This is a genomic window from Salibacterium lacus (assembly GCF_042684865.1).
Taxonomy (GTDB): Bacteria; Bacillota; Bacilli; order Bacillales; family Marinococcaceae; genus Salibacterium; species Salibacterium lacus.
The window spans coordinates 213186-270856 of sequence record NZ_JBHUML010000006.1 but is presented as its reverse complement, the minus strand read 5'-3'; the positions used below and the strand labels follow the sequence as shown (position 1 = coordinate 270856).

Genomic DNA, 57671 nt, shown 5'->3' with positions numbered 1-57671 from the left:
GGTCAGGTGGAAGTCAGTTTATCAAATGATACCCGCGTCGACGCTGAGGTCGTTGGATCTGATGTGCTGACCGATCTGGCCGTTCTTCAAATTAATGCCGAAGGGGTGGAAACCGCTGTTTCCTTTGGTAATTCAGATAACCTGAATGTCGGCGAACCAGCGGTAGCAATTGGCAACCCACTTGGCACACAGCTGTCCCGCACGGTAACCCAGGGCATCATAAGTGCCGTGGAACGCAGCATTCCCGTGGATTTGGACGGAGACGGACAATCGGACTGGAATGCAGAAGTGATCCAGACGGATGCCGCTATTAACCCGGGAAACAGCGGTGGTGCTCTTGTGAATATCAATGGACAGCTGATTGGCATTAATTCCATGAAAATCGCACAGTCGTCCGTGGAAGGTATCGGATTTGCCATTCCTACTTCGGTGGCTGTTCCGGTGATTGAAGACCTGGAAGCAAGCGGTGAAGTAAAGCGTCCGCAGATGGGTATCACTCTAAGGTCTCTTTCAGAAATACCAAGTTACCACTGGCAGGAAACACTGCAGCTGCCGCAGGATGTAGATAACGGTATATTTATTACCAACGTCGTTTCCGGAACACCGGCGGAAAAAGCCGGGCTCAAGCGATACGATGTCATTACAGCGATGAATGGAGTATCCATCACGGATGGTCACGACCTCAGAAGATATCTGTACACAAAAGTGAAAATGGGAGATACAATAACCATCACGTTCTACCGTGAAGGACAGAAGCAGACGACAGATATGACACTGAATAATCAGCAGCAGTTTTAAGCATCGAAGCCATTAAAAGCGTTATCTAACGCTTTTAATGGCTTTTTTACAGCAAACAGAGGTCCAGGGTTTCGGGGTGGGGCCCTGTTTACGGCCAGCTGGATGGTCGTAAGCAGCTTGAATTGGTCGTCAGGTTGGTTGCAAGATCTAATTGCATGGCAGAACAGGCAGGAAACGGTCCTTAGAAAACTTCCAGGAACCAACTTTGCTGTGTTTCCGGTTGGAAGTGACCGGAAGCAACCCTCTATCGACCGATTTTCCCTTCATTCGGCAGACGAATAATCCACTGCTCCAGCCAGTCCTCTTCAGCTGATCCTTGTTGTAGACAGGAAATCAGCCTTTTCTTAAGGATATTGTGGATAAGTGGAATGTGATATAGTGGAGGGGAAGGTGGTACCATGTACGATGCATGTCCGGATTGCGGTGAAAAATCCCTTGATGACGGGTTCGAACAGACATGGGAAGCCCCGTACAAGGACAAAGGGAATGCACAGACTATTCCACAACCTGAACCTTTTCCTGTGGATAATCTGTGCATAAAATTCAAGGGGAACCACAGGATCGGGTGTGAACATGTGGATTGTTTCTGTGGATAGATCACAGGTGCTTTGTGCACGTGTGTATAACTTAAGAACAGGGGAGAGCGTATGCAGATTCAAATCGTAAGTGTCGGAAAAATTAAAGAGAAATATATCAAACAGGGGATTGAAGAGTTTGAGAAACGCCTCGGGCCGTACTGTAAGCTGACGATGGAGGAAGTGAACGATGAACAGGCACCGGAACAGATGAGTGAGAAAGAAAAGGAGCAGGTTAAGGAGAAAGAAGGAGAACGGATTTTACATAAAATAAAGTCGGGACAGCACGTGATTGTACTGGATCTGGACGGAAAACAGTGGTCGTCGGAGAAGCTGGCGGAAAAGATGGAGCAGTGGGGTCTTCACGGGAAGAGCCAGATTGCTTTTGTCATCGGCGGTTCCAACGGCGTAAGCGACGAGGTCCTGCAGCGCGCAGACGACAAACTCTCCTTTTCCAAAATGACCTTCCCGCACCAGCTCATGAAACTCATTCTGCTCGAACAGATCTACCGTGCGTTTAAGATTCAGAAAGGGGAACCGTATCATAAATAGAGGCACAAGGAGTATCACTTGACTCAGAGGAGGATCCTTGCGGTAGATGTAATGATTACCACAGCTGCGGTTATCTTCGTAAAAAATACGGGAAAAATGAACGCTATTATGATGAAGTCAACGTCAAGTCAGCTATTGGTCATTTATGAGTTCCGCTTTGGGAGGTTTGAACACGTCGTCCTGCCACAGCTGATACAGATAGAGGATGACGGCAAAACCGACCATCATAGCAACAACCGCTATGGTAGGCAGAGTCGATTCACTCGAAACAAGCCCTGTCTGCTGCCATACCGGGTAAACGATATACATAAATAATCCGTCCAAAACTATATTTACAGTTAAATACATCCAAAACTTCCTGAAAGTAAAGCGGAATACCCAGATCACTATAACTAAATATGCTCCATACACCCAGGGGACCGGGACGACTTTATCCCATCCGAACAGACTGGAGCCTGTTTCTTTCCACCATCCATAATGGTAAGCCGCCTGATAGGCCAAGGTATGAATCACAGTCATTAACAGAGCCACCGGCATGTACCTGCGTACAGTATCCATTTTTAATAAAAGCAACGACGCCCAAGGCAGTATAAGGAGGGCCCAGAGAAAAACCTGTTTCATGTCATTATTACCCCGCATCTGTTTTATGTATAGGGTTACTCTTAGTTCATATATTTATTCGATGAAAGCAGTTGAAACACTGATTTGGTACTTTCGCAGCGATAGTTCAGCAGTATATCCTTTTCGTACAGCTGTTCACAAAGAGTATAGGCAGCACGAAAAACCCGGACGATGGTTTACACCGTTCGGGCTTTTTTGTTTTGTCCCCGTCCTCCTGCTCTGGAAAATATAAAGTCATTTTACCGTTTCACCTTACGTATGAAAGAGTTATATACGGGAACAAACAGATATCCATCTTATTTTATCAAATAAGCTTTAATTTTTGTTAAATGAATGTAAAGCCCTTCAAATAACAGGAAATTTGACGATTAAAAGAGGGAGAAGAGTTTAGGGGGAAAAGCATGAAAATCAAAAATCTTTTTATTTTGGCGATAGGGCTGCTCAGTTTGTTGTCACTCGCAGCATGCGGCCAGGAGCAGGAAATAAATGCGACGGAAGGAAAGGTTAAAGTCGGCGTCATGATGTCTGATACCGGCCTGGGAGATCAGTCCTTTAATGATCTTGCATTTGAGGGACTTGTCCGGGCCAGAGATAATATGGATGTGGTGTTCGATTATAGAGAAATTTCCACAACAGATACATACGAAAAAGGTATACGCGAGTTAACAGAGCAGGATAATGATCTTGTTATCGGAATAGGATACCAGCTGCAGGAAGCTCTTGAAACCGTTGCGGGTGACTACCCGGATCAGCAATTTATGATCATTGATGCTGAGTCGGATATGGAGAATATTACTTCTGCAAACTTCAAGGTAGGCCAAGCTGGTCATTTAGCAGGTATGACGGCCGCTATGACTACAGAAACCGATCATATCGGTTTTGTTGGCGGACAGGATGTAGAAATTATTAATAACTTCTATGATGGTTATGAAGAAGGGGCTGAGGAAGTGAACCCCGATATTATGATCGACAAGGAGTACGCTGGTACATACGAAGATGATCAACTGGGAGCGGAAATGGCGGATGAAATGATTCAAAACGATGCGGATATTATATTCGCTGCCGCCGGGTTTACCGGAGTTGGTGTGCTTAAGGAAGCGCAGAATCAGGGCGTATATGGTATAGGTGTAGACACAGACCAGTATTTCCAGGCGGAAGAAGCGGTTATTACTTCTGTGATGAAAAATGTTGATAACGCCATTTATCAAGTAGTAGAGCGTATGGCGGAAGGAGAAACGTTGTCTGGGGAAAACCTGGAGTTCGGCATTGCCGAAGAAGGGGTCGGATTAGCGCCATTACGTGTGGCAGATTTTCCTGACAATCTTCATCAACAACTAGATGCTGCCAAAGAAGACATGGCAGATGAATCGTAGGAGGAAAAGATGTCTATAAAAAAGAAATTACTCATCAATACGTTGACGATCGTTGTACTGGCCGCAGCTATTATTGCCTTCATCATTTTCAATATGATGCAGATTCAGTCTTCCAGTGAGGATCAAGTAGAGACGCTCGTTACCATTGAAGAATTCAAATCGCAGACCAACGCCGCCCAGTTGAACTTATCCAGCTTTTCAACGACGCAGAGTCAGGAATTGGTCCAGGAAACCACCTCATCCATCGAAGCAACCGAACAGCTTCTCGGTCAGCTTGATAATATCACGGTGAACGAACAAAGCCGCGAATATATAACAAAAATCAAAAATAAATTCGATGGATGGACAGAAACAACGATTCAGGCGCTGAACGCTGAAGATGGTAGTGCTGCGGACCAGCAGGCATCCCGTCTGGCAGGTATTGAAAATGATGTCTACATGCTGCAGCTGGTTTCCGAAGCAAGTTATGAACAATCGCAGGCGGCACTCGATCAGCAGGTACAGTTCATTATCGTGACCAGTATTGTAAGTGTTCTGCTTCTCATTATTATAAGTCTTGTGGTATCCAACCGGATCACGAGCCCTATTACAAAAACATTGAAGAAACTGGCCGAAAACTCCAATGAAGTGGCGGACGGTAATCTGGCCATTGAACCGATTTCGTATCAGAAAAAGGATGAACTGGGACAATTAAATGATTCGTTCCATCAAATGATTGAACAGATCCGGACGTTACTCCAGTCGATTCAATCGGTAAGTGAAAGAGTAGAAGGGTTTGCCGGTCAGATTGAAAATGATAATGCTACCGTGACAGAAATCAACCAGCAGGTGGCCACTTCCACCGATGAACTGGCTCAGGGCACCCAGACGATTGCTTCCGACCTTCAGGATTCTGTCACGAAAGTGGAAGACATGGACAAAGCCTTCACCTCGAACGTAGACCACACGAAGCAGTCTGTACAATACGGAGAAGAAGCGATTGAAGCTGTTCAGTCCGGCAAGGCAGCACTTGAGAAGCAGCGGGAGTTGGTTCAGGAAAATACAGAAACGACTAAGAGTATTAAAGAAGCAACCCAGTCCTTTGTGGAGTCGACGAAAAAGATCCATTCTATGGCGGATTCGGTTTCCGACATTGCCGGTCAGACAAACTTATTGGCCCTTAATGCCGCTATCGAAGCGTCACGAGCGGGCGAAGCGGGGAAAGGGTTTGCTGTTGTTGCCGAAGAAGTCAGGAAGCTGGCTGAACAGACGACAAAAGAAACGACCAGGATTTCCGATATGGTCGGTTCGATTGAAGAAGGAATCGAAGCTGTAACAACCGCGGTGGACCGTGGGGTAGCGATTTCAGCAGAAGAACAAACTTCTATGGAAACGACGAACAGCTCCTTTGAAGATATTCATCAGAAAGTGGCCTCTATTACAGATAAACTCGAGGAACTGCTGCAAAGCATGGAACACTCCAAAGGGCTTCAAAATGATGTCCTTGAAAATGTAGAAAGCATCAGCAGCGTTGTCGAAGAAACAGCAGCGGAAAACGAAGAAATTTCATCATCGACCCAGGAACAGCTCGGTACCTTCCGCAATGTAGTGGATAAGGTGAGCGAACTGCGGACCCTTACAGATGAATTGAATGGCACGGTGAATAAATTTACACTCTGAGACAAACACGTCTTTTTCTAAATAGAACGAAAACAGACCCGGACCTTCCTTTTGATGGTCCGGGTCTGTTTTTACTCTTCCCCGCGTTCTTTATTTACCGTCTTTTTCCGCCGTTTGATGCGGTAGTAGATGTACCAGCCGATCAGACCGGCAAGAACCGCCATAATCATGTATTGAATGCCCTGGAACCAGGAGTAAACCACTTCAATGTTGCCGAGGCGGCCGAGGTACAGCATGAGAAGCGCGACGGGCAGTACACCGATAAAGGTAAAGAAACCGTAGCGGAAAGGGGTGATACGGTAAAAGGCGGCGACGTATACGATGTACCCCATCCCAAGAATCCGGCCGGCTGTGATGGTCCATTCCCGGTACTTGTCCATGAACTTCATCATCTGCCTCGTTCCGGCTTTATCCACCTGTTTTTGCAGAAGATAGTCGTAGCGGAGAGCGAGCCAGTAAGGGATATAGGCAATGGCAGTATAAACGGCTGCAGATCCGACACTGAGCAGAATCCATTCCCAGCCGTATGGATCCATGATGTACCCGTAAACGAGCAGCACGATAGCAGCCGGAAACGGCGAGGATATCGCTTCAATGGCGACACCTAGAAACAATCCCGCCAGACCGAGCTGCTCCAGTACATTCAGAATGAGTTCAAGCATAGTTTGTCTCCTTCATGGCATACAACGTTGTGCAACACCCCCTAATGTAACACAAATCAACAGAATAGAGGTGATTGATCCCTCTTGTTTTTTGAGTCCTTTCCTGATTTCAGATATGATAAAAGAAGTACATAATAAAGAAAGGGAGATAGGGATGCAGGAATGGAAAGAGATGCTCGAACTTGCTGAAAAATGGGCGCTGGAAGCGGGGAAAGAACAGACAGCCCGCGCGGAAAAACCGATGGAAATGAGCAGCAAGAGTGCCGCGATTGATCTTGTGACAGAAATGGATGTGTGGACGGAATCATTTTTAACAGAGAATATACGCCGTCATTACCCGGATCATCTGATGAAAACAGAGGAGAGCGGCGCGTATGAAGGAAACTCTCCTTATGAGTGGGTGATTGACCCGATTGACGGCACGGTGAATTATGCGAGAGGTCTGCCGTTTTACTGTATTTCGATTGGTATCCGTTATGAAGGAGAAACGGTTGCCGGTCTCGTATATGCGCCGAAACTGGACGAAATGTTTGAAGCAGTAAAAGGAGAAGGAGCATGGCTGAACGGAAACCGTATACATATTTCAGAGACGAAACGTCTGGATGAAGCGGTTGTCGGGAGCGGCTTTCCTTATGATAAAGGGACAACAGAAGACAATAATCTGCCGCATGTTCAACAGGTAGTGCCCCGTCTCGGTGGATTCCGCCGTACCGGCAGTGCTGCTTTGGATTTATGCTACGTCGCCTGCGCGAGACTGGATGCGAGCTGGGAGATCAAGCTGCATGACTGGGACGTGGAAGCCGGTCTGCTGTTGGTAAGAGAAGCGGGAGGACGAACGAAAGTATCCGAGGAAGAGAAAGGATTGTATGCACTGGCCGCTGCCCCCGGTATTTATACAGAACTGGAGGCTCTCATAAAAAGGTGATGTTTCACATGAAACATTTTATGTTTGAAAGAAAGTACAGCGGGAATACGTGCATGCAGGCACCTGACGAAAAAGGGGCGGATGACGAAGTATGTCTGTGTTGAAAAATGATTGGGCGGACATTCTCGATCAGGAATTCAGAAAAGACTATTATCAGAAGTTGAGAGAGTTTTTGAAACAGGAATACGGGGAAAATACGGTGTATCCTGATATGTATGATATTTTCAATGCGCTTCATCATACACCTTATGAACGAACGAAAGCTGTCATTCTGGGACAGGATCCGTATCATGGGCCCAATCAGGCTCATGGATTGAGCTTTTCTGTTCAGCCGGAAGTGAAAATGCCGCCGTCCCTTCAAAACATCTATAAAGAAATGAATGAAGATATCGGCTGTCCGATTCCACAGCACGGCTGTCTGACAAGCTGGGCAGAGCAGGGAGTTCTGCTTTTGAATACGGTGCTCACGGTGAGAGCGGGCCAGGCTGCCTCCCACCGCGGCGCAGGATGGGAATATTTCACCAACGAAGTCATCAATCAGGTGAATAATAAGAGCGATCCTGTGGTATTTATACTCTGGGGGCGTCACGCACAGGCGAAAGAAGAGCTGGTCAACGCCAATCGTCATCTCGTGATTAAATCCCCGCATCCGAGTCCTTTTTCGGCGCATAAAGGATTCTTCGGCAGCCGGCCTTTCTCGCGCACAAACCAGTTTCTAAGAGAAGCGGGAAGACCGGAAATCGATTGGTGTATTCCTGACAAGTAAACAAGGAGGAAAAAGTATATGAGTATTCAAACATCCACAACAACATTGGCCAACGGTGTGCAGATGCCATGGGTTGGCCTTGGCGTATACAAGGCCGAAGCCGGAAATGAAGTCGAACGTGCGGTGAAATCGGCTCTGGAAGCGGGTTATCGCAGCATTGACACAGCATCGTTTTATGAAAATGAACACAGTGTCGGCAAAGCGATCGCAGAAAGCAGTATTCCGGTCGACGATATCTTTCTGACGACCAAAGTGTGGAACAATGAGCATGGTTTCAATGAAACACTGGAAGCATTCGAACGTTCCCGCGAAAAACTCGGCGTTGACGTGATTGATTTATACTTAATCCACTGGCCGGTACCGGGCAAATACAAAGAAACATGGGGCGCGCTTGAAAAGCTTTATGAAGAAGGCAAAGTCCGTGCCATCGGTGTCAGCAACTTTACCGATCAGCACCTCGAAGAACTGATGAAAATTGCCAAAATAACACCGATGGTTAACCAAGTGGAATTCCATCCACGTCTTTTCCAACAAGAGCTACTTGAATACTGCCGGATGCATGGTATTCAACTTGAGGCATGGCGCCCGCTCGGACAGGGAGACCTGCTCGATGCTGATCCCGTGCAGCGGATTGCCGAAAAACACGGCAAAAAGCCGGCGCAGGTACTTATCCGCTGGTCGATGGAAAATAACGTTGTCACGATTCCTAAATCGGTCACACCGGAACGGATCAAATCCAACGCAGAAGTGTTTGACTTTGAACTGGATGCCGAAGATCTGCAGGCCATCAACGGTCTGAATGAAGACCGCCGCTACGGCTTTCATCCGGACGACTTCCCATACGCATAAACGCTCCCATCTATTAAGCAAAAGAGCTGCTTCGTGTACCGGTACACGAAGCAGCTCTTTTTTACGGTTTCGATGAATGGCACAGTGTTAATGTACAATTATGCTGGGAAAGTGTCTGGAACATAATGATAACGGACAGAATACAGCCGCTTCTCTAAAAAAATGGCTGTAATCCATTTTTACAGCTGTTTTCATAAGCGGTGTTTCTCCAGGACTTCCTTTCTCCTTGTTAAAAACGAAACGGGGCCAAAAGCTGATAGCCGGTGTAAAAAAACCATTCGCGCAGGAAAAACGGGATTTTGGTTTTCCAGGTTTGATAAGCGGAATCAGAAGCAGGAGAAGAGATCACATCCATCCCGAGATCTTCTGCTATCGCTTCCGCCCGCTTCATATGGAGTGGGTCGCTTACGAGCGTGAAGGTGTTGAACTGATGCCCGGCGGCCTCCTTTTTGGCATATTTTAGATTTTCTTCTGTTATCCGCGACCGGGTCTCCATGTAAATACTTTCTTCTTCGACCCCATTTTCTACAGCATAGGCGGCGGCTGCTTCAGCTTCAGCCGTCTCCCGCCCCTCAGCCCTGCCGCCGGTAAAAAGAAGGGCGTCCACCTGGTCGTTTTCCCAAAGCTGTACAGCATGATCAATTCGTTTTTGAAAAACGGGGGAAGGTTCGCTGCCGTGAACCGCTGCACCGAGTACGATGGCAGCATCGGTTTTCTTTGTTTCAGTAACCTGACTGAAACTCCAGATACTGCAGGCGGTCCAGACAGCATAGATGAGCAGCAGGGCTCTTGACAAAAGACAGACGCGGAGGAACAGCTTCATAGTAATCTCCTTTACGTTTTCAGAATACTGCGGACGCGGCTTTGAGAAAGACATCAGATTTTCCAAAATCAATGTGTTAGGTTTTCTTACATAAATGTAGCATCCATTTTTAGAACGTGTAGAATATGAATTAACGAAAGATGTTAACTAAGTTGACATCTATTAAAGAAGACGAAAGGGGAGGACGTTCATGGATCCTATGGTACTCATGGATAATCTTTGGATCATGGTCGCATTTATTTTAGTTATCTTTATGCAGGGTGGTTTTATTATGCTGGAGGCCGGCTCCACCCGGATGAAAAACGCCGGGCATATTGCCGGTAAAACTATTTTCACACTCGGTATCGCATCCCTTGTTTTTTGGGCAGTCGGTTATGGATTTATCTACGGAGACAGCGCAGGAGGTGTCATTGGTCTTTCAAACTTCTTCTATGGTGATTATGCCTTTGAAGGAGGAGGACTTTCAAGCTCCATCGACTTTATCTTCCAGCTGGCCTTTGCTGCCATCGCGCTGACTGTGGCATTCGGCGGCTTTGCAGAAAGGGCGAAATTATCTGTCTACGTTATTTTCGCTGTATTGTTTTCAGCCTTTGTTTATCCGATTGTTGCCCACTGGGTATGGGGCGCAGGCTGGATCGGCGCCCTTGGGAAACAGGATTTTGCCGGTTCGACCGTTGTTCACTTAACCGGTGCAATGGGTGCTTTTGCCGCCACGATCCTGTTGAAACCGCGGATCGGTAAGTATAACAAAGATGGTTCTCCGAATGAACTCGCCGGTCACAACCAGGTCTTTACTGCTCTTGGTGTATTGCTGCTTTGGGTAGGCTGGTTCGGATTCAACGCCGGGAGTACATTTGGTGTCGCAGACGCATTCTTTGGATTTGTTGCTCTGAACACGCAGCTTGCTGCTGCAGCCGGAGCGGTCGCTGCTCTGCTTATCGGATGGGCTACTCTTGGTAAAGCAGACGTGCCGACAATGCTCAACGGAGCGCTTGCCGGCCTGGTTGCCATTACGGCATCATGCGCCTTTGTTGAACCGTGGGCTGCTGTTCTGATTGGTATCATTGGCGGAGTGCTTGTATTTTACAGCATGAAGTTCTTCGAAAAGAAAGGCATTGATGATCCTATCTTCGCCCTCTCCGTTCACGGGGCAGCCGGTGTATGGGGAACGCTTTCCACCGGTTTCTTTGCCACCCCTGAGCTGGCGGAAATGAACGGTGGTCAGGCCGGACTGTTCTACGGCGGCGGTCTTACCCAGCTCGGCGTACAGTTCATCAGTGTGCTGGCATGCGGTGTGTTTGCCTTTGCTGCTTCCTACATCCTGCTTTTGATTACGAAAGGATTAACAGGAGGACTCCGCGTTTCTGAAGAAGAAGAAATCATGGGACTGGATATGAGTGAACACGGCAGTTACGGTTATCCGGAAAACGTGAATCCTCAGACGAATACAGGAAACTTTCACACAGGTGCGTGATAACATGACAACTTCATCGTTCTATCCGGAAGGGGAAGCTCTTCCCCTTCCTTCTTTTCAAAGCTATGAAGCGATAAAAAAAGCCCGCGATGAAGAAACAAAAATGTATGCGCAGGATTCATGGCAGTTAAACGAAGCTCATGACAGGTGGGTACTTGAAACAACAGCTCTTGCCGTGAATCAAGTGGAAAATGAGCGGGGGAGGGCCCCTGCTCATTTTGCGTTTTTTTTGATGGGAAGCGCCGGAAGAAAAGAACAGGGCCTGTTCAGTGATCAGGATCACGGCATTGTGTTTGAAGGCGGAGAAGAAGAGACCGGTCAAGAATATTTCCTGGCTCTTGGAGCAGAAATCAGGGAAGGGATGGCGGTTGTGGGCTACCCCAGGTGTGAAGGAAAAGTCATGGCTTCCCATCCGCGCTGGTGCCACAGCCGGGACGGGTGGAAACATCAGATTGAACAATGGGTAGAAACCGACACCTGGGAGACCCTCCGCCATTTATTAACGTTTATTGACGCGAGGCCGTTATGTGGCAAAGCGGCACTTTTGGAGGAAGTGAAAAAGTACGTGTTTTACCTCGTGAAGGAGCGGCCGAAACTGTTAAAGCGTTTGTCCCAGAATATTTCCTACCTGCATCAGGGGGTGAATGCGTTCGGGCAGCTTCTGCCGGATGAAAAAGGCCCTTATGCCGGTTCCATTCATCTAAAAGACGTTGGTTTCTTTCCATACGTACATGCGATGCGTCTTCTTGCCATCAGGGAAGGTATTTTGGAAACACCGACGCTTGAACGTATGCAAAAAACAGCAGACGTTTATCCTTTTGCAGTGGAAAAGGCACATCATTTTAAAAATCTCCTGCGGCTGCGCACGGCTTTTTCCATGCAGCAGCACACGTATGAAGATGTGCACTATATTCCGGTAGACGCCTTGAGCAAAGAACAGAGACAGGAATTGAAAGCAGCTGTAAAAGAGGGGAAATCGCTCTTTCAGCATACGAAAAAGCTTGCAGAGTCAGGTGAAAACAAATGGTTATGAACAACATGTTCCAGTGGGTCCGCCAGGTTTCAGGAAAGCTGGGTGCGCCCGTTCCGGGGTCGATTGATCAGAACAGCCTTCAGCATCAGTCCTATATGAGACAGCTGCAGAAGGATCTCAAGGCGAAGCAGCCGCTGCTGGAGCCGCTTCATACGCTCGACTTCACCGTGCTGGATCTGGAAACATCCGGTTTTTACCCCGATGGCGGCGACAAAATCCTGTCCATTGGAGCGGTAAAAGTGCGGAAAGGAAAAGTGGAACACGGAGAAACGTTTTACAGCACGATTGCCGAACCAGATGCTTTATCCCCTGAAGCGGCAGAATTGACAGGACTGACAAAAGAAGAACTCGAATCCTCGCCGCCGCTTGCCGACGTACTGCAGCAATTTTATTCGTTTATTCACACCGATATTCTGGTGGCCCACCATGCCAGGCATGAAAAGAAATTTCTGCAGCATGCAACGTATCAGGCAAGTGGTATGCATTTTAAGCACCGGCTGCTGGATACTTCTTTTTTGTATCAGATTGCGGTGCCGGACCAGGAAACTCATGAATTGGATACGTGCTGTAATCATTACCGGATCCCGGTCAACAACCGCCACCACGCCCTTGAAGATGCGATTCTCGCGGCTGAACTCTGGGTATGCACGATGAAGGAAGCGGTGGAGTCAGGGTATGAGACGCTGCAGGATGTGTATGTTTATTTAAACCGGCAGACGCGCTGATTTCGTTTCCAATCATTCCAGCTTATATAAAGGAGGAAAGCGGGGTGACAGAACAAATACCACCACGTACTGCCTGTTTTCCGATCAGCGTGGTACAGGAACTGACATCACTAAGTGCCCGCCAGATCAGATACTATGAATATCAGGGGTTAATCGCGCCTAAACGCAACCATGGAAACCAACGGATCTTTTCGCTTGAAGATATCGACCGCTGTGCGAGAATTAAAGAACTCATGGACCAGGGGCTCAACACGGCAGGAGTGAAAACAGTGCTGGACGTAAAAAAACAGCACGAAGAAGAGACATCTTCCCTTAGGAACCGCGATCTGAAAAAACTGCACCGGTATTATCAGGAAACGGACGACTAAAAGAAGTTTGTTTTACAATCATTTTACAATTACGGCATGCTTCGTTTAATAGAGATATCAGACGGGAACATCTCAGACAAATGGAGGTGTTAATAATGGCATTCATCATGGTAGATGACATGCAGATTCCCGCCGGCAAATATGAAAATGTAGAAGAGGCAAGACAGGCTGCCACGCATAAAGACGTTATTGTCAAAGATAACGACGAACAGATATGGGTAGTGGACGAAGAAAATTATCCAAAAATCGAACCGCTTGGTTATACGGTGGTCACAGAATAAAAGCACCATCTCATGAACAAACAAGTCCTGAACCCGGCATCCGACAGGCTGCTGGTTCAGGATTATTTGTGTTGGAAGAAGGGCACTTGCCGGGGGCGTGCTGTGCTTCATCTGTGTTACAATGAAAGACACGATATGAATGGACAGGGCAGGTGACACAGCGATGTATATCCCGGCGGAAACCGTGGTGGAAAAAATGGAAGAAGAAATGATGACGCTCTCGGACCGGCTGGAGCGTGAGGATGAAGAGGCTGTAAAACGTCATGCCAGGGTCATCAAAGCCTATTGTGATATTTTGGCAGGGGATGAAGAACTTACGGATAAAAAGAGCGCCGCACGGTCAGCTCCTGCGGCACCTTCAGCAGGCAGTGGAGCGGCTTCCGTTCCGAAAACGTCCTCTTCCCGCACGGAGGATCTACCTTCAACGGATGGGAATCTGTTGGATTTTTAAAAAAGGAAGGTGTCAGCAATGTGGAAGATTTTTGTGATTCTCGGCGCGTTGAATGCCGCCGTTGCAGTGGGATTCGGCGCTTTTGGCGCACACGGACTTGAAGGAAAGCTGTCAGATCGTCTGATGGGTGTATATCAAACCGGCGTGCAGTACCATATCATGCATGCGCTCGGACTGCTCGCGATTGGTCTGGTAGCCGCGTATGCCGGGGGATCGGCGTTCATTATGTGGGCAGGCTGGCTGTTGTTTGCGGGAATACTTATATTCTCCGGAAGCCTGTATACGATGGCATTCACCGGAATCTCCTGGCTCGGCGCCATTACCCCGATCGGCGGCACCGCCTTTATCGCCGGGTGGATTCTCTTGATTGTATCGGTATGGAAAGCATAATAAAAAACACGGAAAAATAAGAAACCCAACCGAAAAAGCAGTTGCTTTTTCGGTTGGGTTTTATTTAAATCATTCTATTAAAAAGCCACCTGTTGGGAGGTGGTTTTTAGTCTTTGCCGGCAGCTGTGAGGAGCAGCAGAAGCACTTGGAAATCCAGTTCTCCCTTTATATTACCTGCGTTCCATTTTTCCGAGCACCGCTGCAATGACCAATCCGGCGGCAAAGGTGATAATGCTGACGAAAAACTGGATAAAGCCGGCACCGAGTCCTGGGAATATGACGAACAATGATCCGATTAAAAGGCCTGTCATCACGGCGTAGGTTCCGGCAGTGTGCCGTCGCAGCAGGTAGTGGAGGAGTTTACTCATAATCCCCAGGCCGACAACAATTCCTGCACCTACCGCAAGGAGAACGGAAAACTGAAGCGAGCTCACAGCATGAATAACGGTGCTGTACACACCGAGAAGCAGCAAAATAAAGGAACCGCTGACACCGGGGAGAATCATGGCCGTGCTTGCGATCCAGCCTGCGAAAAAGAAGATAAGATAATCGGAGGCGGACAGAGATTCCATGACCGCACTCTCTTCTCCCCGGAAAAGGCCGGATAAAATGACAAGTATCGCGGCAACCCCTGCAATGACATAATGATGGCCTTTGAACGCCCGTTTATAATCAGCTTCGCGGAGCAAAAGGGGAATCGTCCCGAGGATCAACCCCATAAACAGGAAAAAGGTCGGCTGCGGATAGTCAGCCAAGAGCCATTCAAGCACATTGCTTAAACTGAAGATGGCGGCGCCGATCCCGATACCGAGCGGAATAAAGAAACCGAGCTGTTCTTTCCACTGCCTGCTGAACAGGTTATTGATGGCGGCGATCAGCCGGTGATAAATGCCGAGCACAAGAGCGATGGTGCCGCCGCTGACACCGGGAATGAGATCGCTGGCCCCCATAGCCAGGCCTCTCAAAATATTTTTCCATTCGAACATAACAAGTCTCCTTCGGTTCATATTTTTCTAGTGATACGTATGTACAGCAAGCTTTGGCCATGCACACAAAAAGACGTCCCTGACAACTCATATGTTACAGGGACGAACTTTTTTTTACAGGCCGATGGCGTTTCCCGGAGCGGTTCCGAGTTCTTCTTCTTTGCGGAGGCTTCGGTCAAACACAAACGGACCAAATGGAATGACGGACACCACCGCCGCAATCATAGCTCTTGGAACCGGCCAGCGCCGCTGAATCCAGACAAACAGCACCGCCAGCATGTATAAAATAAACAAACCGCCGTGGGCGGCCCCCACAATGGTTACCGCCATATCCATACCAAGACCGTATTTCAAAGGCATGGCCACAAACAACAGAATAATGAAGGATAGACCTTCCAGCATTCCTGCCGCGCGGAGCCTGCCAATTCCAGAAGAAAGCATATTTATCGTTCACCTCATCGCATGAAAGTGTTTTCTCCATTAACAGCATAGCATGGCCGCTCATAGAGAACAATGGACGTTTTATGACATTCAAGGTATTAATGTCGCAATTTTTGACAAAATCAGTTGGTTTTCATGGTTGCGGGTTTGGAGCAGATAATGATACTGTAGAGACACAACCATATGTAAAAAAAAGTAAAATTGTCTGTCTGCTCATTATCCATAGGAGGGGAGTTATGAAAAAAAGCATCGGTTTTATCGTTTTATTTGCCGCAGCAGGTGGAACAGCAGCGGCCCAAACCTCGTTTGACGACATAGGAGAGAATTTCTGGGCCGGGGAAGAAATCGCTTATCTTACGGAACAAAATGTTATATCAGGGGATTCGGACGGATCGTTTGCACCGGGGGACGAGATAACCCGCCATCAAGCTGCCGGAATGACAGCTGATGCGTTGGATGTAAACGTTGGAAACCGATCCATGTCTGCCTTTACTGATGTGGACGAAGACACCCCTCACTCCGGTTCGATAGCCGCATTGGCGGATGAAGATATCATGCAGGGGAGCGATGGAGAATTCCGGCCAGGCGAACCAATGACACGGGCTCAAACGGCTGTGTTAATATCAAGGGCGTTTGATGTGCCATCCGCGTCCGGCGTGTATTATGAAGATGTAAGAGCGGAGTACTGGGCTTTGGAGGAGATTGCAGCGGTAACAAGGCAGGGCATTGCAAGCGGAATGGAGGACAGAAAAAGTTTTCAGCCCGGGGAGCCCATTACCCGCGCCCAGTTTTCTGTTTTTCTGGCCCGTGCGATGGATGATACACAGCGGCTGGAAGGACCTGTTTCCTTAGAAGAGCAGGTGCAGGAACTGCCGCCACCGGAGATGGACGTATCTTTCCGGGACGCGGAGGAGGAAGACATGATCGCAGCGGTTCAAAAGGCAGAGAGCTGGATGATGAATGTATTGAGCCTGCCGCTGTCTGAGAGAATATGGACGATTTCAGAAGAAGAAAAACAAACGATGTATGCCCACCTTGGTGCGCTCTATTCCGAAGACGTCGTGGATACGTACTTTAACCGGTTTTATGACCGGGAGGGAGATGTATACACGTTCCAGGAAGGCAGCATGGCGGCGATTCCGGAAACCTATGATGAGCATGATGTGCAGGTGGAGTCGATGGAGAACCAAAAACTCCGTCTGACGATCACCGTGACACGACAGAATCCGGGCATCACCCATACCCATGAGTCCATGATCCAACAGGAAGATTCAGGGCTGACGTTCGAAAGCTTTTCCACTGTTTCCGATTAATGCGATCAGGCTGTGAAAAGAAACCATGGAAAAGTTATATGATGCAGGGTGCTTTACCAGAGAAAACAGAAACCATCACAAAAAAAGCCATGGACACGCACATCCCGCGGGGAGGTGAGTCCATGGCTTTTTTGTTTCTTTGTCTGATTTATGCTTTAACGACGGAGATGTCGTTGTCTTCGACGTTGACCTGGATGTTTTCGATGTTTTCTTCTTCGAGCATCAGGTCGGCGATGCCGTCTTCGACTTTTTCTTCAATGACGCGGCGCAGCGGTCTGGCACCGAATGCCGGGTCATATCCTTCTTCGGCCAGCATCTCTTTGGCTTCCTGAGAGATGGTGACGTTGAGATTCTGATCCTTGGCTGCGTCGACAATGTCTTCAAGCATGAGATCCACGATGGTAACAAGGTCTTCTTTCTTCAGTTCTTCAAAGGACACGATGCTGTCAAACCGGTTCAGGAATTCGGGCTTGAAGTAGTCCGACAGGGATTCCATCAAGCGTGGTTCTACCGCATCTTCGTTTCCAAAGCCGACGGTGACGTGTTTCACGTTGGAGCCGGCGTTGGATGTCATGATGAGCACCGTGTCTTTAAAGCTCACGGTACGGCCCTGGCTGTCGGTCAGACGGCCGTCTTCCATGATCTGCAGGAACATGTGCTGCACGTCGGGGTGCGCTTTTTCGATTTCGTCGAGCAGAATGATGCTGTACGGCTGACGGCGCACTTTTTCGGTCAGCTGTCCTGCTTCGTCATGTCCTACGTATCCAGGCGGCGAACCGACGAGTTTGGAGATAGAGTGTTTTTCCATATACTCACTCATATCAAGACGGATCATCGCTTCACTGTCGCCAAACATTTCTCTGGCAAGAGACTTGGACAGCTCGGTTTTTCCGACGCCGGTCGGTCCGACAAACAGGAAGGAACCGATTGGGCGTGTGCCTCTGCGCAGTCCGGCGCGGTTACGGCGGATGGAGCGGGCGACTTTGCTGACTGCTTCATCCTGCCCGATGACGCTTGCGCGGAGCCGTTCCGGCAGGTCTTTCATCTTCTGCTGTTCATCTCTTTGCAGACGACGGACCGGGATGCCGGTTTTATTTTCTACAATCTGCTGAATGGTGTCGACATCCACGTAAGCGTTGCGATTGGAGATATCACTGCCGCCTTCGGATTCTTCAAGCTGTTTTTGCAGCTTGGCTTCTTCATCGCGGAGCTGGGCTGCCCGTTCATAGTCTTCCTGCTGAGTGGCTTTCTCTTTGTCTGCGGCAGTCTGTTCGATACGGCTGCGCAGTTCCTGTTCGTCATCGTCGCTGTGAATCAGGTTGATTTTCGAGCCGGCTTCATCGAGCAGGTCGATGGCTTTGTCCGGCAGGAAACGGTCCTGAATATAGCGGTTTGACAGGTTTACACACGCTTCCAGTGCCTCTTCCGTATAGGAAACCTGATGGTACTTTTCGTAATTATTCTGCAGGCCTTTCAAAATGCTGACGGAGTCTTCCAGGGTTGGTTCGTTCACCATAACCGGCTGGAATCTGCGTTCAAGCGCAGCATCTTTTTCAATTTTACGGTACTCATTCAGTGTTGTGGCACCGATGACCTGAATTTCGCCGCGTGCGAGGGCTGGTTTCATGATGTTGCCTGCGTCTGATGACCCTTCGGCAGAGCCGGCTCCGACAATCTGATGAACTTCGTCGATAAAGACGATGACGTTTTTACGTTCCTGCAGTTCTTTTAGAAGCTGCTTCATTTTTTCTTCGAATTGTCCGCGTACACCGGTATTGGCGACGAGGGAAGAAACATCAAGCAGGTAGATATCTTTGTTTTTCAGTTTGTTTGGTACATCGCCTTCGGTAATCCGGAGGGCGAGTCCTTCGGCGATGGCGGTTTTACCGACACCGGCTTCCCCGATCAGCACCGGGTTATTCTTGTTGCGGCGGTTCAGTGTCTCAATAACACGTTCCACCTCTGTCTCACGGCCGATGACCGGATCGATCATGCCGGCGCGGGCAGCATCGGAAAGGTTTTTCCCAAGGTCATCCAAAAGACCGCCGTTTCCGCCGCCCTGCTGAGCTTGTCCACCCTGTTCCTGGGCGCCGTTCATCTGCTGCTGTCCTCCCATCATGTTCTGGAAGAATTGATCAAATGCAGAAGACTGTCCGCCTCCGAAGTTGGAAGGCTGTTTCATTTCATTACGTACTTCATGGTAGCATATATCGCACAAATTCATTTTCTGCTGGTAGCCGTTGATGTTCATGTTCAACTCAATGCGCGCCGGGCGCTGTTGGCAATATTCACATCTTCTCATTATTTGTGTCCTCCTTTATTCATTAAAACTGTCTGGTCGTTGATTATTTATCTTGATTGGCATGATAACGCCTTGGTTGTAGTGTTTCAAATCATCTGCTTTGACTTTGACTATCTTTGACCTTGTAAATCATATTGTACACTGACCATCTTTGACTTTCAAGAGGAATGCCTGGATTTTTTTTGGGGTAAAAAATAGGCCGTGCCTTCTGGTAGTTTCGCAAGCGGGTGTCAGGCACTTTCCGTTTTTTTGTCATAAAGACAAAAAGGGCAGTGCATGTTGAATTCACGCACTGCCTGTTGTCTATTGGTATATATTGCACATGTTCAAGTGGTTTAAACATCTTCAACCATTAGGGGAGGGATTCTGCCCGTTATAGGGGTACTGGTAATTGATTTCTTCATCGAATACGACGTAATCGAGATAGACCATCAAGAGCAGATACCATTTTCCACTGTCGGGGTCTCTAAGTACAATATGGTCGCGCCCGGCTTCTTCAATAATGCCGCGGAAGACCATCGACTGCCAATCGGGGTTTCCTTCAAAGGTCATATACACCGAAGCTGGTTTGCCACTGTTGAGCCGAAGGATGTTTTCGATATAGGACTGCTCCATCGGCAGTCCGCCGCCGTTCATTGCACCGCCGTTCATGGTACTGCCATTCATCATACCACCGTTCATCATGCCGCTGCCATTATTGTTCTGACGGTTCATTCCCATATCCGGGCTGTACGGATACCAGGCTCCGGACTGCTGGGCAGGATACCATGGATAATAATTGTACACGAAAGGTCCTCCTTCAGATTGGAATTACCGATACACTTCGGAACAGTCTGCATAGGTTGGAGAAAAGAAACAGTGGGCTTTGTATCGACCGACATTCGGCTGGCCGAACCATTCCGCCGGACAGTCTCCCTGCGGGCGGTAAAACCATAATGAATTTTCGGCAGGCGAGAACCGCTGCCCCTGGACAAGTCGGCGGGCCAATCGTATATCCTGACTTCGTGCCCGCTGGTAGAAATAGCTTTCCTGTACCGCTTCAAATCCACCTGGGGATTGGTAGACCATCTGCGGAATGGATCGGATGTTTTGAAAATCCAGGCAATGGGCATACACCCGGTTCACCATCACATTACCCGCCAGGAGCATACCCAGCTTACCTTCACCTTCGGCTTCAGCCCGCATCAGACGGGCCATCATTTTTAGATCTTCGGTCGGCGCTTTGATAACAGCGATGAAATCACCCCGTTTCTTGGTAATCAGGAAAGTATAAATGGTGGGGTTTCCTGGAGCTGGCTGCAGTACCTGGCCAAGCGCCCCTGCACAGGAACGCCTGGACTTTTACTGCAGCATTATCTACTCTACGATATGAACGGGAAAACAGGATTATGTATAAAAAGAGCCGAAATTCTTAAAAAGACGGCACTGCAGCTAAAAAGAGCTGCCCCGTATACCGGGGCAGCTTGGACTGTTTCGTCTGTTGCTTCTTACATATCAAAAAACAGCTGTGCCTGATCCGGTTCCAGAAGGTTGCCGACGTAAAAGGCACCGAATTTTCCGTAGCGGGCGGAGACTTCATCAAAGCGCATTTCATAAATGAGTTTTTTGAACTGCAGGGCGTCATGGGCAAACAGAGTAACGCCCCATTCCCAGTCATCAAGACCGGTGGACCCGGAAATAATCTGTTTGATTTCACCGGCGTATTTCCGTCCGGTTTTTCCGTGGGCTTTCATTAATTCAACCCGTTCTTCAAGGGGAAGGGAATACCAATTATCCTCACCTTCGCGCTTTTTATCCATTGGATAGAAGCAGATATGATTCCATTTCGGCAGAACAGGGTAGACCCTTGCCCGCATATTCGGGTTGTCGAGCGGATCACTGCCGTCTTTTGGCGGGGTGTAGTTCCCTTGTTCCACAACAGAGACATACGAGTAGGTCTGTGTCGTATAGTCGGCGATACGGAGTTTGTTAAATTCCTGTTCGATGCGGTCCAGATCGTTCATGGAGTCACGGAGATTGACCATGATGAAATCAGCTTTATGACCGACCACTGTATAAAGAGCATAACTCCCGGTTTCTTCCTCTTCTACAGCCTTCCATGTATTCACCATATCCACAAATTCCTGAACGATGCTGCGGCGTTCTTCATCCGGTACCCGGCGCCAGGCTGCCCAATCCATTTTTCGGAGATCATGCAGGCAGAACCAGCCATCCAGCGTTTGAGAAGGTTCACTCATTATGTATCACTCCTTTGAAAAGTATCCATTGTTTATACTATACCATGAATGGAACGATACGAAAAAAACGAGCGCCGCCTGGGAGCCTCTTTCCATGAAACTGTCATGTTTCAGACAAAAACAAGCGCTTCCAACTTTCATTTCCTTCGTGTACGGAAATGCCGTCGAAAGGATTTTTTTCCTTCAGCTGGGTGGAGGTTACTGCCTCTGTGGTACCGGTGGAGATAATAACAGGTACGGAAACGGTATTTTTGACAGAGGAAGCGGTGTGCAGGATGTTCTGAAGAGATGTTTTAGTGGAACGGTTATCTGTTTCACTTCCAATATGAAATAAATCTACACCGGAAGCTTCCAGCTGCCGCGCCATCATAGCAAGTTCCTCTGCTGCATCGGTATCTGTCACAGAAGGAAGCCTGAAGAAAAGGGGAAAATCCGATCTGGTATATTCCCGTACATGTCTTGCCACAGCAAGAGGAAAGTGAAGACGGTCGTTTAGGGAACCTCCCCAATTTCCGGTTCGTTCATTAGACTTGCGGGATACAAAAGAATGAATAACGGAGCCTTTCGTTCCCGGGATTTCTACTCCATCAAAACCTGCTTGTTCCGCTTTAGCAGCTTTATCGGCATAAATTTGAATCATGTGGTGGATGTCATGCAGGGCTGTGTTGCGTGAGGCGGTATGGAACTCGTCCCCTTCAGCCTCGAGCTGAAGAAAAATTGATTTCTCTTCCTTATGAACGGTATGAATCGCATCTTTCCAGCGCTCCAGAGAGGAAGAATCGATGTTTCCGGCAGCGAGAAAGCTGGCGGGATAGGGGACATCCCTATTAGTGAATGATTCATGGTTCACCTCCATGATGATTCTCGTCTGCAGCGTAATATGCTGAAGGGGAAGAGGCTTGAGCCACCACTGCTTTTCCATGTTTATCTTCCTTTCCTGTTAAAGAGAGTGCGTATTGTTTTAGTATGATACAGAGTCGGATGATTCATTGTAGGTTTTTCGTAGGAAAAAAAGCAGTATCACGTTCTACTGGAAGAAATGTTTCACGTGAAACATTTCCTGTATAAGTGTGTAAACGTTTGATTTGGCGGGGATTGCAAGCGCATACTGGTTAGAAAATTTCTATTTTTATTATTTTAAGCCTCAGGGTTTATTTTTTAGATGCACTGGAGTATGCTTGTGAATGAAAAATAAGTGACGAGTTTTCATAAAACATGTAGTTTACCTAAAGACAGGTTATAATAAACGTAATGATTAAAGGAACAGGAACAGGGGAATTGTGTGATTAAAGGAGGAATTGGCTGTGAGCGATCTGTTTGAGATGGTCAAAAGCCAGGTGAAAGCTTCATATCCTTCCATTGTATTTCCAGAGGGAGACGATGATCGAATCATCGAAGCAGCTGCAAAACTGGCGGCCGATGACATGGTGCGTCCGGTTATGATCGGAAATAGAGAAGAAGTACAGGCAAAAGCGGAATCACTAGGGGTTTCATTGGAAGGTGCGGTGATACATGACCCGGCCGCTTATGAATATTTTGACCGTATGGTAGAAGCTTTTGTGGAACGGCGTAAAGGAAAAGAAACAAAAGAGAGCGCGCAGGAAAAACTGCAGGATCCCAATTACTTTGGAACGATGCTCGTCTATATGGATGAAGCCGACGGGCTGGTGAGCGGTGCCGCGCATTCCACCGGTGACACGGTTCGCCCGGCACTTCAGATTATCAAAACCAAACCCGGCATTCAGAAAACGTCCGGCGTGTTTATCATGGTGAAAGACGAGAAGAAATTTGTGTTTGCGGACTGCGCCATTAATATTTCACCAAGTGCAGAAGAACTGGCGGAAATAGCGGTATCCACAGCTGAAACGGCACAGACGTTTGACATGGACCCGAGAGTAGCAATGCTGAGCTTTTCAACGAAAGGATCTGCTTCCTCCGCAGAAACCCAGAAAGTATCAGAAGCTACCGCAAAAGCGCAGGAGGATCGTCCGGACTTGATGATTGACGGAGAATTCCAATTTGATGCGGCATTTGTTCCGGCAGTGGCTCAGACGAAAGCACCGGATTCCCCGCTTCAGGGCGAGGCGAACGTCTTTATCTTCCCGAGTCTGGAATCGGGCAACCTGGGATATAAAATCGCTCAGCGTCTCGGTGGATATGACGCCGTCGGGCCGATTCTCCAAGGGTTGAACAAGCCGGTGAATGATCTTTCCCGCGGATGTAGCGTGATGGACGTGTACAATCTCGCACTGCTCACCGGACAGCAGGCTGTTATGGAAAAAAAAACACCAATAAAGGCCTGAAATAAAGCTTGAGACAGAGACAGACCGGATAATAAACGGGGCTGCTTCCCGAACATAGGGAAGCAGCCCCATTTTTTATGGATTCTGCTGTCCGGCTTTTTGGAGTGCCTTGTTGTTTCGTTCCACCACCCGGTCGTAATACATATGGAAGCGTTCCTGTTCATCCGGATCCAGAAGGCTTTCTTCAATAAGGGCTCCTTCTTTTTTTACCGTCGTCAGCATCCGGAACAGGATATCGTTTATCGTAAATGTCTCTTTGTACAGTTCGGAAAGGGAGGCCATGACGTGCGGATCAATGCGGGGCCATTCGAATTTGGACGGCTCTCCCTGCACAGCCCGCTCATAAAACTGTTCGAGCAGCCGGGCCCGCTCGGCGCCGCTTCCGTGAACGGCCATATAGATCTGTACAGCGGCACCGCCGCGGATACGGCGCTGTGATATGCCGGCGAATTTAAGGCCGTTTATACTCAGGTCATAATCGCCGGGGCAGTAGGAGCCTTTCACTTCATATGCGTCAATCGAAGCGGGGGCGTCCGGAAACATCCGCCGCACCGCTTCCCACATCAAATCATACCCGCTGTGGATGGAAAACTGTTTGTTTTCTTTAAAGATAAAAGACAAATTAAAAACACCCTGGTCCAGTACGACCGCCAGCCCTCCGGAGTTGCGGACAATCACCTGGTAGCCCTGTTCTTCCAGAAAAGCAATACCGTCTGCCGCAGACGGAAGGCGGCTGTCCTGAATACCGAGCACGACGACAGGGGAATGGACCCACGCCCGCATCACAGGGCCAACTCCCGTCCCTGCGCTGACACAAAATGTATCGTCGTAAGCAAAAGACTGGAGAGGATTGAAATGAAGGCCGGAGCTGGAATGGTCGATCCAGCGCCAGCGTATCTCGTGGAACATGTTACTCATATTCATGCGCTGAACTCCGTTCTCATTGATAATAGCTCCGTAGATTATAGCATGAAACGACCGTCGTTGAAATATGAGCTCCTCTCCCGGTTTATTTTGCCAAGAAAGCAGACTGGTTGATATAATAAAAGATACTATAGGTATGTTTGAAAGCAAAGCATACATAAAGGGAGCGAAAAAAGCTCATGAAAGAAGGCAACCGAAAACTGCAGGAAGAAAAGGTGTTTAAAGACCCCGTTCACCGCTATATTCATATCCGGGATGAGTTGATCTGGGACTTGATCGGAACCCGTGAATTTCAGCGGCTGCGGCGGATCCGTCAGCTCGGAACAACGTTTTTAACGTTCCACGGTGCTGAACACACCCGGTTTAACCATTCCATGGGCGTGTACGAAATTATGAGGCGGATCATCGAAGTGTTTGACGGCAGACCGCACTGGCAGCAGGAAGAGCGCCTTCTCTGCCTCAGCGCGGCGCTGCTTCATGACATCGGTCACGGTCCGTACTCCCATTCTTTTGAGAAAGTCTTTCAGACGGATCATGAATGGTGGACGAGAAAGATCATTACAGGAGATACCGAAGTCAATCAGGTGCTGCGCCGGATGGGAGAGAACTTTCCGCAGGACGTCGCCGATGTGATTGAAAAAACGTACCCCAATAAACTCGTTGTCAGCATGATTTCCAGTCAGATCGATGCGGACCGGATGGATTATCTGCAGCGGGATGCATATTATACCGGTGTCAGTTACGGACATTTTGACATGGAGCGGATCCTTCGGGTCATGCGCCCGACCGAAGATCAGGCTGTCATTAAAAACACCGGAATGCACGCGGTCGAAGATTATATCATGAGCCGTTATCAAATGTACTGGCAGGTTTATTTCCATCCCGTTACCCGCAGTGCGGAAGTGATTTTAAGTAAAATTCTGCAGCGGGTGAAGAAACTGAGGGAAGAAGGACACGTTTTTTTCCAGAATCCCTATCATTTCGAGCGCTTTTTTGAAGGGGCGCAGACACTCGAAGATTATTTGTGTCTGGATGAGTCGGTCATTATGTATTATTTTCAAATGTGGCAGTTTGAAGAGGACAGCATTCTGCAGGATCTGTGCGAGCGCTTTTTGAACCGGCGTTTGTTTAAGTTTGTTGAATTCAGCCAGAATTTCCTGCTGAACAAATGGACCAGGCTTCAGGAACTGTTCCGGGAGGCCGGGATTGACCCGGATTACTATCTTGTGATTGATTCTTCGTCGGATCTCCCGTATGATTTCTACCGCCCGGGGGAAGAAGAAGAGCGGATGCCGATCCACCTGCTGATGCCAAACGGCCGTCTCCGGGAACTGTCGAGAGAGTCGGATCTGGTGGAAGCTATTTCCGGGAAGAAACGGACCGATCATAAATTATATTATCCAAAGGAATGGCTGGAAGCACCGGGACACGAAGATACGAAACAGCAGATCAAAAATATGCTGTTTCCCGGAAACGAGCAGGTGGAACCGGAACAGGAAGCCTGATGTCTTTTTCAGCACGCAGGAAAACATAAAAATGGGACGGACAGTCCTGCAGTGGGAAACGTCTCTCTGCAGCGAAGATCATGAAGGAGGAAATCGGCAATGCTGCCTGATCATGCAAAGTTACTCGCGTTATTACAGGATGCCGGAGAAGTGGTAGGCCGCAAGAAGTGGCAGAAAATCGTGTATATAAGTAAGAAGCTGCAGCTCCCCCTGCAGGAAAAATATACGTATCACATGTACGGGCCGTATTCTGAGGAACTGTCGATGAGAACAGAAGAATTGTGCAGTCTCGGTTTCATGTCTGAAATCAAGGAAACAAAGGCCGGATACTACCAATACCGGTATCAGCTCACCGAAGAAGGGGATACCTTTCTTCAGAACATGCAGCTGGACTGGCCCCGCAGGGAAGCGGAAAAAATTACGAGCCGGTTAAATGAATACAGCGCAAAGTTTTTAGAGCTGGTGTCAACGGTGCTTTATTTCGATGAATTACCAAAAGAAGAGGTAAAGGAAAAAGTTCATAAATTGAAAAAAAGCCAGAACTACTCGGATGAAGATATGGAGGAAGCCTGGCAGCTGATCGATTCTTTGAAATAAACCGTTCAAACAGCGTATGATGTAAATAGAGAATCTTTAAAAGGAGACGATTGCATGGATCTTTTTGATAACGAGGACAAGAAACGAAAAGGCGGAGGCTTCAATATCTTAAGCGGAGACGCTACCGGCGGTGACGGTGGCTACGGGGCGGGTACGTTAAGCCTGGACAATATGACACCAGTTATCATTGATCCTGCCGAAGACCGGGCCTTCATAGATATGGGAGCCCTGCATGCCCGCTCTGAAATAGAAAAGAAGGTAAAATTCTCTGCAGACAAAGAAGATGTTCCTGAGCCGAAACTTTACTGGCTCGTCTGGGTAACCGTTGATCATAAAGACGGGCAGCCGTGTTACACCGGAGTAGGAGCGTGTGAAACGCTGGTAGAGAACTCCGACAAGCGGATCCGCAAAGGGTATAAAAGTATGCCGGAACACGTGAATAATATGGATAAATCCATGAAAGGGAAACTGGCTGTGGATCACATGGATGATCATTCCAAGTATATTCTCGGTGAGTTTCTCAAAGGGTTCAGTAAAGAATACTGGGATCATTCCGGTGAAGAACTGCATCAAGCGCTGAATATAAAAGGAAATGACGAAGATAACGGCTGAATTTTTGAACGATTTTTGAACAATTTGCAGAGCTGTTGTTCAATTTCTTCATGATGAATATACTGGAAACACACACATGCATTATAAGCTAGGACACTAAAACGTGCAGGAGCGCTTATTCAAGCCTCCTGCACGTTTTAGTTTGAAGGGTATTGCCACGGCTGTTGATTATCCAAATATAGGAAGCGTTTCGTTGGACTCCGCCTTTCCTGCCCGCTTTCCGCGGGCGTCGCCTCAGCTACCGGGTAAATCACCCGGTGATCTTCGGCTGACGCTTCTCCCGCTGGAGTCGGGCAGACGGCTCCGTCCAACGAAAAAGAAGGGGGGATACAAGCTTTGATCACAGATGCACCCTCCTCATAGAACCCTTTCCCATTCCTTTATATGGAAAATCAACAGGCGTGGGGTATTACGGCTGCATCCAACGTTTCAGCCGCTCCCAGAATTTTTCCTCCTGCCCGGGGAGCTGTTCTTCTTTCTGGTTTGGGTTCTCTTCCGGATTTGTCACCTGCCTGTTTTCAAGTTCTTCGGTGCAGGAACGCTGCGGCTCTGTTCCTTTCTCAAAAGCAATCGTCCGGGAGGGACCGCATTCTTCTGAAGCAAGCAGCCCGGTCTCGGGGTCAATCGGAGTCTTCACTATACCGTCCGGAGCGGGGAAATCCATTTTCAGTTCATCTTCGAGCCCTTCTTCCATAAACTGGGCCCAGATTCGTTTTGAAATCTGCCCTTCTTCGGCATGGTTCATCTTCCGGTTATCGTCATAGCCGATCCACACGCCGGCGGCAAGATCCGGGGAAAAGCCGGCCATCCAGCTGTCGTAATCGGTGGATCCGCTTTTTCCGGCAAGCGGTCGATTAAACAGATGGGCAGCGGATCTTCCGGTGACTGATGTATAGGCATCCATGGATACATCAAAGACACCTTTCATCATATCTGTGACTACATACGTTTTCCGTGGGTCAAAAATCTGATTGATTTCAGGTTCATTCTCTACGAGCACATTACCTTCGTCATCTGTGATTTTTGTAATGAGACGCGGTTCTGTTTTTTTGCCTCCGTTTGCAAAAGGGAGATAAGCATTCGTTAAATGCAGCGGCTTCACGTTCTGCGTGCCGAGAGCCAGGGATGGAATGGGAGATAAATCAGAAGAAATCCCTGCATCTTTAACTGTATTTACGAGGGCATCCGGCCCTAGAGACAAATGAGTCTTCACGGCAAACACATTGTCCGATACCGCCAGTGCTTCATACATGGGAATGAAGTCATCGGCATAGATTTCACCGTAATTGCCCGGGGCATACGTCTGTCCCTGCTCTCCGATCGTAAACTCGGATGGTTCGCTTCGAAAAGACGTTAATGGGGTGAAGCCTTCTTCAAGTGCCGCGTAGTACAGGAATGGTTTCAGTGCAGAACCGGGAGCTCGGGCAGCATCAACGGCTCGGTTAAAGGTGCTTTCCTGATAGTTTTTTCCGCCGGCCATGGCACGGACATCTCCGGTCTCCGGGTCCATGGCGGTGAGCGCTCCCTGGAGTTCTGATTCTTTTGGAATCTCATAGCGGATCCACTTTTCCGCTTTTTTCTGCAGCTCAGGATCAAGGGTGGTATAGATCCGCAGTCCTCCCTGTTTGGGATCCATTCCATATTTTTGCTCCACCAGTGATTGGACGTGGTCCTGAAAATAGGGGCCGATACGATCGTCGGAGAGCTGACCGGGCGGTTCCAGAGAAAGAGGAGCATGTTCGGCACTTTCCTTTTCCTCGGCTGTAATTACTCCGGTCCGCTCCATAGCAGACAGCACAAGCTGCTGCCGTTCATTAGCACGCTCGGGATGGGAAAATGGTGAATAATACGAAGGACCTTTCGGGACACCGGCCAGAAGCGATGCCTCCGCCAGGGAGAGGTCTTCGGCGGATGTATCAAAATAAAGACGGGCAGCTGCTTCAATACCGTAGGCGCCGTGTCCGAAATAAATCGTATTCAGATATCCTTCGAGAATCTCCTGTTTCCCGTAATGCGCTTCCAGACGGAGTGCATAGAAAGCTTCTTCGAGTTTACGCGACCACGTTTTGTCATGAGATAAAAATAGATTACGGGCATACTGCTGGGTAATGGTGCTTCCTCCCTGTGCTTTGGAGAGAGTTCTGATATTCACGGCTGCAGCGGATAGAATACGGGAAAAATCAAAACCGCTGTGTTCATAAAATTCATCATCTTCCACAGCCACCGACGCCTGCACAAGATTTGGGGAGATATCTTCAAGATCTACCCAGTACTGCTGCCTGCCATTATGATGTTCTCCGATGATAGATTGGTCCGCTCCATAAACCACGGTGGATTGATCGGCTTGGATCGGTGGTGGCTGAAGCAGATAAGCAGAGCCTGCAGCCGCCAGCATACCGCTCACGCCGATAATGCCGGCAAGCAGCAGAAATCGGATCATCAGCCGGATGACGCCTGGTTTCTGCCGGCCGCTTTGGCGCACTGCTGTGTTCATTGGTTCCCCCTCCTGAAATGATGCTCCTGTTTGTACCCATTGTTGGTCAATTCCTTTGCTTTTAAACTTGCGTAATAGGAAAATATGCTGTATGTAAACACGAAGGCAGCATTTTTTTGTATACTTGAAGAAGATGATGAAAAAGGGGTTCTGGAAATGGTACAATGCATTGCTCACCGGGGCTGGTCCGGAAGGGCTCCGGAAAATACACTCGCTGCGTTTGAGCTGGCATGGAATTCCCCGGATGTGGATGGTATCGAACTGGATGTTCATCTGTCGCGTGATAACGTACCGGTCGTGATTCATGATCAGACGGTGAAGCGCACCACAAACGGAAAGAAAGCGGTACGGGATTACACTGTCAATGAACTGAAGACGCTGGACGCCGGATCCTGGTTCAACGAACAGTTTGCCGGGCAGAGGATTCCGACACTGGAAGATGTGCTCCGCCGGATGAACCGAAAAAAGTCTCTGACAATTGAGCTGAAGCAGCGCAGAGACATTTATCCCGGGCTGGAAGAGAAAATCGTACGTCTTCTTCATAAGTACGAGATTACAGGGTCTACACTGGTTGGGTCATTTGATCATACAGCGGTAAAAAAAATCAAACAGATGGATGCGTCGATACAAACCGGCCTGATTTTTATGAACCGGCCGGTCATTCCCCTTGAGCAGATGGAAGAGGCCGGGGCGGAAGTTATGATGCTTTATCACGAAATGGCGGGACAGGGTATCGTGGATATGATGCTGTACAACGGCTACAAGGTAAATGTATGGACGGTCAATAAGCAGCACGCTGTCGAAAGGCTTCGTCTCCTGTCTCAGGAGCTTATCATTACGACCAACCATCCCGGTATGGTCCGGGAGAAACAAAAACATAAGAAAAAGTAAAAGGGAGCCGGAGTTTTCGATGAAAAGAAAACTCCGGCTCTGTTTGAATACAGATGGGAGTTGACGCGCAGCGTGGGAGCGTGTAATATGATATTAAACTAAAGTTTTAATTTAAAAACATATGTTTAAGGAGGTGGGGAAATGCCCGTATATAACAATAGAGAGCCGATGACGGAAAAAGAAAAACAGGTTTTCGCGCGTATTAAGGACGATCCTTATGTGTCCCAGCTTGATCTTGCCGAAGCTGTCGGCCTATCGAGACCTGCAGTGGCTAACATCATATCCGGCCTGGTCCGGAAAAACTATATTCTGGGCAAAGCGTACGTCATTAATGAAACCCGGCCGATTGTATGCATCGGCGCGGCAAATGTGGACCGGAAGTTTTATATAAAAGAAGTCCTGCAGTGGGAGACGTCCAACCCTGTCACATCGACGGAGAGTGCAGGCGGCGTGGCGCGGAATTTGGCAGAAAATCTCGGTCGTCTGGAGAAAGAAACGATTCTGTTGACGACAGCCGGGATGGATGCGGACTGGATAACGCTGAAAGAGGCGTCGGAAGGTTACATCAACCTGGACCATGCCGCCGTATTTTATGAAAAATCGACCGGATCCTATACAGCTGTTCTGGACTGGCAGGGCAGTATGACAATGGCTTTTGCGGATATGGAAATTTATGAATCGATCACCCCCGAATATATAGAATCCCGCGACCATGTCTTTCAGCAGGCCGGCGGCATAGCGGCTGACTTGAACTGCCCTGCAGAAACACTGGAACGTATCCGGCAGAAAGCAGTTAAGTATCAAATACCTCTCATGATTACCGCAGTATCTGCCCCGAAAATGCAGCGGCTGCCGGAAAAACTGGGAGGGGTCACATGGCTTGTGACGAATAAGGATGAATCCGAAGCGGCACTTGGCGTAACTATTGAGAATGGAGAGGACTGGCAAAATGCGGTTTCTGCATGGTTGGAAAAAGGGGTAGAGCACGTGGTCGTTACCGGCGGCAGCCTCGGTGCTGTTATCGGAAGTGCGGCTTCCGGGATTTTTCATCTTCCGTCAGAACCGGTGGAAATGATTGCCGATGTAACAGGGGCCGGCGATGCTTTCTGTGCCGCCCTGTTTTACGCCTGGCTTGAAGGATGGGACGTGAAAGCAGCCGGGCAGGCAGGGATGATGCATGCAGCAGCAACTCTGACATCAGAAACCTCTGGAAAAGAAACGATGACTGCAGAATGGTTGAATAAAAGAATGGAGGAACGAACATGAAGTCATTTATCACGTTATCCGAAGAAGTACATACCGCACAAGTTGAGGGAAAACCGGTTGTTGCGCTTGAGTCCACGATTATTTCCCATGGAATGCCGTATCCGCAGAATGTTCAGACGGCCCGGGATGTTGAGCAGATTATCCGGGAAGGTGGTGCAGTGCCAGCCACCATTGCCCTGCTTGATGGACAGATAAAAATCGGCCTGAGTGATGAGGAGCTGGATCTCCTCGCCCGTTCAGAAGGCGTGGCGAAGGCTTCCAGAAAAGATCTTCCGTATCTGGCGGCTACCGGGAAGCACGGAGCAACGACGGTGGCAGCTACCATGATATGTGCAGCCATGGCTGATATCCCTGTCTTTGTGACCGGGGGAATCGGCGGCGTGCACCGGGGTGCCGAGCATTCCATGGACATTTCCGCCGACCTGGAAGAGCTGGCCCGCACGAACGTAGCGGTCGTCTGTTCCGGAGCGAAATCCATTCTGGATCTCGGTTTGACGATGGAATACCTGGAAACGAAGGGTGTACCGGTGATGGGATACAAAACGGATCAGCTGCCGGCCTTTTTCACGCGGTCCAGCGAATTTCCTGTCCATTTCCGGGTGGATGAAGCGGACGAAGCTGCCTCCACCCTGCACGCCAAATGGGAAATGGAAATGGAAGGCGGCGCGGTAATCGCCAATCCGATACCGGAAGATTACGCGATGAAAGAAGAAGTCATTTCCGAAGTGATCGAAAAAGCGGTGCAGGAAGCAGAGAACCTTGGTATTACCGGGAAAGATGTTACCCCGTTTCTACTTCAGAAAATACAGGAATCCACCGGCGGACAGAGTCTGGACGCCAACATTGCCCTGGTAAAGCACAATGCCGAAATAGGCGCAGCCATTGCCGCCGAGTTGAATAAAAAGTCCTGATAAAATAAAAAAGCGGCCCCTGCCTCTGTGAAAGGAGGAAGGGGCCGCTTTTTTTGATGAAACGGTCAAGCGTTTGTCCAGACTGCCCCGCCTATCTATCGGCCATTACAGGTGCAGGGACTGTACGAAGTGGTCGATAGATTGAATTCAGGAGCTGATCGTGTACGGGAAGAGCGGGGGAATGGTCGTCCGCATGTTTTTAACGACTATTTAGCGTATGAATCTATCTGGAACTTGCCGCCAGCCGTTGTCCATCGGCCAATTCCTCCTGATGCTGGTCTGATAACGGCGTCTTGTTCTGTATAAAAAAAGACACCCTGCCTGACATGCCAGGGTGTCTGCTGATTTGTATCGTTATGCTGTCGTTTTTTCTGCTTTTTTCTGCTGCCTTCGTTCTTCACGCACTGTCTTGAAAAAGGAAGCCCCCATTAACAGAACAACAATGGAAAACGGCAGAGCGGCAATGATCAGGGTGTTCTGAAGCCCCTGTGTTCCTCCGTAGTACATTACAACAGCAGCGACAAAAGACATGGCCACACCCCATGAAATTTTTACAATACCGGCTGGTTCAATTGATCCGTTTGTCGACAACATGCCGAGTACAAAGGTAGCAGAGTCAGCCGAAGTAATAAAGAATATGGCAATCACAACAAGAGTCACAATCGACATGATAAACCCAAGCGGATATTCCTGAAGCACCGCAAACGTCGCTGTTTCCATCGGATACTGGGAAATGTCGGCAATTCCGTTTTGTTCCAGGTTCAACGCGGAAACACCGAACACCGCGAAGAAGACAAAACATACAACAGACGGAACGAACAGCACGCCGAGCATAAATTCCTTGATGGAACGACCTTTGGAAATCCGGGCAATAAAGATGCCCACAAACGGCGACCAGGAAATCCACCAAGCCCAATAGAAAATGGTCCACGAATCGATCCAGCCCCGTGTGCCGTCATCGAGCGGAGCACTTCGGAAACTCATGTCAAAGAAATTCGAAAGATAATTTCCCATTGTACTTGTAAACATGTCCAGAATATAGATGGTCGGTCCGACAATAAAAAGGGCAATCAGCAGAATGAATCCGAGCCACATATTGACGTTACTCATATGCTTGATCCCTTTACTGATACCAGACCATGCCGAAATGATAAACAACACAGTAGCAATGACAAGCACAATGATCTGCACCGTAAACGAATTCGGTGTATTAAATAGAAAGGCCATGCCTTCGTTGATCTGGGCGGTTCCAAACCCAAGTGTGGAGGCCACACCAAGAACGGTCGCAAAAACAGCCAGTGCATCAATCAGGGTACCCGGCAGGCCGCGCATGCTTTTTTCGCCTAAAATAGGGATGAGCGTTGCACTGATAAGTCCCGGAAACCCGCGGTGGAACTTAAAATAAGCAAGAGCCAGGGCAACAATAGCATAAACGGCCCAGGCATGAATTCCCCAGTGGAAGAAAGAGTACTGCAGCGATTCACGGATAGCCTGTTCTGACCCGGTTTCTGCTTCAGGCGAGTTTACAAAGGCGTGCGAAATCGGTTCCGCGGTGGTCCAAAATACCATCCCCATTCCCATCCCGGCACTGAAAAGCATGGCAAACCAGGTAGGCAGTTTGAATTCAGGCTCGGTATCATCACTCCCGAGTTTTATTCGTCCGTACGGGGAGAAGATTAAGTATACACAAAATCCTAGAATGAAGACTACAATAATTAAGTAATACCATCCGAACCCTGTAGAAAAGGACGATGTTAAAGTGTTTGTTACGTTTTGAAGCTGATCCGGCGATATAGAGCCCCAAATAACAAGGGCTGCACATAACGCGATCGAAATCCAGAATACCGGCGTTACATGTCTCACACTTTCACCTCTTACTTTGATTTATTATTTCATTTTTGGAATGTTTCGGAACTGCTCACAAAAAATAAATCTTCAAGGACTATGATGACGGACGTGCCATTCCTTGTTGTGCATGCAATAATTTTAATCGTAATAATAACCTTGTGATTTTTCAACACCCCTCATCCCCTTAACACCGGGGAAAAAACTCTCTGAGTACGCTCATGAAGGGGGATTCATAAATTTAAAAAAGTTAAATATTTTTTTTACAAAATGAATGTATCGAACCCTTTTATTGAATTTATATGTAAAATAATTTAAATTCGAATATAAATAGTAATATAAAAATATGCCTGAATCCGTGATAAAGAGGGTTATTGTTGGAGTGAGGTTCCGTTCTATATCTATAACTCGTTTCTACTTTAGGAATACGCTGGAGGCAAAGAAGCATACGCTGCAGGCGGACGTTTTCCGCGGGCAGCGCCTCAGCTATATCAAACGGAAAAACCGCCGTTTGATAGGATCTTCGGCTGCTGCTCTTCCCGCTGGAAGCGCCGCCTTCCGCTCCTGCCTTCGTTTTCTTCTCTTTAGAAAAGGGTGCTTTTGCAGCAACACAAAGAAACCTACAGGGTTTCTATAGGTTCGCTCATCGATAAGACAGGCTTAAGCAAAAGAGGGCACGTTGTCTTTTTATGTAGGGGTATACCGATGGAATAAACGGATCAAACAGTCTTTCCATGGATGGCCGCGGAATATGGATAGATACCGCCCTCGCGCATGGCGGACCATACGTGCAGCAAATAAAATCATGTGCTGGATAACTGTTTTTAATCGTTGTCGGAAGACGTTTTTGGAAACAGGAAAATCACTGCCGCCCAGGACATCCTGACCAATAGAACGAAGCAGATTATAAGCCAGGGATCCAAGAGCCAGCACAAGCGCGTTCGTTGCGAACGTTCCCGATGGGAACCTTTCTAAATCCATATCGGTTTTCAACTCGCTGTGGAATTGCTCGCACGTGCCATGCTGCTTATACAAATCGATAATGGTTTCCGGCGGAAGGTCCAGCGATGTCCAGAAACTCTGGAAATCAATATCCGGGAACATGTTGATCTGTCCGTCTTTCATAATAGTTCGTACCACGAGACGGTAGACTTGATAGACCGTACGCTCTTCTAAAACATCGGGGACCGAAACACGACCGGTATAAATGGTCTTTCCTTCACGGGGCTTTGAAGCCGTTCCGTGTTGTTCAGCATGAGCCAGCCATGCTTCAGGGGATTCCCGGCGCGGGTTTCGTTTGACAATAAAATCGGCGCCATGATCGTCACACAGCTTCAAGTTTTCTTTAGCATCATTTCCTCCATCCATACGGACACAAAGTCGTTCCGATGTAATCTCTCCGGCCGAAGTCAAAGCCTGTTGAAGAACCTCCGGCATGCTTTTCTGCACATGCTCGTTCCCTTCATGCAGCTGGGCATAGACGAGGTGTCCTTCTTCTCCAAGGTAAGCAAAAGCAGGATTATAGCCTTCGACCTTTTTATACGTGAAACGAACGCCTTCTTTTTTGGTTCCACTGTTATCAAAGGGAGAATGATCCACATCAAGAGGAAGAAGAGACAGATTGTCCGCCTTCTGCGTTGTATCGGTTGATACAACTGTCGGAGTAAGCGAAGACGACCGTTGTTTTAAAAATCGGGTGTTTTCCTCCCATATCAACGGGAGGGTTTCCGGATGCTGCGCCAGCTGATTGAAACGCTGCCGTAATGTCGGGGAAGACGGAACTCCCTGAAGACCGAGGGATTGTTGAAAAAACACATCACCGCGGGATTCTTCTATCCAGTCAAAATCATTTTTCCCCTGAGAGAGAAGGCCGAGATAGCTGTATACGACATCGCCATGGGAAATGGCGGCCGACGATGTTAAGCCGGGCATGGATAAGAAATGGAGACGTTTATGTAAGTTCAAGGATTGAAGGAGTTCCCCTATCAAGAGAAGTCCACTGGCAGATATAATATAATCATCCGTTCATTGGATATCAAATCGACGTTTCATTTTTTCACCTTCCGGGTGCATTCATTCAATAAGATGAATAGGATCTTACCGCCTATTTTATCAAGGTTTTGAAGGGTATGTCGAAAGATATCATCACGGATTCAGGATATGTACAGAATGAAATGAATAACAGTACAATCTATTTTTGTGTGATGTTCATTAAAAGGTTTATAGAAAGTAATGGAGGAGTGGATTTTAAGAAAATCAGAGTGCTGATTAGTGACAGGTTTCTCTTTTGTGCACGTTTCCAGTCAGATGTGTAGAGAAGGCGGACTTGTCTTTTTAAGAGAATGGAACAGTTGGTAACAAAAGAAGATGAGGCTGCTCAAGGCGTGACTTCCGTCTAATAATAGAGGAGCGTGAAGGATAACCCTGGCTGCTGGAGATTCAAAAAAGTGTATATATCGACCGAACTCTGCTGTTTACATGCCAAATGCCGTGATTTACGAGCCAAGTGGAGGGCCATACGATCCGAATCCTTTCTTACATGCCAACTATGCTCGCTTACAAGCCAAGTAAGAAGAAATACCGGCCGAATGTGCGGGTTTACATGCCAACGCAAAAAAGACGGAGCGGGATTACGTCCCGGGCTCCGTCTTTTTGCATTTACATCTTAGGAGGAGGACAGGTCTTCACCGTTCGTGGCGATGACTTTCTGGTACCAGGAAAAGCTGTCCTTCTTCGAACGTTTTAAGCTGCCGCTGCCGTAATCGTCCTGGTCCACATAGATGAAGCCGTAGCGCTTCGACATTTCGGAGGTGGAGAAGCTGACAAGATCAATCGGTCCCCATGTGGTGTAGCCCCAGAGATCCACACCATCGCCGACCGCTTCTTTCATCTGTTCAATATGACTGGCAAGATAATCGATACGGTACGGATCGTGAACGCTGCCGTCTTCTTCTACTTTATCAAAGGCGCCAAGTCCATTTTCTACAATGAACAATGGCTTTTCGTAGCGTTCATAGAACATGTTCAGCAGGGTGCGCAGACCGACCGGATCAATCTGCCAGCCCCAGTCCGATGCTTCGAGATACGGGTTTTTGAGCCCTGAAATCAGGTTGCCGCCGGCTTTCTCGCCACCTTGTTCCGGACGGGCGGAGACTCCTGACATATAGTAGCTGAACGGGATGAAGTCGACAGTGTTTTCGCGGAGCAGCCGCTCATCTCCGAGTTCCATCTTAATATGGATATCATGTTCGGCGAAGAAACGCTTCATGTAGAACGGATAACTGCCGCGGGTGAAGACATCCGTGAAAAAGAACGTTTTCTGCATGTCATTGTGCGCCGCGGATGCGTCTTCCGGGTGCGGACTGTTCGGATAATTGATCATGCCGATTACCATGCAGCCGATGCTTGCGTCCGGAATGATGCGGTGGCAGGCTTCAATGGCTTTGGCATTGGCCACGAGCTGATGGTGCGCTGCCTGATACTTTGCCTCGAGCAGTCGTCCTTCCGGTACAAAATCCTGCACCAGGCCTGTACCGATATAAGGGGCCATTAAAAGCGAATTGATTTCATTAAAGGTGATCCAGTATTTCACTTTATCTTTATAACGCTGAAAGACGGTTCTCGCATAATGAACAAAATAATCGACGACGTCACGACTGTAAAATCCACCGTATTCGCGGGAAAGGTGAAGCGGGATTTCATAATGGGATAATGTCACGAGCGGCTCAATTCCGTGTTTTTGCATTTCATCAAAGACGTTGTCGTAAAAAGCGAGGCCTTCTTCATTCGGCTCTGATTCCACACCGGTCGGGAAGATACGTGCCCAGCCGATGGAAATCCGGAACGTTTTAAAGCCGAGCTCTTTCATCAACGCAATGTCTTCTTTGTAGTTATGGTAAAAGTCGATACCGAACCGTTTCGGGAAGACTCGGTCGTTTTCGGTGTCAAGAACGCGCTGGATCTCATCGAGGCTTGGAAATGGAATCTTCATGCTTGTCCGATCTTCCGGTTCTACGAATTCCACAACATCAGCAGTCGATAGTCCTTTGCCTCCAAGGTTGTAGGCGCCTTCCACCTGGTTGGCTGATGTGGCCCCGCCCCATAGAAATCCCTGTGGAAACTGTGGTTGAAATGTCATCATTCACTCACTCCTTTATAGTAGTAAACAGGCAGCCGCGCCAACCGGTTGAGGCCGGCACGGGCCTGCAAGTCATTCAGCGTATAATCGAAAGTATGGGATCGCCGGGCGTGACGTTGCCGTCGGTATCGCCGAGTACATCGTAGTAATTGCCGCTGTTTGTAATAATAACCGGCGTAGCGATGTCAAAGCCGCTGTCCTTGATGCCTTCTACATCAAACTCTGCAAGCAGTTCGCCTTTTTTCACGACCTGGTCCTGCTGCACGTGGGACGTGAAATGCTGTCCATCCAATTGTACCGTGTCCAGTCCGATATGCATGAGGATTTCAACACCGGCTTCTGTCGTCAGGCCGTATGCATGCTTGGTCGGGAAGACGGTACTGATGGTGCCGTCCGCCGGCGCATATAGTTTTCCACTTACAGGAATCACGGCAACACCTTTACCCAGAGCTTCGGAAGAAAAGGCTGCATCATTCACTTCTCCAAGGGGAATGACAGCGCCTTCCAGCGGACTGCTTATCGTGTGCTGTGATTCACTACCGGCCGCAGAAGGTGTCGTTACATCTATATCCTGACTGCCGGACGTGGTGCTTCCAGCATCTTCTTCCGGTTCCCCGTCTCTTGCATCGCTGTACCCGAAGAAATAGGTCAAAATGGCAGCCAGAACAAATGACACGGCGATCGCTACGCAGAAGAGGGCGAACCCTTCTCCGAAATAAATAGGAAGGGTTGTAAGACCCGGCAGACCGACGGCAAGAGCAGTAGCACCGGACAAACCGACGATGGCACCGCCGGCACCGCCTGCTGCAGCGCCGAGTACAAACGGGCGCTTATATCGCAGGTTAATCCCGTAAATGGCCGGCTCCGTGACTCCGAACAGACCGGAAATGGCAGCTGGTCCGGCGATAGCTTTTACGCCGGTCTGTCTTGTTTTCAGCCATACGCCGAGAGCGGCGCCGGCCTGGGCAAACACAGCCGGGGCAATGATTGCTGAAAAGGTGTCTTCCCCGTATACGGAAATATTGTTGATACCAATCGGAACAAATCCCCAGTGCAGACCGAAGATGACAAGAACCTGCCAGAAAACACCCATGATGATACCAGCGATAACAGGACTGAGATCAAATACAAACGTATATCCATCCGCGAGCCATCCGCTGATCACTGTACCAACCGGGCCGAACGCTGCCAAGGTTAACGGTACCATGACCAGAAGCAGAATGAGCGGTGTGAAAAACATCCGGATGCTGGAATGCAGCCAGTTATTCAGCACACCTTGAAACTTCGACATAATATAAATGGAAATTAATATCGGAATCACCGACGTGGAGTAATCTGCCATGATGACCGGGATGCCGAGAAACGACATTGTTCCTTGTTCCTCACCGAACGTAATCAGGTCGGGGTAGAATAACGCACCCGCAATAACAAGAGCAACATAGGGATCGCCTTCAAATTTTCGTGCCGCGGTTACGGCAAGCAAAAATGGAAGAAAGTAAAACAAGCTGTCTGACGCCGCATTCAGAATCTGATACGTGCCGCTGTCGGTGGCAAGCAGGTTGGTGGACTCCAGAACAGCAAGCAGTCCCTTAAAGATCCCGGCACCGGCAAGTGCCCCGAGAATCGGAGTGAAAATACCGGCGATAATATCGATGGCGCGGTTGAACAAACTTCCTTTTTCTTCATTTCCGCCACCGCCGCTGCTTTCTTCTCCAAGACTTGTTGTTTTTGTAATGGCTTTGTACACATCGGACACTTCGTTGCCGATAACAACCTGGAACTGACCGCCGCTTTCCACGACCTGAAGAACACCTTCCAGATCATCCACCGTCTGTTTGTCCGCTTTCTCATTGTCATGCAGTCTGAAACGGAGCCTGGTGGCACAGTGATACACAGACTGCACGTTCTCTTCGCCGCCGACGTTTTCAATAATGGAACCGGCGAGCGATTCGAAATCTTTTTTCATGACAATTCTCCCCTTTCTAATCTATATGAAAATAAAAAAACCTGAGCTGAGTCCACGCAGAAAACAGACACATGCGTCTTCTGCGTGGAGTTCAACTCAGGTTTTGCCTGCTGCTCAGTTACAATCCTGATTATTTCTCGTTATTCCATTGTGGCCCGGGATGTCACCCGGTGCACGTGAACGGTAAGATAAATCATTTCGTCTTTGGAAACCGTCCATTCATACGTGTTTTCCACGTAAGCTGCCATTTTGCGGCTACATTCATAGGCTTGACGGTACTGCTGTTTCACTTGGTTGAAAAGAAAATCGTCTCCCGTGTCGTAGCTTGCCCGTTCATTCCGGATCAGACGCCAGGCAAAGAAGCGCAGATGAGTGACAAACCGCTCGTAATTCAGTGATTTTTCATCCAGTTCAATACCGAAGTGGTACTTCACAATCGTCAGCAGGTCATTCACTATCGTTACAACCTGTACGATGGAATCCAGCTTTTCTCCCGACATCTGGCTGTTAACGAGGTGAAGGGTGATGGACGCCGCTTCATCTTCTTCAAGTTCCATTCCCGTTTCTTCCCGAATGATATCAAGCGCTTTCAGGGCTACGTCAAATTCTGCCCGGTAATACTTTCGGATCTCCCAGGAAAGTGCATTCTGCAGACGAAGTCCTTGTTTATGCCGGTGGAGGGCGAAGTTTAAATGGTCGGTCAAGGCAACATACAGATAATCATCCAGTTTAACGCCCAGTTCCTGCTTGGCCATGGATATAATCTGTTCTGACAGTTCCAGAAACTTCTCCGGAACATCTTTTAGAAGCTCCGCCAGCTTCTCCGATACCGCGTGGTCTTCCAAAACGAACGTTTTCTCTACTTTATCGTCATGGACTACGTCTCCCTTCTGCTGCCCGAAAGCGAGCCCCCGTCCCATGACGACCATCTCCTGTCCCTGTTCGTTCTCGGTCAATATGACATTATTGTTGTACACTTTCTTAATCTTCATAAGGACCGTCCTTTTTTCTTTCTTGCAGCAAATAAAAAACCTAAATTTATCCATACTGCACCTGAGGCGTATGAAAAAATTTAGGTTTTGCCTGCTGAACAGTTACAATCCTAAGTGATCCTATTTTTGTAAGCGGTTATTTAATATTTAATCATAAGGCATTAGTCCTGTCAATGGTAAAGAAATGCTGGAACAATTAGATGGACACGACACCGATTCAAACGATGGATACTGGTGCTGTTTTTCGAGAATTCCCGGTGGCTGTAAGCCTTAAAAGGGAGTGTACCAGCCAAACTCTGCCGTTTACATGCCAAATACCGTGATTTACCTGCCAAGCTGAGGGTAATACCTGCCGAGTCCTTTCTTACAAGCCAAATAGGCTCATTTACATGCCAAGTAAGAAGATATACAAGCCGAATATGCGGATTTACCAGCCAACATAAAAGACGGAGCGGGATTAGTTCCCCGCTCCGTTCCTTATCGCATTCACCTTCTAGTGTGCTTTCATTTCCTCAACAATTTCCTCTCCACTTAAATCGGACGGATAATACGTAGGCCAGTGGGTCACTTCTTCAAGCAGCGCACCGCGGTCGTCTCCCCAGTAGAGATGGTAGTGGTACGCATCTTTCGGGGCGATGCCGTGGTCACTGAACTGAATGTAGGTGGGAGCTTCGCCGACGTTCTCCTCTTTTTGAAAGATATAGCGGACGCCTCTGTTTCCTGCTTCGTATTCCAAGATTTCGTAGCCGTCATAGGCATACTCCGCAGACATTTTTTCCCCGTTTTCATGGAATGTCACGGTTTGCCCGTCGATAACGATCCGGTCCACGTCCGTTTTGTATCCTTTGGTGTAGTATTCTTTATACCCTTCCGCCGTTTTCTCTCCTTCTTCTGCTTTATAGGAGAACACTTCATCAAGGGTGCCGTCCTGCAGGTAAGGATACACGGACTGCCAGTCACCTTCCCAGTCGGACAGGGACCGGTCTTTCACCTGATTGTCTTCAAACCAGCCATCGTAAATTTCCTGCTCCTCTTCACTCATGCTGTGGCTGTGCTCATGATCACGATCATGACTGTGATTGTGACTGTGGTCATGGGGACTTTCTTCTGGTGAAGATTCGCTGTCTACAGTGCTTCCGGAAGTTTCTTCGGTTTCCGATTCGGATGCCGATTCCCCATTTGAATCGGACCCTTGCCCGCATCCTGCTAGTACGAAGCTGACAGCTATCACAAATAAGGCATACTTAAGTAATGTTTTCATTGATACACGTCCCCTCCTCATATAAATCGTAATAGTTACGATTTATATTGTATCGATATCAGCTTTTAATTTCAAGGTGAAATTTTTTAATAAAGAGTTTTTCAGAAAAAAGGTTGGACCGTTTTTTGCATTCGGCAGAGCCGTCCTTTAAACTGAAAGGATAAAGAAAAACAGGGGGGACCATCATGGAAACCGCAGTGTTCGGACTCGGATGATTCTGGGGACCCGATGCCCAGTTTGGGCAGCTTCAAGGAGTACACCGTACACGCGTCGGTTATACCGGCGGGAGTTTGAAGAACCCGACATACCGGAAGATGGGAGATCATACGGAATCACTTGAAATTTTGTTTGACCCTTCCAAAATCAGCTATGACGAACTGCTGGAACTTTTCTGGGACAGCCATAACCCTGCGATGAGTGCACCATTTGGAAAACGTCAGTACATGTCACTGCTGATGTACGGGAATGAAGAACAAAAGAAGAAAGCATTTGCTTCCAAAGAAAGAAAAGAAGAAGAGCTGGATGCGCAGATAAAAACGGAAATAATAGCACGGGACACTTTTTTCCCTGCTGAAGATTATCATCAGAAATATTTTCTGCGACGGTATAAAAAAGCAGTGGAGACTCTTTCGCGGTTGTATCCCGATGAAATTTCGTTTCGTGATGCGGCAGTAACCGCGAGGCTCAACGGCTTTGTGCGCGGGCGTTCCTCCATGAAGGAACTAAAAGACGAAATCGAAAGCTGGGGATGGAGCGCGGAGCAGAAATACCAGACATTTCAGGTACTGGATGCGATCCGCTGGTGATCATTTATAACCTTTCGACACGTTCGGAAGGTTTTCTTTTTACATATCAGCAAAAACAGGACATTTAAAATGATAGTCAGTCTTTTGGAAGAATTCATTTGCATCATGCATCCAATCCGCTCATTTTAACGTTAGCTGGTTGAATGGTTCTTCAGGGACGCCAAAGGAGTTTCGCATATGAATCAATCAACGGATAAGGAGTTGTACGACCGCATCCGGGACAAAGACCGGGAAGCGCTGGAAATGTTGTATGACAGGTACGAAAGACTTCTGTATTCCTTTGCATTCCGGATGACAAACGATGCACAGGCTTCAGAAGAAGTGATGCAGGATGTGTTCCTGAAACTGTGGAAGGGCAGCGGAGCCGGTCAGTACAGGGAAGAGCGGGGAAAATTCTCGAGCTGGCTGCTTACCATTACCCGCAATGCGTCCATTGACCGGAACCGCCGAATCAAAACGCAGGAAGTGGAGTGGGAAGAACGGGATTCCCGTCATGAGGAAATGCCCGGAGTGGAACAGGAAGTGGAAAGCAAAGAAGAAAGGGATGAATTGCAGAATGCCATTCATACCCTGCCGGATGCGCAGCAGCGCATGATCTGTCTTTTTTATTTCCAGGGGTATTCGCAGCAGGAAATCTCGAATGCCTGTGATATTCCTCTTGGAACCGTGAAAGGAAGAATTCGGCTTGCCCTTCAGAAATTAAGAGAAAATCTGGCTGAAGAAAGGGGGATCGACGATGGAAAATAAAACATGTCATGATCTTATCGATTATATCAATGATCGTCTGACAGAAGAAGAAAAGCAGGCATTTGAACACCACCTTCAAGAATGTGAAGAGTGCCGCAGGGAACTCCAGGAATTCGAAAACGCCGCAGGAGACATTCCGTTTCACGTGAAACAAGTCGATCCACCTGAAGGTTTAAAAGGCCGGGTTCTCGGTCATGTGCTGGCAGAAGAACAACACAACGAGCCTGTACAGTCCGCCCCCAAAACGACATGGAATAAAGCGAAGTGGTGGGGTGGGGCGCTTGCCGCCGGTCTTCTTCTTTCCCTGGGTATGAATATGTATACTACATCCCAGCTGCAGGACCTCTCGACAGAGAATCAGGAACTTGAGCAGGAGTTATCCGATACCCGGACGGCATTGTCGGAGCTGCAGGAAGAAGAAAACGGCGCATCTCCCGGGACGCAGGACTCCATTCAGACAGCAACCTTTCTCCCATCGAATGAAGGAGGAAGTGCCGGGACCGCTGCGCTTGTGGAGCAAAACGGGACGGCAGAGCTCCTTGTTCAGGCACAGAGTATGGAAGAACTGGAAAATGAAGAAGTGTACCAGGTGTGGTTGTTTGAAGACGGTACACCTGTGCCGGCGGGATCCTTTACGACGAATGAAGCAGGAGCCGGTGGTGTATTGTATAAATTGGAAGAAAAGCAGGGGGACTGGGACGCGGTAGCCGTATCGAAGGAACCGCAGCCAGGCAATGAGCAGCCCCAGGGAGAAGTAGTGCTTCAGGCTCAGTGGTCCTGATGACCGTCTTTGCGGCATTTTGAAAAAGAGGTGATCCGGCATACAGCCGGGTTGCCGTTTTTTATTTGTGGCGGCCCTTGTTGGTATCAGGTAAGAAAAGCAGTTTGGACACCGTTGTTTTTCAGCAGGATAACTTCTGGTGGATATGTTTGCCGCTGCTGCAAAAGAGGAAGATAGATAGTAGATACTTACATTGGCAGGGCTTTTTCTCCCTGTGATTTTGACTAGAAAAAGGAGGAGCACATAGTGAGTAACCAAGTCTTGTTTGTGGGAGCGGGATATGCCAACCTTTCCGTTCTGAAAAATTGGAGAAAGCACACCCCGGGCGATACGGAATGGACATTGATTTCACCTTCACGCTACAAATATTTTCCGGAAATGATGGGGCCGTACATGGAAGGCCGGTACAGTCTGGAAGATATCCGTGTTGACTTGGCGGATTTCTGTCAAAGAAACGGCGGCCGTTTTCTGGAAGAGAAAGTGACCGCGGTGGATCAAAATAGAAAAACGGTATTAACCGAGAGCGGCAAGTCTGTTTCGTTTGACCTTATTTCTGTTGGAATGGGATTGCGGCAGGAAACGGGATCCATTCCGGGTGTACGCGAGCATGCTCTGTTTCTGAATCCACATGAAGAAATACCGATGACAACGGCGAGCATGCAGCACACGGAATATCCTGTTGTTGCCGGCGGCGGTGCTTTCGGAGTGGAGCTTGCTCTTTCGCTGCAGGCATGGCGTCAGGCGAACAGGAAGAAGACACCGGTAACCCTGGTCACGAGCGGGCCTCTCCTTCCAGAAGAGAAAAAAGAAGTACGGGAAAATGTAAGAGATCTTCTTGATGCACGGGGCTTGCTTGTATATGAGAACATACCGGTCGAGCGGATGGACGGAGATGTTATTTACGCCGGAAGCAAAGTTCTGCCATACGGGCAGATGCTCTGGCTGGATGGCGCGGAGCCGCCGCTCATATTTGACTATGCGAATCTGCCGGTGGATGATAAAGGATTTCTGCTGCTTTCTTCCACGCTGCAGGCAGTCGGCCATCCGCACGTTTTCGGCACCGGAGCCGCAACGGTGCTACAGGAGGAACCGGATGTTTCAAAAGGCAGCATGACGGCGTCGCAGGAGGCACAAGTGCTGGAAGAAAACCTCAATCGCATGCTGCGCGGCAAAACGAAACTGAAAACATTTAAGCCGCCGAAGAAGGAAGCGATGATACTGAATCTGGGAAGCGGGACAGGCTTGTACCGACGCGGCAGCAGGGCGGCGATAAATAAACACGCCTGGAAAGAAAAGAAGAAGCTGGATAAGAACATCATGAAAGAATACAGTTCCTGAAAAGGAGGAAAAGAGCATGGCTCAACACATGAATTTTCATATTACCGGAGAATCGGAAAACATGAGAACCGTGGCAGAATCGGGAGCGCACCGCATCGAAATTGATGAACCCCGGAGTCTGGGCGGAAATGATAGTGCCCCGGATCCTTTAACGACCATGCTCGGGTCTCTTGCCGGCTGCGAGAATGTCGTCGCCAATTTTGCCGCAAAAGAGCTGGATTTCGATCTTCAGGGAATTTCCTTTGATATTTCCGGCGAGATCGATCCCCGCGGTATGCAGGGAGTGGAAGGAGTGCGCCCGTATTTTCAGACCGTAACTCTTCACGCCAAAGTGAAAACGAGCGAGTCCGATGAAAGGATTCAGGAACTTAAACGTCTCACCGATGAGCGCTGCCCTGTGTTCACTACACTTCAGGCAGCGGGTGTAGAACTGAATACCAGCTGGGAAAAAGCATAGACGATGGATATGTATCACGACCCGGACGACGGTCTGAGACCGCAGCGTCCGGGTTTTTTGTGGTTGTGGTGCAGTCCGTCGTGCGGTACTTACCGCCGCCATTTCCGGAAGCGGCCCGCAGTGTGCAGATCAGCCGGGGGCCAGGCCCCGTTTTTGGTTCGCTGGGTGAAAAAGGAACCGGCAGAGTGGGTCTGCGGTTTACATGCTGCCGGACGGGGGATGTGGAGGTTAGAGACAAACGGAACGGTAAAATGTCCAGTATCCGGGTTTTACACCCATTTCTGCGTGTGAAACTCTGCAAAATGTCCGCAAAAAATTTTTACCGGACATTTTGCGTGGAAAAGTGTCCACTACTTCAGGATTACAGACACTTTCAGCCGCAGAGTGTCCATAACTCCTGCCGTGTCTTTACGGTGCATCCTACTGATTGGAGAGCCAGGGCAGGACAGCCTGCCGGTGCTCCTGAATCCCTACGTTATTACCCGTGACGACAGCGACAGCCGGTCCTGCTGGTTTCACGGTCCCATCCAGAAGGGCGCTGACACCAACAGCCGCCGCTCCCTCCACTACAAAGCGGTGCGTTTCATATAAAAAGGCCATACCGCGGGCAATCGATTCTTCCGATAAACGGATTCGTTTGTCCACATACTGTGTAACGAGAGGCATTGTATAACGATTGGCTGATCCAATGCCGCCGAGCAGGCTGTCGGCGTGTGTTGGATGTTCCGGCGATACTACCGGCCTGCCCGCCTGAATGCTGTCATCCATGGCGGCTCCTTTTTTGACGGACAATCCGGCCACCTGTACAGCGGGATCGGCTTCTTTCATTACAAGTCCGATTCCTGACAGAAGTCCTCCACCTGACAGACCGGCGGCAACGGTCTGTATTTCCGGCAGTTCTTCCAGAATTTCCAGACCGATCGTGCCCTGACCGGCAATAACGGCCGGATGATCGAACGGAGGAATCAGTACATACCCTTTTTGTTCTTGGAGCCGTGCACATACTTTTGCTGCGTCGTCCTGACTTTCTCCTTCGATATGAAGCTCCGCGCCGGCGACTTCCAATGCATGGATTTTTGCTTCAGGCACGTGTTTTGAAACGCAGACCACTGCCTTCATGCCTGCCTGTGCGGCAGCATAAGCTGTCGCAAACCCGTGATTTCCTGTTGAAAAAGTAACAACACCGCGTTTCTTTTCCTCAGATGGAAGCGAGGTGATCATATTCACAGCTCCCCGCAGCTTGAATGCTCCGGTCGGCTGCATCTGTTCCAGTTTCAGATAGACCGGCACCCCTGTTTTTTCAGAAAGAACAGGAGAAGGGATCAGCGGAGTGGGCGGAAGTGTCTGCTGTATCCGTTTTTTTGCGATCCAGACATCACGTACGGTTATGGTTTTCATCCAATCCGCTCCTTATACCAATTTTGACCATTATACCTTCTCTTTAAAGAATAAGGGCCGGACGACGCAGATGTCCACTCTCCTTTCAGCACAGCTTCAGGTCATACCAGAAACTGTGATACAACAAAACGCACCAATCCGTACAGACTAGGGGAAAAGGCAGAAAGGAAGAGGCATGTGAAAACAAGCGGATTTTTTCAAAAAATGCGCAGGCGGCTGCTGGAAGAATGGCAGCAGCATTCAGCGCACGGAAAACAGGAGACAGCTTTTGCCCAGGAGACGGTGGGGGAACTTTCCAACTATGACAACCATCCTGCTGATCAGGCTACGGGATTGTATGAACGGGAAAAAGATATGGCACTGGAAGAACATGAAGAGCGCAGCCTGCTTCGTGTGAAAAAAGCACTGAAAGCGATCGACGAGGGGACATACGGAACGTGTGAAACGTGTGGAAGGGATATTCCGTTTGAACGGCTTGAAGCCGAACCAACGGCGCTTCGGTGCGTGCAGCATGCCGGTGAAGAAATGGCACAGGAGTACCGCCCGGTGGAAGAAGAAAGGCTGATTCCAGGGAAAGGCGGATTCACCGGCATGAAGATGGAGGAAACCGAAAACGGACGTTTTGATGCCGAGCAAACTTGGGATCAGACGGCATTTCATGGTACGTCGGATTCGCCGCAGAATATGTACCCTCCGGCAGAGGCTTACGATGAGCTGTTCGGCAGTGACTCGGAGGAAAACAGCGGAGAGATGATGGGTGGGTTTTCGGTAACAGACAGTGAAGGGCGTCCGATTGATGTAGAGCGCGACGTTGATTTTTCCAACATGTATCTTCGCAGGTAAGGGAAAAAGCAGCGGCGGCCATTTGCAGGTAAAAAGTTGAACATGCCCATCTCTCCACACAGCACTCCATCACCCAAAAGAAAGAAGACGGCTGCATCAGCCGTCTTCTGTTTGGATGGTGGATGTAATGGTTCCTTCCTCAATCCGGTACAGCCCGGGTTCATCAACTTCCACATCGCTGGTGGCGTTAAGGCATTCCTGCATTTCGGATGTAATCTGGATCACCATGAGGTACCCCGATTTCTCGATATCGGTTGTCAGCTGCTCCTGGTGTTCACCTGTTGTGCACTGTGTATGAACGAAAGTACTGGCTGTCATCCGTTCATAGCGCATCAAGTGCCGCAGGAAACCGCGGTCGGATTCACCGAGGTCGTTAATGATGGTGAGGCGTGTGTTTTCCGAAATGGGTTCTTCCTGCCTTAAATCAGTTAACAGCGAAGACGCGGCCTTCCTCGGAGCGGCCTCTGAATTTTCCTGATGGAAAAAGGCCTGTATTTCCCCTGTGTAAGGAATAAATACGAGAAGACCTGCGAGTACAGCGGCTGAAGCCGTAATCCAGTTCCGGAAAGATTCACCCGCCTGCTCCATCCAGGTCCGTATCGTAAAGACCATCATGATGCCGGTGGAGAAGATGACAACGGACGACTGATACCTGTCAAAACCCGCCAGGTATTCCGCTTCCACCTCGGGCATCAAATAGAGATACATAAGATAGAGAAGCGTGATGTATATAACATAAAAGATATTGGCGGTGAGCGCAGTATATAAAAGAGAAAACGGCATCCGGCCCGCTTTCATCTTCACGATGACAATAGTCATGAGAGCGGCGATATCAGCCAGTACCATTCCCTGTACAAGCGGGGAGGAGAAATCCAGCCCGGCATTCACCACCATCGGAAGCAGATTATTGATAAATTCCGGAGATTTATCGATATCGGTAAGCGTTTCTTCTGTAATGGCGAATTTACTGTCTTCATACTCTGACGTATTGTAGGCTTCTTCAATATAGCGGGACCACAGCAGATTGAAAACAAGCGGAAACAAAATCGTCCAGCCGACACTCCAAATCACGGAATGAAACGATTCTTTCCATCCTCTTCCGTATTTCCAAAGGTAGCGTATCAACAGCGCAATCATCCATAAAACGGTAAACGCGAGAAAGATTTTGCCGCTGTCCTTAATGAGAACAAGCGCAGACAGCATCGGGAACAGCAGTACCCCCATCGTCTTCCAGTCGTTCCGGTAATAATAGGCGGTGATGACTGCTGCTGCGGCAATATAGCCAAGCAGTGGATCGACAAGCAGACTGAAAATGCTGGAACTGTTCACCAGCAGCAGAACAGCCGGGATGAACAATACCGCCGCTGCATGAACCGGTTTTTTCCAGGAACTAAAAAGAAAAAACGGCGTAAGCGCCCCGGTAATCAGAATCGCTTGGGCGATTAGTGCCATGCTTTCCGAAAAGCCGGTGAATGTTACGATATAGTAGGCAAAAAGGGCTGATCCCGGCGGATACGTGGTATATGTAATAATCGTGGATTCATCCGGCAGGCTGTTCGATTGAAACAGTTCTTTCACAATCAGTCCCCAGTGGCTGAAGTTGTCATAGTGAAGAAATATTTCATTTTGAAGCATAAGAATAAAGAAGGCGGAACCCGCTGCAAAGAACACCGCTCCCGGGCTCAGCAGACCGGTAAACAGCCTGCGGTCGCGCAGAAACAGGAAAACAGTGTAACAAAAAGCGAGAAGACCGCCTCCGAACAGGACGTATGCTGTTTCGGCGAGAACATTTAAAACTCCGCCGAGAAACAGGACGAGAATCGTTCCCGTAAACAGAACCAGCGGGAGGACGGCCGGTGCAATGCGGTATTTCACGTATAACACCGCACCATAACCCGCAAACGATAACGATACCAAGAGCAGCATAATTAAAACGTTAATAGTGGTTCACCTCTTTGCCGATGTAAGAAGCTTCTCTTTTAAATACCCAGTTCCGCTGAATGTAAAAGCTGAGTAAAAACAAGAGAGAATCGACCGCGATTTTAATAGGAACCTCATGTCCGCCGACTGTATGGTACACCATGTACACACCGCCGGCGGAAGCGCCCATCTGCACAGCGGCAAGGGTGTAATACTTTATCATCGTGCGGGCGGGGTACTGATTTGATCTGAACACGACATGCCGGTTCATGAAGTAATTGAACAGCGAGGAAAGCACCCTCGCCAGCACCGTGGCCAGAATAATGAATCCCATTGGCATAAGGGCTTTGAGTACCGTTGAAAATACGGCAAACAAGGAAACGTCCACGACAAAGGAAGCAAGAGAAGAAAAGAGAAAACGTAAAAAGACATAATAGATTTTGATGGAGTCCAGTATCGGGTGAAAATGGGAGGACTCATTGTCATTCATATAAATGGTTTCAATGGTTACTTCTTTGATGCTTCGCTTATAGGTGCGGCAGGCCAGAATCATTCTCATTTCGAATTCATAGCCGTCGCCTTTGATGCTGTGCAGTTCTTCGGCGAAGGATGTTGGAATGCCGCGGAGCCCTGTCTGGGTATCGGTCAGCTTCATGCCGGAAGCGGCTTTCACGACCATTTTGGTTAACACGTTGCCAAACCGGCTCCTGAGCGGAATATCCTCGCCTGAGAAATCGCGGACGCCGAGAACAAGGGCATCCGGCTGCTCCATCAGCGCTTCCGCCGTTTTTTTGATGTCGTCAGGATGGTGCTGACCGTCCGCATCCGCCGTAATAACACCTATTCCATCCGGGTATGAGGTGCTGTAGTAGGAAAATGCCGTTTTCAGTGCTGTTCCTTTGCCACCGTTCTGTTCGTGCCGGAGCACGGTACAGCCGGCGGTGTTTTCCAGTGTTTCAAAGATGGATATGCAGGAAGCATCGCTTCCATCGTCTACAATAATGATATCATCGAAAGATTCCCTGTTTAATTTCCGTACAAGTTCCAGTAATTGTTCATCCGGTTTGTAGGCGGGAATGACGATGGATATTCCTTTAAAATCTTCAGCCATCGACATGTTCCCCCTTTCGCTTAGGCTGCCGTTCTGCACGAATAAGACACTCATGACACAAACAACATGAGTGTCTTGTCCGCCTGTCCAGGCGCTGTTGTTTTTCTTCATTGGAACTGCTCTGCGTGCAGTATTCCCTTGATGTTATTCATTTACACTTTTTAAACCTATCATAACAGATTGTACGTTGTTTTGAGTACTACTCAATATGAACTAAATGCTCAAATTTCAAATATTTCACTCCATCTTTTGTCTGAATATGAAACTGCTGCTGCTCGTGGTTGATGAAATGACAGGTGCCCGTGATGTCATAAAAAAACCCGTTTTCCCAGAACGTGAAATGAAGAGAGCGGCTATCCCGCATCGCATCGGCAAGAATCCATTCCAGTTCCTCCCACCGCTGCGGATCCAGCTCCGGTTTTTTCGCTTTTTTCTGCTCTTGCTGATGTCTGAGCCACTGCTCGCGGTGTTCCGGAAGAATCATCCGTGACGATTCCCAGCGCAGGTTGGAGCCTGGTGTCAGTTTATTTCCTTTCACAGCTCCCCCTCCTTTCTTCCTTTAGTGTAAGGGAACAAAAGTTCTTGTTAAAGGTGGAATATTTTCCATGACGATTCCCTCCAGGCTTCGTTACTATTAGTCAACGATAGAATATACTATAATAGCAGGAAACGGGAGGTGTCGATATGGCTTCGATGAGAGTATGCCCGAAATTTGAAGAAGCATTTCAGCTTTTGGGAAAGCGCTGGATCGGTGTGATTATCCGTGTTTTGGAGGAAGGGCCGATGCGCTTTAATGAAATCGCCGCACAAATCCCCGAGATCAGTAAAAAAATGCTGACCGAACGGTTGAAAGAGATGGAAGAAAAAAATATGGTCCAGCGGGATGTCGTGCCGGAAAAGCCGGTGCGTATTCTTTATTCCTTAACGGACAAGGGAGCAGACATCACCCCGGCACTGGCGGAAGTCCAGAAATGGGCGGACAATTGGGTGGAAGAAGACGCAAAAGCAGGAGAATAAAAAGAAACGCTGCCCTGGCATAACAGGCACCTTGTTACACGGCTGTGCGCAAAAGCGGAGGGAAGGTTATTTTTATTGACTTACTAAAAGTAACCTGTTATATTTTTGTTACTGTTTAAAAGGAGGAAATTATATGTCTTTATTAGCAAGTACAGGGCTGTTAATCATACGGCTCGTTATTGGACTTAGTTTTGCTGCCCACGGGGCGCAGAAACTGTTCGGGTGGTTTGGAGGTCATGGTTTGAAAGCGACCGGCGGTTTTTTTGATTCCATCGGCATCAAGCCGGGCTATACGATGGCTCTTGTGGCGGGACTGGCTGAGTTTGCGGGCGGTCTGCTGTTTGCTCTTGGTCTGCTCACGCCTGCAGCAGGTATTATCATCGCCGTGACGATGATCGGAGCGATTGTAAAAGTTCACGGTCCGAATGGATTCTGGTCAACGGAAGGCGGTTATGAATACAATCTGATGCTGCTCGCCGCCGGGATCGGCATTGCTTTCATTGGAGCCGGTTCGTTTTCACTGGATGCCGTGATATTCTAAACGACAGGGGGAATCTGCTATGTCTGCATCACTTCCAGATGACGCGCGAATCGGCTCCGTCATCTTTACAATTTCGGATCTGGAACAATCGCTGTCTTTTTATGAAGAACTGCTTGGTTTTCAGGTGATAGAGAGAACATCACACACCGCAAAGCTCTCCGCCGATGGAAAGCGTCCTCTTATTGTGTTGGAAGAAAGGGAAGACGCGGTACGAAAACCACCGCATACCACCGGTCTGTATCATGCTGCTGTACTGTTGCCGGACCGGGCTTCGCTCGGCATGATTCTGAGGCGTCTTGTGCAGCATGACTATCCACTGCAGGGAGCGGCGGATCATCATTTCAGCGAAGCGGTCTATCTGCCCGATCCCGATGGTAATGGTTTGGAGCTTTACAGGGACCGGGACCGCAGTCAGTGGAGATACGATGATGAGGGCTGGATATATGCGCAGACAGCCCCTCTGGATGCCGATGCGGTTCTGCAGGCTGCAGAGGGAAAAGAGTGGCAGGGCATGCCCGTTGCCACCATCATCGGTCATATCCATCTGCACGTAGGGGAGCTGGAGGAAACGAAAGCTTTTTATGTCAGTGGTCTTGGGTTTTCTCCGATGGTGCACATGGGGGAGCACGCCTTGTTTGTTGCAGCCGGCGGTTATCATCATCATATCGGTCTGAATATCTGGGCCGGTAAAGATGCACCTTCTCCTCCGGAAAACGCCGTCGGGTTAAAGGAATACACCATCACGATGTCGGATAGACAGGAGCTCGATGAGGTGTGTTCCCGTCTGCAAAAAGCAGGTATCGTTTATGACAATCAGGACGGGGATGTGCGGACCCGTGATACTTCCGGCAGCCGGGTCCGGCTCGCTGTGTGGTAACCGTGTTTAAAAAAATCTATCCATAAATAAATGATATCCGGACGATGATTCGTTGAAGATGCAGTGATATTCTTCGAATCATCGTCCGGATATTTTTGTATGACAGGAGATGTGCAGTGGTTTGGTGACTTCTGTTGTTTAGTGCTGTTTCACAGCTTTTCGTATTCCCAGGAATACGAGTAAAATGAGAAGCAGGGAAGGGAAGACGGCCCAGATACTTCCTTCTCCAAATACATGTCGTAATACAACATCAAATGTGGGAACACCAGCACGGTAAAGGAAAGGTAATACAAGCAGACTCACGCAGATTCCTAGAACAAAATACATAATCTTTCCCATACAGCTCTATCTCCTTTTCGTTTTTTACAGCAGGGGGGCTCCGTTTTTTAAAATGGACAGGAATAATGAAAACTATTTTCTTCCTTAATTATCCTGAACGTAACACGTTAAAGGATATTGTGTCCATACTCTGCTGTTGTGGCATAATACTTTCACACGGTATGTTTAGAGGGGCGGGAAGGAGAATAGAACAGCTGCAGCGAAAAGGATAAAAGCAGTAGATAGATGGAGAATCGACAGAGATTACCGGACAAGGAAGGATAAAGATGCCGATTATTTGTATAGAAGGGCCGCCGTATTCCGGAAAAACCACTCTTTCTCTGGAGCTTGCAGACAGGTACGGAGCGTATGTCATCCCGGCGTCTTCGTTTCGGGACCGCAGCGAAGATGTCTGGCAGGAATACATAGACGAGCAGAAACGCTGGCGGCTGGCCCTGGAGAAAGCACGCTCCCACGCACTGGTCGCTTTGGACGGCGACTTGTTCGCTCCGCTTGTTCACGCTGCACTGCTTTACCAGCAGGATTATGTGCAGCAGCTGCTCCCTCATTTCCGCTCGGCTTTTCTGGAGCAGCGTCTAGGCATACCGGATTATTATGTGTATCATGATGCTTCCTTTAAGCTGCTTCAAAGCCGGCAGCATCGAAACGGCTCTTTCCGGAGAATGGTGCCGGCAGAAGCGCACCGGCATTTTTACAGCGACTTGCTGGAGCCTCTGCCGGTCCGCATGTACCCGACACAAGCCGGCCGGGAAGAAGCGGCGGTCCGGGGTATTATCAGAAACCTTACAGCCGTCCCGCCGCGCCGGTATGACGTGTCCTTTTTTCAACAAATCGAACATCTTCTGCAAACACTCTCTGTGATAAAATAGAGAAAACGTATGATTTACAGAAAGGGCGATGGGAATGGGTGAACCAGATTTTAGAGCACGGTCCCCGTGGGCTGCGCTGAATGACGTGGATCATGTATCGATTGCACCGCTTAAAGAGGGACGCTTGCAGGCTGATGTCACAATCCCCGGCAGCAAAAGCTTCACGAACCGGGCATTGATTATGGCCGCCCTGGCAAAAGGGCGTTCCACGCTTTCCGGTATTTTAAAAAGCGATGACTCCTATTGGTGCATTGATGCACTGCAGAAATTGGGTGCCGCCGCAGAAGTGAATGGAGATACCGTCATGATGGAAGGGTGCGGAGGCAGCTGGCCGGTACAGGAAGCCGATATATACATCGGGGCAGCGGGTACGATTGCACGGTTTCTGCCGGGCGCCCTGGCTGTTGCAGGAAGTGGAACATACACCGTTGAAGCGAGCAAACGAATGAGTGAGCGGCCGGTTCAACCGCTCATGGAAGCTCTGGAGACACTCGGTGCTGACGTGGAATATATAGAGAACGAAGGAGCTTATCCACTCCGAATCCGCGCGCAGGGACTCCGTGGCGGGGACGTCTCCATTTCCGGACGCACGTCCAGTCAGTTTATCAGCGGTCTGCTGCTTGCCGGGCCCTACGCGGAGGAAACGCTCAAAGTCCGTATTCCGGATTATATCGTCCAGCATGCTTACGTCAACATTACACTCGATCTCATGAAACAGTTCGGTGCCGATGTGGCATACAACGAAGATTTGACTGAAATGGATGTATCAGCCGGTGGATATAAAGGACAAAACATGGCACTGGAAGCAGATGCGTCCACCGCCAGCTATTTCATGGCTCTGGCGGCGCTCAATAACGGCCGCATCCGCATCAATAACCTGACGATGCAGACGAATCAGCCGGATATTTACATGGTCGACGTTTACGAGAAGATGGGGTGCACCGTCATCCGGGGAGAAGACTTTATTGAAGTGCAGGGAACCCCGCAGCTCAAAGGGAACTTTGAGATAAGCATGAAAGAAATGTCGGACCAGACGTTAACACTGGCGGCTGTTGCTCCGTTTGCAGACGGTCCGGTAACCATGACGGATGTGGAGCACATCCGTCACCATGAGTCCGACCGGATTCATGCCGCCTGCACGGAACTTAGGAAAATGGGAATCAAAGTGGAAGAGTTTTCGGATGGACTTCGGGTTCACCCCGGTGTTCCTGTCGGGGTGGAGCTGCATTCCTATGATGACCACCGGGTGGCGATGGCTCTCTCGCTCATCGGAACGAAGGTGCCGGGAGTATCGATAGAAGATCCCGGATGCGTTTCC

Annotated in this window: 54 protein-coding genes and 2 pseudogenes (2 of these 56 cut by a window edge); 33 read left to right on the top strand and 23 right to left on the bottom strand. The window is 48.8% G+C overall.

Translation table 11 applies throughout. The features are described from left to right. Together ACFSUB_RS17160 and rlmH are read left to right on the top strand one after the other, a co-directional pair. Positions 1–798, top strand: partial view of a S1C family serine protease gene (locus ACFSUB_RS17160; protein ID WP_380714508.1) — the 3' portion only. The gene continues 444 nt to the left of window position 1, outside the view; only the last 798 of its 1242 coding nucleotides appear in the window; its start codon lies beyond the left edge, outside the window; its stop codon occupies positions 796–798. A gap of 647 nt (positions 799–1445) precedes the next feature. Further along, positions 1446–1925: a 23S rRNA (pseudouridine(1915)-N(3))-methyltransferase RlmH gene (rlmH, locus tag ACFSUB_RS17155; RefSeq protein ID WP_380714506.1), complete on the top strand. Its 480-nt coding sequence runs from the start codon at positions 1446–1448 to the stop codon at positions 1923–1925. A 132-nt stretch (positions 1926–2057) separates the two neighbouring features. Here rlmH and ACFSUB_RS17150 read toward each other — a convergent pair whose 3' ends face one another. Next, on the bottom strand, positions 2058–2444 hold the full coding sequence (locus tag ACFSUB_RS17150; protein ID WP_380714505.1) for a hypothetical protein: 387 nt from the start codon (positions 2442–2444) through the stop codon (positions 2058–2060). Positions 2445–2947: 503 nt separating this feature from the next. Here ACFSUB_RS17150 and ACFSUB_RS17145 point away from each other — a divergent pair. Both ACFSUB_RS17145 and ACFSUB_RS17140 read left to right on the top strand, forming a co-directional pair. After that, positions 2948–3919: a BMP family lipoprotein gene (locus ACFSUB_RS17145; protein WP_380714504.1), complete on the top strand. Its 972-nt coding sequence runs from the start codon at positions 2948–2950 to the stop codon at positions 3917–3919. 9 nt (positions 3920–3928) lie between these two features. Continuing rightward, positions 3929–5578 carry a methyl-accepting chemotaxis protein gene (locus tag ACFSUB_RS17140; RefSeq protein ID WP_380714503.1) on the top strand — a complete coding sequence of 550 codons (1650 nt, stop codon included), beginning with the start codon at positions 3929–3931 and terminating at the stop codon, positions 5576–5578. A gap of 71 nt (positions 5579–5649) precedes the next feature. On the opposite strand, the gene ACFSUB_RS17135 is transcribed toward ACFSUB_RS17140, so the two are convergent. Further along, positions 5650–6240: a DedA family protein gene (locus ACFSUB_RS17135; protein WP_380714502.1), complete on the bottom strand. Its 591-nt coding sequence runs from the start codon at positions 6238–6240 to the stop codon at positions 5650–5652. A 154-nt stretch (positions 6241–6394) separates the two neighbouring features. Between ACFSUB_RS17135 and ACFSUB_RS17130 the strand changes: the two genes are divergently transcribed. From ACFSUB_RS17130 to ACFSUB_RS17120, 3 genes are all read left to right on the top strand, one after another. Further along, positions 6395–7165, top strand: a complete 771-nt coding sequence (locus tag ACFSUB_RS17130) for an inositol monophosphatase family protein (protein ID WP_380714500.1) — start codon at positions 6395–6397, stop codon at positions 7163–7165. A gap of 91 nt (positions 7166–7256) precedes the next feature. Continuing rightward, on the top strand, positions 7257–7931 hold the full coding sequence (locus tag ACFSUB_RS17125) for a uracil-DNA glycosylase (protein ID WP_380714499.1): 675 nt from the start codon (positions 7257–7259) through the stop codon (positions 7929–7931). A gap of 18 nt (positions 7932–7949) precedes the next feature. After that, on the top strand, positions 7950–8780 hold the full coding sequence (locus ACFSUB_RS17120; RefSeq protein WP_380714498.1) for an aldo/keto reductase: 831 nt from the start codon (positions 7950–7952) through the stop codon (positions 8778–8780). A gap of 229 nt (positions 8781–9009) precedes the next feature. Here ACFSUB_RS17120 and ACFSUB_RS17115 read toward each other — a convergent pair whose 3' ends face one another. Then, on the bottom strand, positions 9010–9603 hold the full coding sequence (locus tag ACFSUB_RS17115; RefSeq protein WP_380714497.1) for a YdcF family protein: 594 nt from the start codon (positions 9601–9603) through the stop codon (positions 9010–9012). Between the two features lie 190 nt (positions 9604–9793). Here ACFSUB_RS17115 and ACFSUB_RS17110 point away from each other — a divergent pair, with 190 nt between their 5' ends. The 7 genes from ACFSUB_RS17110 (at position 9794) to ACFSUB_RS17080 (ending at position 14325) form a co-directional block, all read left to right on the top strand. Beyond that, positions 9794–11077 (top strand): ammonium transporter, encoded by a 1284-nt coding sequence (locus ACFSUB_RS17110; protein ID WP_380714496.1) that lies wholly within the window; start codon positions 9794–9796, stop codon positions 11075–11077. Positions 11078–11081: 4 nt separating this feature from the next. Next, positions 11082–12110 (top strand): DUF294 nucleotidyltransferase-like domain-containing protein, encoded by a 1029-nt coding sequence (locus ACFSUB_RS17105; protein ID WP_380714495.1) that lies wholly within the window; start codon positions 11082–11084, stop codon positions 12108–12110. Further along, positions 12101–12835 (top strand): exonuclease domain-containing protein, encoded by a 735-nt coding sequence (locus ACFSUB_RS17100; protein WP_380714494.1) that lies wholly within the window; start codon positions 12101–12103, stop codon positions 12833–12835. The genes ACFSUB_RS17105 and ACFSUB_RS17100 overlap by 10 nt, the downstream gene beginning before the upstream one ends. 44 nt (positions 12836–12879) lie before the next feature. Next, a complete protein-coding gene (locus ACFSUB_RS17095; RefSeq protein ID WP_380714493.1) occupies positions 12880–13203 on the top strand; it encodes a MerR family transcriptional regulator in 324 nt (107 codons plus the stop codon). A gap of 95 nt (positions 13204–13298) precedes the next feature. Beyond that, positions 13299–13484: a hypothetical protein gene (locus ACFSUB_RS17090; protein ID WP_380714492.1), complete on the top strand. Its 186-nt coding sequence runs from the start codon at positions 13299–13301 to the stop codon at positions 13482–13484. 163 nt (positions 13485–13647) lie between these two features. After that, on the top strand, positions 13648–13935 hold the full coding sequence (locus ACFSUB_RS17085; RefSeq protein ID WP_380714491.1) for a DUF5327 family protein: 288 nt from the start codon (positions 13648–13650) through the stop codon (positions 13933–13935). An 18-nt stretch (positions 13936–13953) separates the two neighbouring features. Further along, the gene (locus ACFSUB_RS17080) at positions 13954–14325 is read left to right on the top strand and encodes a DUF423 domain-containing protein (RefSeq protein ID WP_380714490.1); all 372 of its coding nucleotides are present in this window, start codon (positions 13954–13956) and stop codon (positions 14323–14325) included. 170 nt (positions 14326–14495) lie between these two features. Here ACFSUB_RS17080 and ACFSUB_RS17075 read toward each other — a convergent pair whose 3' ends face one another. Together ACFSUB_RS17075 and ACFSUB_RS17070 are read right to left on the bottom strand one after the other, a co-directional pair. Continuing rightward, positions 14496–15311: a DUF368 domain-containing protein gene (locus ACFSUB_RS17075; RefSeq protein ID WP_380714489.1), complete on the bottom strand. Its 816-nt coding sequence runs from the start codon at positions 15309–15311 to the stop codon at positions 14496–14498. A 114-nt stretch (positions 15312–15425) separates the two neighbouring features. Beyond that, positions 15426–15752, bottom strand: a complete 327-nt coding sequence (locus tag ACFSUB_RS17070) for a DUF3817 domain-containing protein (protein WP_380714488.1) — start codon at positions 15750–15752, stop codon at positions 15426–15428. Between the two features lie 83 nt (positions 15753–15835). Between ACFSUB_RS17070 and ACFSUB_RS17065 the strand changes: the two are divergent. Continuing rightward, positions 15836–16531, top strand: a pseudogene (locus ACFSUB_RS17065) (S-layer homology domain-containing protein); the annotation flags it as partial. A gap of 682 nt (positions 16532–17213) precedes the next feature. On the opposite strand, the gene ACFSUB_RS17060 reads toward ACFSUB_RS17065, so the two are convergent. The 5 genes from ACFSUB_RS17060 to ACFSUB_RS17040 all read right to left on the bottom strand — a co-directional run bounded on the left by ACFSUB_RS17060 (position 17214) and on the right by ACFSUB_RS17040 (position 22526). Further along, a complete protein-coding gene (locus ACFSUB_RS17060) occupies positions 17214–19367 on the bottom strand; it encodes an ATP-dependent Clp protease ATP-binding subunit (RefSeq protein WP_380714487.1) in 2154 nt (717 codons plus the stop codon). A 345-nt stretch (positions 19368–19712) separates the two neighbouring features. Beyond that, positions 19713–20153, bottom strand: coding sequence for a spore coat protein GerQ (gene gerQ / locus ACFSUB_RS17055; protein WP_380714486.1), 441 nt, complete (start codon positions 20151–20153; stop codon positions 19713–19715). A 24-nt stretch (positions 20154–20177) separates the two neighbouring features. Then, the gene (locus ACFSUB_RS17050) at positions 20178–20603 is read right to left on the bottom strand and encodes a cell wall hydrolase (protein WP_380714583.1); all 426 of its coding nucleotides are present in this window, start codon (positions 20601–20603) and stop codon (positions 20178–20180) included. 251 nt (positions 20604–20854) lie between these two features. Continuing rightward, the gene (gene hemQ / locus ACFSUB_RS17045; RefSeq protein WP_380714485.1) at positions 20855–21604 is read right to left on the bottom strand and encodes a hydrogen peroxide-dependent heme synthase; all 750 of its coding nucleotides are present in this window, start codon (positions 21602–21604) and stop codon (positions 20855–20857) included. Between the two features lie 103 nt (positions 21605–21707). Continuing rightward, on the bottom strand, positions 21708–22526 hold the full coding sequence (locus tag ACFSUB_RS17040; RefSeq protein ID WP_380714483.1) for an oxidoreductase: 819 nt from the start codon (positions 22524–22526) through the stop codon (positions 21708–21710). 382 nt (positions 22527–22908) lie between these two features. Between ACFSUB_RS17040 and pta the strand changes: the two genes are divergently transcribed. Beyond that, on the top strand, positions 22909–23907 hold the full coding sequence (gene pta / locus ACFSUB_RS17035; protein WP_380714482.1) for a phosphate acetyltransferase: 999 nt from the start codon (positions 22909–22911) through the stop codon (positions 23905–23907). Between the two features lie 75 nt (positions 23908–23982). Here the strand turns inward: pta and ACFSUB_RS17030 are convergent, their stop codons facing one another. After that, a complete protein-coding gene (locus ACFSUB_RS17030) occupies positions 23983–24831 on the bottom strand; it encodes a lipoate--protein ligase family protein (RefSeq protein WP_380714481.1) in 849 nt (282 codons plus the stop codon). Positions 24832–25010: 179 nt separating this feature from the next. Between ACFSUB_RS17030 and ACFSUB_RS17025 the strand changes: the two genes are divergently transcribed. The 3 genes from ACFSUB_RS17025 (at position 25011) to ACFSUB_RS17015 (ending at position 27545) form a co-directional block, all read left to right on the top strand. Continuing rightward, positions 25011–26336 carry an HD domain-containing protein gene (locus tag ACFSUB_RS17025; RefSeq protein ID WP_380714480.1) on the top strand — a complete coding sequence of 442 codons (1326 nt, stop codon included), beginning with the start codon at positions 25011–25013 and terminating at the stop codon, positions 26334–26336. 99 nt (positions 26337–26435) lie between these two features. Next, on the top strand, positions 26436–26933 hold the full coding sequence (locus ACFSUB_RS17020) for a YwgA family protein (RefSeq protein WP_380714479.1): 498 nt from the start codon (positions 26436–26438) through the stop codon (positions 26931–26933). A gap of 54 nt (positions 26934–26987) precedes the next feature. Beyond that, positions 26988–27545: a YwhD family protein gene (locus tag ACFSUB_RS17015; protein ID WP_380714478.1), complete on the top strand. Its 558-nt coding sequence runs from the start codon at positions 26988–26990 to the stop codon at positions 27543–27545. Positions 27546–27954: 409 nt separating this feature from the next. Here ACFSUB_RS17015 and ACFSUB_RS17010 read toward each other — a convergent pair whose 3' ends face one another. Beyond that, a complete protein-coding gene (locus ACFSUB_RS17010; RefSeq protein WP_380714477.1) occupies positions 27955–30039 on the bottom strand; it encodes a transglycosylase domain-containing protein in 2085 nt (694 codons plus the stop codon). A gap of 156 nt (positions 30040–30195) precedes the next feature. Here ACFSUB_RS17010 and ACFSUB_RS17005 point away from each other — a divergent pair, with 156 nt between their 5' ends. The 3 genes from ACFSUB_RS17005 to ACFSUB_RS16995 all read left to right on the top strand — a co-directional run bounded on the left by ACFSUB_RS17005 (position 30196) and on the right by ACFSUB_RS16995 (position 33107). Continuing rightward, a complete protein-coding gene (locus ACFSUB_RS17005; protein WP_380714476.1) occupies positions 30196–30930 on the top strand; it encodes a glycerophosphodiester phosphodiesterase in 735 nt (244 codons plus the stop codon). A gap of 141 nt (positions 30931–31071) precedes the next feature. Continuing rightward, a complete protein-coding gene (locus tag ACFSUB_RS17000) occupies positions 31072–32196 on the top strand; it encodes a carbohydrate kinase (RefSeq protein ID WP_380714475.1) in 1125 nt (374 codons plus the stop codon). Then, positions 32193–33107, top strand: a complete 915-nt coding sequence (locus tag ACFSUB_RS16995) for a pseudouridine-5'-phosphate glycosidase (RefSeq protein WP_380714474.1) — start codon at positions 32193–32195, stop codon at positions 33105–33107. Before ACFSUB_RS17000 ends, ACFSUB_RS16995 begins: the two co-directional genes overlap by 4 nt. A 354-nt stretch (positions 33108–33461) precedes the next feature. On the opposite strand, the gene ACFSUB_RS16990 is transcribed toward ACFSUB_RS16995, so the two are convergent. The 6 genes from ACFSUB_RS16990 to ACFSUB_RS16965 form a co-directional block, all read right to left on the bottom strand. After that, entirely contained in the window at positions 33462–34970 is a 1509-nt protein-coding gene (locus tag ACFSUB_RS16990) for a BCCT family transporter (RefSeq protein WP_380714473.1), read from the bottom strand. A 669-nt stretch (positions 34971–35639) separates the two neighbouring features. Next, positions 35640–36962, bottom strand: a complete 1323-nt coding sequence (locus ACFSUB_RS16985) for an IS1380 family transposase (protein ID WP_380714582.1) — start codon at positions 36960–36962, stop codon at positions 35640–35642. 655 nt (positions 36963–37617) lie between these two features. Further along, a complete protein-coding gene (locus tag ACFSUB_RS16980; protein WP_380714472.1) occupies positions 37618–39093 on the bottom strand; it encodes a glycoside hydrolase family 1 protein in 1476 nt (491 codons plus the stop codon). 73 nt (positions 39094–39166) lie between these two features. Then, positions 39167–41056, bottom strand: a complete 1890-nt coding sequence (locus tag ACFSUB_RS16975) for a beta-glucoside-specific PTS transporter subunit IIABC (RefSeq protein ID WP_380714471.1) — start codon at positions 41054–41056, stop codon at positions 39167–39169. Between the two features lie 140 nt (positions 41057–41196). After that, entirely contained in the window at positions 41197–42048 is an 852-nt protein-coding gene (gene licT / locus ACFSUB_RS16970; protein ID WP_380714469.1) for a BglG family transcription antiterminator LicT, read from the bottom strand. A gap of 493 nt (positions 42049–42541) precedes the next feature. Further along, positions 42542–43309, bottom strand: coding sequence for a ZinT family metal-binding protein (locus ACFSUB_RS16965; RefSeq protein ID WP_380714467.1), 768 nt, complete (start codon positions 43307–43309; stop codon positions 42542–42544). Positions 43310–43536: 227 nt separating this feature from the next. Here ACFSUB_RS16965 and ACFSUB_RS16960 point away from each other — a divergent pair. The 5 genes and pseudogenes from ACFSUB_RS16960 to ACFSUB_RS16940 form a co-directional block, all read left to right on the top strand. Then, positions 43537–44115: pseudogene (locus ACFSUB_RS16960) on the top strand (peptide-methionine (S)-S-oxide reductase); the annotation flags it as partial. 177 nt (positions 44116–44292) lie between these two features. Next, positions 44293–44862 carry an RNA polymerase sigma factor gene (locus ACFSUB_RS16955; RefSeq protein ID WP_380714466.1) on the top strand — a complete coding sequence of 190 codons (570 nt, stop codon included), beginning with the start codon at positions 44293–44295 and terminating at the stop codon, positions 44860–44862. Continuing rightward, the gene (locus ACFSUB_RS16950) at positions 44852–45643 is read left to right on the top strand and encodes an anti-sigma factor (protein WP_380714465.1); all 792 of its coding nucleotides are present in this window, start codon (positions 44852–44854) and stop codon (positions 45641–45643) included. Before ACFSUB_RS16955 ends, ACFSUB_RS16950 begins: the two co-directional genes overlap by 11 nt. Before the next feature lie 246 nt (positions 45644–45889). Next, positions 45890–46981 (top strand): NAD(P)/FAD-dependent oxidoreductase, encoded by a 1092-nt coding sequence (locus tag ACFSUB_RS16945; protein WP_380714464.1) that lies wholly within the window; start codon positions 45890–45892, stop codon positions 46979–46981. Between the two features lie 16 nt (positions 46982–46997). After that, complete coding sequence (locus ACFSUB_RS16940; protein WP_090926537.1) at positions 46998–47438, top strand: OsmC family protein; 441 nt, start codon at positions 46998–47000, stop codon at positions 47436–47438. A gap of 420 nt (positions 47439–47858) precedes the next feature. On the opposite strand, the gene eutB is transcribed toward ACFSUB_RS16940, so the two are convergent. Continuing rightward, positions 47859–48836 (bottom strand): hydroxyectoine utilization dehydratase EutB, encoded by a 978-nt coding sequence (eutB, locus tag ACFSUB_RS16935; protein WP_380714463.1) that lies wholly within the window; start codon positions 48834–48836, stop codon positions 47859–47861. Positions 48837–49013: 177 nt separating this feature from the next. Between eutB and ACFSUB_RS16930 the strand changes: the two genes are divergently transcribed. Further along, on the top strand, positions 49014–49679 hold the full coding sequence (locus ACFSUB_RS16930) for a TraR/DksA C4-type zinc finger protein (RefSeq protein ID WP_380714462.1): 666 nt from the start codon (positions 49014–49016) through the stop codon (positions 49677–49679). Positions 49680–49775: 96 nt separating this feature from the next. Here the strand turns inward: ACFSUB_RS16930 and ACFSUB_RS16925 are convergent, their stop codons facing one another. The 3 genes from ACFSUB_RS16925 to ACFSUB_RS16915 all read right to left on the bottom strand — a co-directional run bounded on the left by ACFSUB_RS16925 (position 49776) and on the right by ACFSUB_RS16915 (position 53248). Then, positions 49776–51563, bottom strand: coding sequence for a hypothetical protein (locus tag ACFSUB_RS16925; RefSeq protein WP_380714461.1), 1788 nt, complete (start codon positions 51561–51563; stop codon positions 49776–49778). Positions 51564–51615: 52 nt separating this feature from the next. Next, positions 51616–52710, bottom strand: a complete 1095-nt coding sequence (locus ACFSUB_RS16920) for a glycosyltransferase (RefSeq protein WP_380714460.1) — start codon at positions 52708–52710, stop codon at positions 51616–51618. A gap of 199 nt (positions 52711–52909) precedes the next feature. Continuing rightward, on the bottom strand, positions 52910–53248 hold the full coding sequence (locus ACFSUB_RS16915; RefSeq protein WP_090926532.1) for a YolD-like family protein: 339 nt from the start codon (positions 53246–53248) through the stop codon (positions 52910–52912). Positions 53249–53394: 146 nt separating this feature from the next. Between ACFSUB_RS16915 and ACFSUB_RS16910 the strand changes: the two genes are divergently transcribed. The 3 genes from ACFSUB_RS16910 (at position 53395) to ACFSUB_RS16900 (ending at position 55145) form a co-directional block, all read left to right on the top strand. After that, the gene (locus tag ACFSUB_RS16910) at positions 53395–53727 is read left to right on the top strand and encodes a winged helix-turn-helix transcriptional regulator (RefSeq protein ID WP_380714459.1); all 333 of its coding nucleotides are present in this window, start codon (positions 53395–53397) and stop codon (positions 53725–53727) included. A gap of 133 nt (positions 53728–53860) precedes the next feature. Then, on the top strand, positions 53861–54268 hold the full coding sequence (locus tag ACFSUB_RS16905; protein ID WP_380714458.1) for a DoxX family protein: 408 nt from the start codon (positions 53861–53863) through the stop codon (positions 54266–54268). A 19-nt stretch (positions 54269–54287) separates the two neighbouring features. Continuing rightward, complete coding sequence (locus ACFSUB_RS16900; protein ID WP_380714457.1) at positions 54288–55145, top strand: VOC family protein; 858 nt, start codon at positions 54288–54290, stop codon at positions 55143–55145. A 138-nt stretch (positions 55146–55283) separates the two neighbouring features. Here the strand turns inward: ACFSUB_RS16900 and ACFSUB_RS16895 are convergent, their stop codons facing one another. Further along, entirely contained in the window at positions 55284–55484 is a 201-nt protein-coding gene (locus ACFSUB_RS16895) for a hypothetical protein (protein WP_380714456.1), read from the bottom strand. A 266-nt stretch (positions 55485–55750) separates the two neighbouring features. Between ACFSUB_RS16895 and ACFSUB_RS16890 the strand changes: the two genes are divergently transcribed. Then, entirely contained in the window at positions 55751–56353 is a 603-nt protein-coding gene (locus tag ACFSUB_RS16890) for a hypothetical protein (protein ID WP_380714455.1), read from the top strand. Positions 56354–56381: 28 nt separating this feature from the next. Then, positions 56382–57671, top strand: partial view of a 3-phosphoshikimate 1-carboxyvinyltransferase gene (gene aroA / locus ACFSUB_RS16885; RefSeq protein ID WP_380714454.1) — the 5' portion only. 72 nt of this gene lie beyond the right edge of the window; the window shows 1290 of its 1362 coding nt (coding positions 1–1290); its start codon is at positions 56382–56384; its stop codon lies off the right edge, out of view.

What these genes read in the sequence shown, in the direction of transcription:
- ACFSUB_RS17090 (WP_380714492.1), top strand. Translation starts at nt 13,299, where the DNA reads ATGGCATTCATCATGGTAGATGACATGCAGATTCCCGCCGGCAAATAT.
- ACFSUB_RS16980 (WP_380714472.1), bottom strand. Translation starts at nt 39,093, where the DNA reads ATGATGACATTTCAACCACAGTTTCCACAGGGATTTCTATGGGGCGGG.
- ACFSUB_RS16975 (WP_380714471.1), bottom strand. Translation starts at nt 41,056, where the DNA reads ATGAAAAAAGATTTCGAATCGCTCGCCGGTTCCATTATTGAAAACGTC.
- ACFSUB_RS17135 (WP_380714502.1), bottom strand. Translation starts at nt 6,240, where the DNA reads ATGCTTGAACTCATTCTGAATGTACTGGAGCAGCTCGGTCTGGCGGGA.
- hemQ (WP_380714485.1), bottom strand. Translation starts at nt 21,604, where the DNA reads ATGAGTGAACCTTCTCAAACGCTGGATGGCTGGTTCTGCCTGCATGAT.
- ACFSUB_RS16905 (WP_380714458.1), top strand. Translation starts at nt 53,861, where the DNA reads ATGTCTTTATTAGCAAGTACAGGGCTGTTAATCATACGGCTCGTTATT.
- ACFSUB_RS16950 (WP_380714465.1), top strand. Translation starts at nt 44,852, where the DNA reads ATGGAAAATAAAACATGTCATGATCTTATCGATTATATCAATGATCGT.
- ACFSUB_RS17040 (WP_380714483.1), bottom strand. Translation starts at nt 22,526, where the DNA reads ATGGAAAAGCAGTGGTGGCTCAAGCCTCTTCCCCTTCAGCATATTACG.
- ACFSUB_RS17025 (WP_380714480.1), top strand. Translation starts at nt 25,011, where the DNA reads ATGAAAGAAGGCAACCGAAAACTGCAGGAAGAAAAGGTGTTTAAAGAC.
- ACFSUB_RS16955 (WP_380714466.1), top strand. Translation starts at nt 44,293, where the DNA reads ATGAATCAATCAACGGATAAGGAGTTGTACGACCGCATCCGGGACAAA.
- ACFSUB_RS16965 (WP_380714467.1), bottom strand. Translation starts at nt 43,309, where the DNA reads ATGAAAACATTACTTAAGTATGCCTTATTTGTGATAGCTGTCAGCTTC.
- ACFSUB_RS17150 (WP_380714505.1), bottom strand. Translation starts at nt 2,444, where the DNA reads ATGACTGTGATTCATACCTTGGCCTATCAGGCGGCTTACCATTATGGA.
- ACFSUB_RS17145 (WP_380714504.1), top strand. Translation starts at nt 2,948, where the DNA reads ATGAAAATCAAAAATCTTTTTATTTTGGCGATAGGGCTGCTCAGTTTG.
- ACFSUB_RS17120 (WP_380714498.1), top strand. Translation starts at nt 7,950, where the DNA reads ATGAGTATTCAAACATCCACAACAACATTGGCCAACGGTGTGCAGATG.
- ACFSUB_RS17030 (WP_380714481.1), bottom strand. Translation starts at nt 24,831, where the DNA reads ATGAATATGAGTAACATGTTCCACGAGATACGCTGGCGCTGGATCGAC.
- ACFSUB_RS17010 (WP_380714477.1), bottom strand. Translation starts at nt 30,039, where the DNA reads ATGAACACAGCAGTGCGCCAAAGCGGCCGGCAGAAACCAGGCGTCATC.
- ACFSUB_RS17130 (WP_380714500.1), top strand. Translation starts at nt 6,395, where the DNA reads ATGCAGGAATGGAAAGAGATGCTCGAACTTGCTGAAAAATGGGCGCTG.
- ACFSUB_RS17110 (WP_380714496.1), top strand. Translation starts at nt 9,794, where the DNA reads ATGGATCCTATGGTACTCATGGATAATCTTTGGATCATGGTCGCATTT.
- ACFSUB_RS16910 (WP_380714459.1), top strand. Translation starts at nt 53,395, where the DNA reads ATGGCTTCGATGAGAGTATGCCCGAAATTTGAAGAAGCATTTCAGCTT.
- ACFSUB_RS17005 (WP_380714476.1), top strand. Translation starts at nt 30,196, where the DNA reads ATGGTACAATGCATTGCTCACCGGGGCTGGTCCGGAAGGGCTCCGGAA.
- ACFSUB_RS17100 (WP_380714494.1), top strand. Translation starts at nt 12,101, where the DNA reads ATGGTTATGAACAACATGTTCCAGTGGGTCCGCCAGGTTTCAGGAAAG.
- ACFSUB_RS17085 (WP_380714491.1), top strand. Translation starts at nt 13,648, where the DNA reads ATGTATATCCCGGCGGAAACCGTGGTGGAAAAAATGGAAGAAGAAATG.
- ACFSUB_RS16920 (WP_380714460.1), bottom strand. Translation starts at nt 52,710, where the DNA reads ATGGCTGAAGATTTTAAAGGAATATCCATCGTCATTCCCGCCTACAAA.
- ACFSUB_RS17105 (WP_380714495.1), top strand. Translation starts at nt 11,082, where the DNA reads ATGACAACTTCATCGTTCTATCCGGAAGGGGAAGCTCTTCCCCTTCCT.
- ACFSUB_RS16895 (WP_380714456.1), bottom strand. Translation starts at nt 55,484, where the DNA reads ATGGGAAAGATTATGTATTTTGTTCTAGGAATCTGCGTGAGTCTGCTT.
- ACFSUB_RS17070 (WP_380714488.1), bottom strand. Translation starts at nt 15,752, where the DNA reads ATGCTTTCTTCTGGAATTGGCAGGCTCCGCGCGGCAGGAATGCTGGAA.
- licT (WP_380714469.1), bottom strand. Translation starts at nt 42,048, where the DNA reads ATGAAGATTAAGAAAGTGTACAACAATAATGTCATATTGACCGAGAAC.
- ACFSUB_RS17125 (WP_380714499.1), top strand. Translation starts at nt 7,257, where the DNA reads ATGTCTGTGTTGAAAAATGATTGGGCGGACATTCTCGATCAGGAATTC.
- ACFSUB_RS16890 (WP_380714455.1), top strand. Translation starts at nt 55,751, where the DNA reads ATGCCGATTATTTGTATAGAAGGGCCGCCGTATTCCGGAAAAACCACT.
- ACFSUB_RS16900 (WP_380714457.1), top strand. Translation starts at nt 54,288, where the DNA reads ATGTCTGCATCACTTCCAGATGACGCGCGAATCGGCTCCGTCATCTTT.
- ACFSUB_RS17140 (WP_380714503.1), top strand. Translation starts at nt 3,929, where the DNA reads ATGTCTATAAAAAAGAAATTACTCATCAATACGTTGACGATCGTTGTA.
- ACFSUB_RS17075 (WP_380714489.1), bottom strand. Translation starts at nt 15,311, where the DNA reads ATGTTCGAATGGAAAAATATTTTGAGAGGCCTGGCTATGGGGGCCAGC.
- rlmH (WP_380714506.1), top strand. Translation starts at nt 1,446, where the DNA reads ATGCAGATTCAAATCGTAAGTGTCGGAAAAATTAAAGAGAAATATATC.
- ACFSUB_RS16940 (WP_090926537.1), top strand. Translation starts at nt 46,998, where the DNA reads ATGGCTCAACACATGAATTTTCATATTACCGGAGAATCGGAAAACATG.
- eutB (WP_380714463.1), bottom strand. Translation starts at nt 48,836, where the DNA reads ATGAAAACCATAACCGTACGTGATGTCTGGATCGCAAAAAAACGGATA.
- ACFSUB_RS17000 (WP_380714475.1), top strand. Translation starts at nt 31,072, where the DNA reads ATGCCCGTATATAACAATAGAGAGCCGATGACGGAAAAAGAAAAACAG.
- ACFSUB_RS17115 (WP_380714497.1), bottom strand. Translation starts at nt 9,603, where the DNA reads ATGAAGCTGTTCCTCCGCGTCTGTCTTTTGTCAAGAGCCCTGCTGCTC.
- ACFSUB_RS17080 (WP_380714490.1), top strand. Translation starts at nt 13,954, where the DNA reads ATGTGGAAGATTTTTGTGATTCTCGGCGCGTTGAATGCCGCCGTTGCA.
- ACFSUB_RS17060 (WP_380714487.1), bottom strand. Translation starts at nt 19,367, where the DNA reads ATGAGAAGATGTGAATATTGCCAACAGCGCCCGGCGCGCATTGAGTTG.
- ACFSUB_RS17015 (WP_380714478.1), top strand. Translation starts at nt 26,988, where the DNA reads ATGGATCTTTTTGATAACGAGGACAAGAAACGAAAAGGCGGAGGCTTC.
- ACFSUB_RS16995 (WP_380714474.1), top strand. Translation starts at nt 32,193, where the DNA reads ATGAAGTCATTTATCACGTTATCCGAAGAAGTACATACCGCACAAGTT.
- ACFSUB_RS17020 (WP_380714479.1), top strand. Translation starts at nt 26,436, where the DNA reads ATGCTGCCTGATCATGCAAAGTTACTCGCGTTATTACAGGATGCCGGA.